This is a genomic window from Paenibacillus sp. S29 (assembly GCF_049319765.1).
GTDB classification, from domain to species: Bacteria; Bacillota; Bacilli; order Paenibacillales; family Paenibacillaceae; genus Paenibacillus; species Paenibacillus polymyxa_B.
This window is the reverse complement of record NZ_JBMOUI010000006.1, coordinates 287299-341274: the sequence shown is the minus strand read 5'-3', so window position 1 is coordinate 341274 and position 53976 is coordinate 287299. Positions and strand designations below refer to the sequence as shown.

Genomic DNA, 53976 nt, shown 5'->3' with positions numbered 1-53976 from the left:
GCGCGCGACTCAAAATCGTGAGGGAAACCGTGGAGGTTCGAGTCCTCTCACCGGCATCTATTTCGGGATGTAGCTCAATGGTAAAACTCAGCCTTCCAAGCTGGTAGCGTGGGTCCGATTCCCATTACCCGCTTTATATAAATGAAAAAGGAGAGATGGCTTATTTTTATGCCATCTCTCCTTTTTTACTTTTAAACAATTCCTATCGACATGACAACCAGTAGAAACCTCAAGGCAATCTCCTCCGTTCCTTTGCGTTATTAACATACACAGGCAACTTCCAGAATTTTTATTTTCTGATCTTCTTCATATACTTAAGTTTCAGCTCGTAGTTCAGTTCTTGAAGGCAATATCAGCATGCAGACAGAAATTGCCCCCGCAACCTAACTCTGGTATCGGCGAGAGAAGCAACCGCTCCAGATCCAGAGTTTCAATCTGCTTAACTATCGGTTAATGGGCTTTGAGCGAAGCACTGACCGGAGTCATCTTCGTCTGAGAAGCAACTGGACCTGGTGACCATGGATATCACGATGCCAGATATGACAGGTACACACGAGGCTTTCTATGGATAGGCGTAAAACTAACGAGGAACGATAGTTAAATAACACACAATGTTGAGCAGGCGCTTCAAGTCTGCTCTTTTTATTAAACTAACGGGCAGGATAGTTATAAATATGTTAAAATAAGGGAGAATAAAATCAGAGGTGAGCTAATGTTCAATCCGAAGATCTTCTTCTATTAGTTGTGTCTAAGGTCATGGCTTCAAATGCCAAAATCTAACCCGGCACAACGGGGATGAAGATGTTTACACGGGAAGAGATTCAATTCTGGGAAGATGAGAAACAGCAAAGTCTGGAGATCAATAATAAGCCCAAAGATCCAAGAAAAGAGAAGCTTAAGGATTTCCGTAAAGGAATCAAGAGTGTTCATTACAACAAAGAATGTAAAATAGCAAGAAAAGATGATTATCGTCTGTATAGAACAAAAATGAAACGACTGATGCGTAGTGAAGAATACGAGCTCCTACACAGTTACAAACGAACGAGTGGTTGGATTACTTGGTAAATGAGGTAGCCTTTGAATGAACTCATCCTATTGTTGAAGTGAGTAGCAGTAGGGCAGTTCATGAGGGGCTGCTTTTTTTTCATTGAGCTAACGGGCAGTTTAGTTGAACAAGATAAGTGGAGGTTTTATGTCGCATTTGACGCAAACTGTGAAGGAGGAAGCTGGGAAAATGATAGCTAAGTGTAAAGTGTTGAGTTAACTATCCAGCTTGTTTGTTGATGTCTTTAATGTTTGTGCAGCCTCATCGAGATAGATATCTAAATAAGTACCATCAGTAAATTTAATAACCACAGCATTAGTAGTGATGGCGACATCTTCAATCGTCCTACCTTTAAGTTTTTCAGGTATAACTTTGAAATTAGTCGATTCCACATTCATCAAATCCTTTCATTGATTACACATCTTAGTAATCGGTAATAAGTATATAAAACCTATATTAGTCTAACACTTCTCATTATAAAAGTAAAAGATGAATGATAGAAATACTGAACAGTACGAAGATATTGTGTAATAAAAGAAAGCGTGCTTATTCAACTAACGAGGAACGTTAGTTAAATAAAGAACAGCGGTAGTCTAGGACTTTCTCCTTTTTTAGTCCAAGGCTGCCGCTATTACTATATTCAATTCAGTCTAATACTATATTTTTATCAGACACCGGCTTTCAGAACGGCATCAGAGGTGGGGAACTCCAATAAGGTTTCCAACGACACCGCAGAATGAAGATCCCCGATAAACACCCTTGTATTCAGGAGACATCTGATCCAATGCGGTTTGGACTGCAGCTTAATTTGAATATATAGACCGGTAAACGCGTCATGCTGTCGCGTTAAGTTTCGGAGATTCAAGCAACTGAACGCCCCTTGTTTTATAATGCTCAAAGTCTTCTTTGTAGAACTAGGATCATCATCGGTTGATTACTCCTCGGGTAAAAGTTATGAACGGTTGACCTTGGCTTCAAAACGCTTTTCCAACTGGTCCCAGGGTGTAGGGACCCGGGACTGTTCCTTCCAAAGGTGAAACACGCAGCTCAAAGCTACGATTTCCCCTACGGATCCGTCAATCAGCCGGCTGATCGGCATCCTATAATAAATTTTCATAAAAAGGCGCATCAACGCCGGTCGTTTGCGGATTAGTAAAGCTTGCACGGCCGGCGTTAGCGGATAACGTAAGGCCTCAAACACGCGAAAGCCTTCGTCCATAGCCGCGATCATCTGCCGCAACAACTTGTCATCCCAGGCGATCTTTTCCATTTGGCGCTCGTGTATAACCGTTATAAAGTTTAGCGCAATTACAGGCACGATATAATTCTTCAACCGTGCATCTATATTTTCATGATAGATAGGTATCGTACTTATTTGGTTTACATATGCGGGTACGCCCCCTTCCATGCAGAGGGTCTTTCCCAAACAAACATGGACTAACGGCCACCATCATGAATGAAAATGTCTTGGCTTGTGAATCTGAACCTCCTTAATGGAGTACAGTGCACAGGCCGAGAGTTTTTTGTTAGGACATACTCTGAATCCTTAATTTCCCGGCTTCGAGGAACTATAGGCAGCATCGTATTATCTCGCTGGTCGAATATTAAAAGCGGTGTTTGTGAATACCAGTCTATGTGAACACTATTTAACAAACTAACAAATTCGCCATTCAAAATCTTCTCTTGAATCAATTTTGGTATACTATGTGGTAGATAAGAGAATTGAGAATTAATTTGAAGTCCGGCTATAAGTGTGTTTCTACAACAACTTGAAAAATGAAATCGATTTTGGTGAAATGCGGAAGCTGTTAGGGCGTAAAGAGAGAAGAGGAGGAATGAAAATGTCGTATCTCGTTGATTTTAAAGATGTATCTACGGTTGGTTTAGAGTCTTCACCTGTAGCAGAAGCGCTTGCTGGTTTACGTGCTAATGAGGCCCGTTATTTTATGAACAAATACAAGTATGAATTTACGGTTGTACCAGCTAGCGAAAGCCAGGAGAGCCTTGATTATGTGAACCGAATTTTGAGAGAAGAACGTGATATTGCGTTTGCGGCTAAACCTTTAGAAACGTCGCGTTTTCAAGTGGAAAATATCCAATTTACCTACGTTTTTTATGAGGATGGTCTTGCAATCAATGTCATGTATACGGTGGATGATCCTAAAAAGCGGGCTGTTGGTTTTAAGCTTTCTGAGGGGATGGAGGTACCAAAGGAGCTAGAAGGGAAGTTTAAGTTTGCTAGGCAGAAATCTAAACTAGCTGGAACAATTCGGGGTTCGTTTTTTGTAATTAAAGGACAATATTAAAGTAAGCAAAAGCGCAAATGGAGGAATCCAGCCCCTTATTCTCTTTGCAAAAAAATGTGAAATTAAAGCAAGGGCTATCCCGCAAAAGGATGGCCCTTTTTTGAAAGAATGATGAAAAGCTACCGCTTATCGTATGATTATCAAACAGGAAGATCGCGGATAGTCTCTGATAAGGAGACTATTTTTTTGAGAACTTGCCCCTTCAGACAACGCGGTGAACCATGCCATAAGTGAAGATGAAAAATTTCCTTGTGGGAAGTGACCTAACAATACGATTAGCCAGAATAGTTTGCTGCGAATGAAGGTAACAACATTTAGTGTGGTATGCGCTCGTGTTGATCTTGTTTTAATATCCAAACTTCTATTTCATACATGTTGTTGTTAGTCCATGTCTTGCTTCGCTTTTCTCAAGTGCTTTATTAAGCGGCCCATGATCGATTCTCGATCTCGTCTCCAATCAGTTGTTGAAGTAGTGAGACTGTTCGAGGTCGTGGATCAGTGCAGGTTGCACAGGCCGCCATCCCAGAAGTTCCTGAGTTGCAACGCTTGATCTCGGGATATCGAGCGCTGCAAGTGTGCTGAGGAAGCCGAAGTGGGTGTCTGCTTCTTCACGTGAAATGCTGACTACAGGCACGTTCAGGTGTTTACCGATAACACTTGCGATGTCGCGAAATGGCACGCCTTCATCTGCGACCCCATTTAGTCGTGAACCGGCGGGTGCCTTTTCTAACGCAAGGCGGTATAGATATGCGGCGTCAAGGCGGTGCACAGCCGGCCAGCGGTTGGTCCCCTCTTCTACATAGGCTGAGAAGCCCTTCGTTTTGGCAATGTTGATCAGTCTCGGCACAAATCCTGTGTCACCCTCACCGTGTACCGAAGGACAAAGCTCTACGATCGATGTCCGCACTCCGCGCTCAGCCAGCAATAACATTACGTTTTCTGCTGCCACTCCATTGGCGTGCGTGGTGATCACGAACGGCTTCCCGGACCCTTCCAGCGCCGCCCCCATCGCTTCGACGGCGTGCAGATCTGCTGTGAGTGCCCTGGCGAAGTTCGAGAAGTCGTGATTGAATGCCAGATGAATAATGCCATCCGCAGCAGCCGCGCCACTACGAAGGCTGTCGAGATCGTCAATGTCACCGCGGTGCACTTCGGCCCCGGCCTCTTTTAGTTTCGCAGCGCTATTGTCTGAGCGCACAAGACCGACGACCTGATGACCCGCATCAATGAGTTCACGGACGACAGCGGAACCGATGTAACCTGTTGCTCCTGTTACGAAAACACGCATCATGAAATCCCCCTTAGGCTACTAACCATTGTTGTATAAATTATAATTACCACGCGATGGGTCCATCCTCATCTGAGAACGTTCCTGTTGGACCGTCCGCACCAATCATCGCAAGCCGGACCGCTTCACGCGCCCCTTGTTCAACACTACGAGTGCCAGCAAAATTATTGAGCGCAGTCGATGTAAAACCTGGACAGGCCGCATTGACCTTGATGTTTGTCGATTCAAGCGCAAAGGCAAAGGCAAGTGTCACCGCATGAACAGCCGATTTTGATGCCGAATAGGCCCCAAACATCGCACGATGTGAGTTTTCCGGAATGGAATTCCAGCTAAGGGAGCCGCCGGTGCTGCCCATGTTGACGATGCGTGCTGCCGGAGCCTCACGTAAAAGTGGCAACATGGCCTGGGTGACTGCAATGACACCAAAAACATTAGTTTCATAAACCGAACGAATGTCTTCGAGCGAAGCTACGGTCAAAAGACCGCTCGTCGCGCCACTGCTCGGAAACGGATGGTCCGGTTTACCTGCGTGTGATATGGCCGCATTGTTCACAAGTACATCGAGACGACCAAATTCGTTCCGAATACGCTCTGCTGCAGCAACAATGGAGTCCTGATCGGTAACGTCGAGCTGGAGAGCGTGCGCATCCGAACCGATGCTTTCGGAGGCAGTTTCTCCATTCTCGAGGCTGCGTGATCCAACGAGCACGGTGAAGCCGTGTTCCGCTAGATCCTTCGCAATCTGTGAACCTATTCCTTTATTGGCACCGGTGATCAAGGCTACGGGTTTGTCCTGCATGGTCGCAATCTCCTTTTTGGTATGGGGCACCATCTATATATTTCCCGTTGGATGTGGGATAATGATATTAAATCACACAAAAACGAAACTGTAAAGTTCCGGAACTAATGAGTTTCTTAAAATATATATTTTAAAAGGAGCTAAGTTTATGAGTAAAATAAAAAAGGAAATGTCTGAGAGGGGCGAATTATCTGAGGTTGTGGCAGAAAAGCCTGCGCAAACATTGGGACGCAAGAGAGATCACACGAGGGATGATAAAATCCTCGAGGCGGCAATCGACATCCTCGCCGATACGAGTTTCGATGGTATGACAATGGACATGGTCGCGGCTCGAGCAAAGGCTGGGAAGGCGACGGTTTACCGCCGCTGGTCTTCCAAGGCGGAGTTAGTCCGAGACGCCTTGGCATGGATGAATCGAAATCATCTTGAGCTCGAAAGCTTGCCTGATACAGGAACCCTGCGCGAAGATCTCCTCGTGCTTTTGAAGCCACAATCGATCGCGGAAGAAGAACGCAAATTTCGAGTCCTAGCGGGCCTAGGCTCCTTTTTGCAGCATCCGGAATTTGCCGAAGCAGGAACAGCCGGGATTTTCGAGCCATGGGTTGTTGTAAACCGCGAGCTTATGAACCGAGCCGTCGTCCGCGGTGAAATTCCTGCTCACGCGGACATTGAGATGGCTTGCCAGGTCATTACTTCAATGGCTTCTTTTCGTGGACTCATCCAGCGCAAACCGTTCGACAAGTCTTTCTTCACAGCGCTAATCGATGGTATTCTACTGCCTGCACTCAAAAACCCGCGAACAGCTCCAAATATCATGGACCGATGATGACCAGGCGCTTACCAGAAGAATCTACAAGGTGGATCAATGATGTGAGCAGGATTGGTTTCAGGATAGTGAGCCTAGGAGAAAAATATTACGGAGTCGAACGCTTTGTTGTATTATCACAGAAATGATTCAATTACCGGGAACGATACTTGAATTTAGAACAGGGAGCACACTGCCACTGTAAGGTACAAAAAAAGAACCAAATGTGATTTTGGTTGACGCAGTGAAGGACGATTTAAATTATGTAATTATACTGAAAGAGTGGTGTGGTTTGTGGTATAACATCACCCTACTTAACACCCAATATTCTAAAAATGGATTTTAGCCTAGCGAATAACCGGCTATTCGTCCATGCCTAAAATAAACAACTCGCGTACACTGAACCATATTTATAGGGAGGTGTCGTTGTTGAGTTGTCCGGATAAAAAAAAACGTGCAAAAAGAAAACCACAAATGTTTGCCATCCAAAAGAAAAGAAAAAAGAAACTGTTGAGTTTTCTGGATAAAAAAAAATCGTGCAAAAAGAAAACCGCAATTGTTTGCCATCCAAAAGGAAAAAAAAAGAAACGACGTCTTCTAGTTATTAAAAAAATAGTGCGGGTACCGTGTCCCCCACCTAAAGGTCAGCAATTACTTCAAGGACTTGCGGGAGCAATTGCAGAAGCTGGACCTCAAGGACTTGTAGGAGCACTTGGCCCCCAAGGATTGGCAGGGCTTGCAGGAGCGATAGGCGCACTTGGTCCCGAAGGACTTGCAGGAGCACTTGGCCCCCAAGGATTGGCAGGGCTCGCAGGAGCGATAGGCGCACTTGGTCCCGAAGGACTTGCAGGAGCACTTGGCCCCCAAGGATTGGCAGGGCTTGCAGGAGCGATAGGCGCACTTGGCCCCGAGGGACTTGCAGGAGCACTTGGCCCCCAAGGATTGGCAGGGATTGCAGGAGCACTTGGGGCGCTTGGCCCCCAAGGACTTGCAGGAGCACTTGGTCCCCAAGGACTTGCAGGGATTGCAGGAGCGATAGGCGCACTTGGCCCCGAAGGACTTGCAGGAGCACTTGGCCCACAGGGACTTGCAGGGATTGCAGGAGCAATTGGTGCAGCTGGATTGGCAGGACCAACAGGAGCAGCAGGACCAGCAGGACCAGCAGGACCAGCAGGAGCAGTGGGACCAGCAGGACCAGCAGGAGCAGTAGGACCAGCAGGACCGGTAGGACCAGCGGGACCAGTAGGAGCAGCAGGAGCAACAGGTCCAGCGGGACCCGCAGGGCCGGCAGGTGGAGTATTAGGCTTTGCAGATTTCTTTGCCTTGATGCCTCCTGATAATGCAGCAACTGTTGCTCCCGATACAGACGTAAGTTTTCCGCAAGATGGTCCAATCAGTGGGACTGCAATTACCCGTATAAATGCGAGCTCTTTTAACTTGGCTACAATTGGCACTTATCAGGTTTTGTTTCAGGTAGGTGTAAACGAACCGGGTCAACTCATTTTAACACTCAACGGCGCTGATCTGGCTTATACGGTGGTCGGGCGTGCAACAGGTACTTCTCAAATAGTAGGAATGGCTCTTGTGCAAACAACGGTCATTAATTCAGTACTCACAGTGCGAAATCCTGCTGGCAATGCCGCGGCACTCACGATCACTCCATTAGCTGGAGGAACAAGACCAGTTTCCGCGCACCTTGTTATTACGCAGGTTGCATAGAGGGAAAGAAATGCAGTATTTTTCGATAATAATGCCAATATCAACGATAGTTCAATAAACACGAGGAGACGGCAGACGATAAAGTGGCTGTCGTTTTCTCAAATAACGGGCAGGTTAGCTTAATAAATACATTGATACCGCAAACGAAAAAGAGGAGTAGATATCCTTAGGGCATCTACTCCATACTTTTAATTGTTGGTTCTTTTGGCGTAATCAAAACCTACGGGTGATCTTTTAAAAGATGGTTAGATATCGAGTTTACGGGTACCGATCCATTTCACCATGTCAGGATCGCGATGTGAAAAGAACAGGCTCTGTTTCGTATCTAACGTAGTAATCGACTCCATATCCTCCTGGCTTAACTCAAAGTCAAAGATATTGAAGTTTTCGATAATTCTTTCTTTACGAACAGACTTTGGAATCACAACAACTTCTCTTTGTGTCAACCAGCGTAAAACCACCTGAGCAACGGATTTATTATACTTTTCAGCTATGGATACCAATATTTCATTCTGGAACAAGTTATTTTTCCCTTCAGCAAAAGGCGCCCAGGATTCGATCTGAACATTATTCTCTTTCATGAATTTTGCATTTTCAATTTGCTGGTTGAATGGGTGCGTTTCAACCTGATTCACGGCAGGAACTACTTCATTATGAATAATCAAATCGATCAGGCGATCCTCATGAAAGTTACTAACGCCGATTGCACGGACCTTTCCTTCACGGTACAAACAGACACCCACTTCACATCTTTATTATGCACCAGATGACAAAGCGATCGTTATCCCGTTCGTGCCAAATGTTTGCCTAATCCTCTCACTACCACCTATTTAACAGATAAATATGGACTATAATCGAACTTTAAAGAATGACGGCACGGGGAGGATCAAATGTCTGAAATAATCACTAAGCAGCAAATACCCCATACCCTATCCCCAAAATTCTTTACATACGCAGACTCCAAATTCTACCTTAGGAGCGAATCTATCTTAATAAATACCCTCGCTCTGGAAAACCCAACGTATCGATTAACCACTACAGCAACTCAAAATAAATTCTCGATTTTAAGTGTCCGTTTGTATAATCTGATCACACCCCGATATATCTAAAAATGCCTCCTTGCTCTCTATCTAAATTTCTTTCTCTCCATCCTCTGTAATCTTAATTCAGATAAATCTGTCGTAGCTTGGTTGATTGCCGATCTAACAGTATCCCTCTATTAGGTTGAAATCCTATATAAATCGGTTGAAAATGTTGATTTTACCAATGGACAAGGATTTGTACAATATAGTTGTAGCGCTTACATTTCCAAGGAGGTTGCGGCGAAATGAAGAGAATTCAGCTGATTGGCAAACAAATCAGGACCCCGAGATCCAAAAGGAGGCCGTGTTGATGAAATTTAAGGGAATATTGGCGGCATTTTTGTTTTTAACCACAGCGTCTGTGTTGTTTGGGACGCATACGGCAGAGGCCCATGAACTATCCAATGACAAGCTGACGATTCAGACAGGCGAGCATGGCGAAATTTCATCCATACGTATCAAGGGAGATGCTTTCCCGACAGAGTATGTCATGAACGCAACGGTAACACCTGAACAGAACACCGCAGATCATCAGTGGCTAGGGGAGCTGATGTTCACGTACCGATTGGATGGAGGCAGCTGGACGAAGGCATGGACGAACAAGTCGGCAGATGCACGTAAGATCACAACCAGTGGGAACCGTGTCACTGTCACGTACGAGAATTCTACTCATGCAGAAGGCATACGCAATTTTAAAGTCATCGAAACGTATTCGGCAGAGTCGAATGGTTCGGTGTTGTGGAATATACAGGTACAGAATACCAGTGGGAAAAAATTGGAGATTGGCGATTTCGGTTTGCCTCTGCCTTTTAATGAGCAGTGGACCAATGGTGATGCGATCTACGAAACTAGAGTGGTGACGCATTCCTTTGTCGGCAATAACAGCTCCTACATCACAGCTGGGCGTCCCAGCGGCATTGGTTCTTCCCTGCTGCTGATTCCTGATTCCACAACGGGTGCGGGCTTTGAGTATCAGGATCACTGGCGGGATGAGGAGCATCCGGGCAGTAAATGGGCGTGGAACCCGGCTAACGAAGGCAAATGGCTGGAAGGACTCAATGTATTTTATATTCATTCCAATGTCATCAAGTCCACCAACCGGGGGTATTTGCCCAATACAAGCCTAATCCTGAATCCCGGTCAAAGCAAAAACTATGGTTTCAAGTTTCTGGCGGTGAAGGACGAGCATGATGTAAAAGATACGTTGTACCAAGAAAACTTGGTGGATACAACAGTCGTACCGGGTATGATCGTGCCTACGAATCAAAAGGCGAAGGTGGACCTGCGCTCCAAGCAGGCGATCAGCAAAGTAACCTATCCAGACGGAACCGCTATTCCGCAGACGGATAGCAAGCCCGGAGGACATTACATTTATGAACTGAAATTTACTAAGCTGGGTCCAAACTTCATAACGGTAGAATACGGCAACGGTAATAAAACGGTGTTACAATTCTATGCCATCGAGCCGATTGATCTCGCGCTGCAACGGCATGCTACATTTATGGTCGACAAAACCCAATGGAATGTACCGGGTGATCTGCGCGACAAGGTATTTGACGATTGGATGATGCATACCAAATCCAAACGCAACATTTTTAACGGCTATTGGGGCTGGGGGGATGATTGGGGTCTGACCCACGGGCAGTTCCTAGCTGAGAAAAACACACTGTCTCCCGTCGCCAAAGAGGTGCGGGCAGTAGACGATTATTTGGAGACGGCGATCTGGACGAATCTGATGAACGGACATCATGAGGATTATTTAATTCATGATTTCTTGATGCCAGAGCCTAACGATACACCGACCTATCGAGGGTATGCTTATCCGCACGTATACAACACGTATTTCAGCATGTACAAGATTGCCAAGGAATACCCGGATCTTGTCACTTACAAGCATCCAAAGGAAACCTATTTGCTGCGGGCGTATAACATTTTCAAAGCATTGTATGAAGGGCCAGTCGCGTACAACTGGGAAACAGGTTTGATGGGCGAACTGACCACACCGGATATTATTCAGGCACTTCATGATGAAGGCTATGATGATGAAGCGAATGATCTCAAGGAAAAAATGGATCGCAAATATAACAATTTTAAAAATACAAAGTATCCTTACGGTTCTGAATATAGCTATGACAATACAGGGGAAGAGGCTGTATATACGTTAGCCAAACAGAATATAGATACAGAGGGCGAGCAAAGCAAAGCCCTGGAAATGATGAGTAAAATTAATGCCAAAACCCGTGCGGCACGCGGTCATATGCCCGTATGGTACTACTACACCGATCCGGTGACGATTACCGGGGAGAACTGGTTTAACTTCCAGTACACGACTTCGCTTGCTGGATATGCGATGGATGACTGGATTCGCCATCATGAGGACAATCACCGCGAGGAACAACAACGGCTGTCTTATGCAGCTAAAATTGCCAATGTTGGAGCGATTAACTCCGGGCAAATCAGCTCGGACCCTGAGAACATCGGGGCGGTCGCATGGACGTATCAAGCGGAAAAAGGCAATAACGGCACGAACGGCACTGGCGGCGGTAAAAATGTTCCGCTCTTTAACGGCTGGCGCGGCATGAGCGGTGAGGCTGATCTCGGATTGTTCGGTGCACTCAAAACGTTAAGTGCTGATATCGCGATTGATCCTATTTTCGGATTGACGGGCTACGGTGCAGAGGTGAGCAAAAACGGCAACGTGTATACGATCAAGCCGCTGGACGGCCTGTTCAAGCGCATCAATCTGATCACGGAAAAGCTGTATATCGAGCTGGAAAAGGACCAATATACAGAAGCCAAGCTGGGAACATCCAAGGATTACGTATGGCTCCAACTGAAAAATCAAACACCGGGTCAAGCCCATTCCACGTACGTTACATTTGACGGTTTGAAAAAAGGAACGTATTTGGTTAAAGTAGGCGGTCAATCACAAGGGAAGTTTAATGCGTATGCGCCTTCCAACAAGCTTAAATTGGAGATTGGTACAGCATCCTCCTACACGGTAGAGCTGACACCAACCACACCTGATCCGAACAAAGCACCTGTCGTGGATGCCGGCAAAGATTCGAAGGTAAAGCTGCCGGATCAGATCATTCTGAAAGGCACGGCTACGGATGATGGGCTTCCGCAAGGAAAGGTGACAAACGAGTGGAGTCTGGTTGAAGGACCACAGGACGCGAAGGTCACATTCAGTAACAAAACATCGCTGCGCACGAAGGTGGATGTTTCCGAGCCGGGAACGTATGTGTTCAAGCTGACAGCCAGCGATTCTCAATTGTCAGCGGAGGCTAAAGTAACGGTGGTAGCTGAACCGGCGGCTCCGTTACTTGAACAGCTTGCAGCTTACAAGTTTGATGAAACAAGCGGTTCTGTAGTTGCGGATTCATCAGACAGCGGTAATGATGCTGCCGTGAAGGGGACGGCTGCATGGGCTGCGGGTAAAACAGGCAATGCTGTCAGTCTGAACGGCAAGGACAGCTATGTGCAGCTTCCGGCGGGTATTGTCAGTCGGGCACAGCAATTGACCGTATCCGGCTGGGTTAAAGCGAACAGCCTGAGCGATTATGTGCGGATTTTTGACTTTGGCTCCGGGACGAATGAATATATGTTCCTGACGCCTAAAGCAGGAAATACCATGCTGTTTGCCATTACCAACCAAGGCAACGGGCAGGGACAGGAGCAGACGATTGAAGGCCCTGTACTGCCGACAGGCGTATGGAAGCATGTTGCGGTCACGCTTTCGGGTTCCACAGGTATTTTGTACGTGGATGGAAAAGAAGTGGGACGCAATACCAACTTGACCTTAAATCCTATCAGTCTGGGTCAGACCAAAAATAATTTTATCGGCAAATCTCAGTACCCTGATCCGTACTTCAATGGTCTGGTGGATGAATTCCGTATCTACAGCCGTGCTTTGAATGCAACCGAGGTGGCAGGTCTGGCCTCCGGTACAGCACAGAATCTGGCGGCAACTGAGAAAATTACCGCGTTAAAAGAAGTAAATGTAACGACACATGTCGGTGAAAAACCGGAACTGCCAAGCGTAGTGGAAGCTACGTATGGAGAAGGCTCCACTAAATGGGTGGCTGTGGAATGGGAGGATATAGCCCCTGCACAATATGCTGCTCCAGGTTCGTTTGAGTTGAAGGGCAAAGTAGAAGGGACAGAGTTAAAGGCAATTGCGAAGGTAACCGTGATTGAGGCAGGAGGGGCTGCGGTTCCATCGGTAACACCGGTTAGCCCGGAGACTTTAGTAACCCCGCCAACTACGACACCCTCGGTAACATCTGCCTTACCGCCTCGGCCTATCAGCTCCGCTAAATCAGCGGGGGTATCCTGAATGGGAGGCAACAACGCATAGTTATGAGTAACCTTTCCCATCGTCACTTTCCTCCTGTAAAGGGGAGAGTGGCGGTGGGTATCCTTGCATTTGGAGTGCAAAGCTGCGAACAAAAATGTGAATGGGGGAAAAAGTATGAGCAAGATTACATTTCTGGGTGCAGGTAGTACGGTATTTGCTAAAAATGTGCTTGGCGATTGTATGTTGACGCCTGCATTGCAGGGCTTTGAACTGGCGTTGTTTGATATTGATCCCATAAGGTTGAAAGATTCGGAAAATATTTTATCCAATTTGAAAAAAACAACAGGGAGCACCTGTGTGATTCGCTCCTACACTGACCGTAAGGAAGCGCTGCGCGGAGCGACCTATGTGGTAAACGCCATTCAGGTAGGCGGCTATGATCCATGTACGATTACGGATTTTGAAATTCCTAAAAAATACGGCCTGCGCCAAACGATTGCCGATACGGTAGGTATTGGCGGTATTTTCCGCAATTTACGTACAATTCCGGTGATGCTCGATTTTGCGGCAGATGTGCGCGAAGTGTGCCCGGATGCATGGTTTCTCAACTACACGAATCCGATGGCAGTGCTAACGAATGTGATGAACGTTCATGGAGGTGTCCGTACGGTAGGGCTGTGTCATAGTGTGCAGGCGTGTATACCGGAGCTGTTTAAAAGCCTCGGGCTGGAGCAGGAAGGTGTAAAGGCAAAAATCGCAGGCATCAATCATATGGCGTGGTTGCTCGAAGTGAGCAAGGACGGTGTGGATTTATATCCTGAGATTAAAAAACGAGCCGCCGCTAAGCAGCAGGAAAAGCATCATGATATGGTGCGCTTTGAAATGATGCTGAAATTCGGCTATTACATTACGGAATCGTCCGAGCATAATGCGGAGTATCATCCGTATTTTATCAAACGGGCATACCCTGAGCTGATTGAGCGCTTCAATATTCCTTTGGATGAATACCCGCGCCGCTGTGTGAACCAGATTGCACGATGGGAAACGATGCGTGAGGAGCTTTTGGGTAATCAGGATCTTCGTCATGAACGGTCAAATGAGTATGCCTCTTATATATTTGAGGCGATCGAAACGAATCAGCCTTTTGCCATTGGCGGCAATGTGATGAACACAGGCTTAATTACCAATCTGCCGAAAGAAGCCTGTGTGGAGGTACCTTGTCTGGTGAATCGTAACGGGGTTACGCCAACCTTTGTCGGGGATTTGCCACCCCAATGCGCTGCGCTGAACCGGACGAATATTAATACCCAGCTGTTAACGATTGAAGCTGCAATCACCGGGAAAAAGGAGCACATTTATCACGCTGCTATGTTGGACCCGCACACGTCCGCAGAGCTGTCCATGGATGATATTGTTTCTCTGTGTGATGACCTGATTGCAGCCCACGGGACATGGCTCCCAGCCTATGTGTAAGGGAGGCAGATGAATGGGAGGCCGGGGTCGTCAAAAGTTCGCCGGGATTCCTACAATCCGTGGGAAATTTATTGTACTGACGCTGGTACTCACCGTCATTCCGATGGTGGTACTGACCTTTACCTTTTACCGGATCGCGGCCCATTCCCTTGGTGAGAAGTCGGAGGCACTGGCTATGCAGTCCCGGCAAATGAGTGAAAATTACGTCAATGCGACGCTCTCCGATTTGAATGATCTGACCAATTCCATTCTCAGCAATCCTGATGTGCAGTCTACGCTGGAGACCAAGCCGGAAGATGATTATGAATATTTACGGAACGATGAAACACTCAGTATGGTGGTCCGTACGCAAACCCAGACCAAGCCGTATATCACGTCCTCTCTCATATATGCCGCCAATGGCGGGCTCAAGCATTCTCTCTATCAAGGGAATGTTTCGGTCCGTTTTGGCGGCCTTCCTACATTAGAGGAAGCACGTGTGTACTATCGCCGCCTGCTCGCTGAGCGGCCCATGATGTGGATGGCTCATTCGCCGTTTGAATCCGGACGCGGGATGGCGGAGGATCGCATCTATGTGGGGAAGCTGCTTCGAAAAACGACTGGAGATTATGCGCCCCTCGGATTTTTGATGCTGGAAATCGACAAGGCCAGTCTGTTTCGGGGGCTTGCTTTTCATGAAACAGACGGTAATACCCAGATGTGGGTGCTGGATCAGGAGGGCGAGCCTGTATACCGATTGCCGGAGCAGGGTGTTGCGGACCAGGCGCTATTGCGGCAGATTGCCAAATCGGCTGTGGATAGGCCTGTGCTTACGAAGGACTGGAGAACATGGAACGGCCGCCAGACGATGATCTCTTACGGCCCGTTAAATGAAGGACAATGGACGTTGCTGCAAAAAGTTGATCAGTCCGTGCTGTTCGAGGATGCGCGGAAAATCGGCGCCTGGACCATCTGGACTTTTTTGATTGCATTGATGCTGGGCTGGATGCTGTCTTATCGGCTAAGTGACACGATTCGTCGCCCCTTGCTTCAATTGAGCCGATTGATGGCGGTCGATGGGAGTGTGAGCGCTACAGGCTCAGCCCAAGCTTTCGAAGCTCCTACTTCCGTTGTTTTTAATCCTAAGGATGAGGTAGGGCAGATCGGGGAGCGTTTTCTTCATATGATGCAAAAAAATCATGAACTGTACGGTCAGGTCTACGAAGCATTGCTGTCGCGTAAGCAGGCTGAGTTTCGCGCGCTTCAGGCGCAGATTAATCCGCATTTTTTGTACAACACGCTAGAATCACTGAAGGGAATGGCATTGGCGAATGGGCAACGGGATATGGCAGAGGTAATCGGTGCCTTTGGTAAATGTTTTCGCATTTCGCTAAGTTATGGCCGAGAGCAAATCAGCTTGGGACAGGAAGTTGAGCATGTAAGCGCCTATGTGAAGGTGCAGCAGTTCAGATTTAGGAATTCGTTCGAGTGGATTTGCGAGGTCGAGGAGGATATTTGCGGATTTTATGTACCCAAACTGATCCTCCAGCCACTCGTCGAAAATGCTATTTACCACGGCTTAAAAGGGCGTACCGACCGTGGATATATCATGTTATCCGGTAAAAGGGAAGGGGATATGTTGCGTTTGACGGTCAGTGATGATGGGGGCGGTATTGGAGCCGAGCGTCTGAACGATATCCGGAAGTCGCTGGATGCGGAACGAGGGAGTGCTATTGGCTTTGGGCTGCGGAATGTGCATGAACGTCTTCGGCATTATGGTCCGCAATATGGACTGTCCGTGACAAGCGAGCCGGATCAGTACACCTCGGTTACCTTACTGGCACCCATTCGAACCGAATAAGAAAGGGGAGGATGGCATGTACCGGCTGCTGATTGTGGACGACGAATATCATATTCGGGAAGGACTGAAGCTGATGGTGGCGGAAAGTGGCCTGTCAGTGGAAGTCAGTGATGTGGCGGAGGACGGCGCAACGGCATTACGTTTGTATACGGAGCAGCGACCGGACATGATTTTACTGGATATTAATTTACCGGATATGAGTGGACTGGACGTAGCAAAAACCATTCGGGAAAAGGATCAGCGGACCCCGTTATTATTTCTAACAGGGTACGAATCTATGACGTATATTCGTCAGGCAGTTTCGCTTCAAGCGGTCGATTATTTGCTCAAGCCGGTGACCAGCGGGGATTTTGAAGCGGCATTGAGCCGGGTTGAGGATCGCATTGCACAATGGCGAAGAAGCGAGGAGGATGCCATTCACCGCCATCGTTCATTGGAGCCATTGTACAGGGAGCATCTACTGCTGGATTTGCTCCAGCAGCGGCGTCCTGCAGCCGAGGTCATCCGGGAGATGGACGGGCTGAGATTTTTCGGCGAGACGAGTGGGCCGCCTTATACTGTGCTGTGCTGTGAGCTGGAGGAGGCGTCGCAGCAGGAGGCAACCGCCACTAGCAAGCCACACGGTTCCATGCATAAAAGCAGCCATGTATTCGCCGGACTGGCGGGGGAGGCTGCGGCAGCAGCCGGGGCGAAGGCGCATGGTGCGGCGGTTTCCCGCGATCGGCGTGTTGTGCTGCTGGCGACGGCATCTTGCAGAGCGGCGGAGCGGACGGCACAGCAGATTCGGCAGGCCGTGCAGGAACGATTGAGCCAGGGCGTGTCCATCGGGATTAGCCGTCCCGTACAACGGATGGAGCAACTTCCCGAAGCGTATGAGGAAGCTGTGCAAGCGGCGGAGCATCGGGGGTGGGTGGGCTATAGCCAGATCATTCCCTATGAGAGCATTCAGGCGGCCGAGCCGAACAGCAGTCAATTACTGGAGAAGGAACTGCTGATGATTACGGAAATTCGAGCGGGCAATGATGCTGCCGTACATGCGATTTTACAGGAATGGTCAGGACAATTGGCGGGCTTGCCTGTCAAGCAGGTGAAAATGATTGTCACTCAGCTCGTCCTGTTCGTCATGCGCATCGTCCAGAGTGATGCATCTGTAGGACAAACGTCCATGCAGGAACAGGACCCGTTGCTGGAGCTGTCCCGATTGCGGCATGGGCCCGAGATGATTGATTATGTATCGCGCTATTTTGTCCGAGTGGGCCGCCATGTCCGAGAATCACGCGAGAAGGGCATTCCACGCAAATTCCAACGGGCCAAGGAATGGATTCGGGAGCATCTTCAGGAGGATGGCGGGCTGAACCGTCTGGCAGAGTACATGAATATGAGCCCCAAGTATTTGAGTGCCCGTTTCAAGCAGGTTACAGGTGAAAGCTTCGCCGACTACCAGACGCGTGTTCGCTTTGAGCGAGCCCGAGAACTGCTGCTGGACCCGAATCGCAAGGTGGCGGAGGTAGCGGAGGTAGTGGGATTCACAGATACGAACTATTTTAGTATTGCCTTTAAAAAGCATACCGGACTGACCCCGACGGAGTTTCGTAAAACATTTTTGTAAACGCGCTGTTAAAAAAATCATACCAAAACAAAGAGAGTCTGGAGTCGTTGGGTGGTCGGCTCTGGGCTCTCGGCGCATAATAGGCTTGTAAGGAGAAACCAGTTCAGGAAGGGGCCGGTTGATTTGCTGAAACGAAGGTTACGGACATGGATGGCTCTCGTGATGACGGCGATGTTGACAGGGCTGACGGCTTGCAGTGGTAACGCTGGCGAACCGGCTAATCCCAATGCGGTCGAACTCAAGTTCATGTACTGGGGAAGCAATGACGAGAAGCAGGCGATGGAAAAAATGATTCAAAGCTTTAATGCATCCCATCCGAACATCCGGGTGAAGGGCGAGCATGTCCCTGGTGACTACACGACGAAAATTAACACGTTAATGGCTGCCAATCAGCTTCCTGATATCGCCTACCTGGGCGATTCCCTCACGATGAAATGGGCAAGTGAAGGCAGACTCCTGGATTTATCCTCTTATTATGACGAATATCCCGAATTAAAAAACAAGCTCAAATCCTCCTATCTCTACAGCGAACCCGGCAAGTCTATTGGAAATTACACCGCATTGGAAGTGATGCAGTTATTTTACAACAAGGAGTTGTTTACAGAAGCAGGGGTACCCGTCCCTCCGGCTGATCCTCAAAAAGCGTGGACATGGGATGAATTTCTGGAAATTGCCAAAAAGCTGACCAAGGATCAGAACGGCAAGCATCCGGGAGACAGTGGATTTGATCCGAAAAATATTGTGCAATACGGCTTTGCCTTCGGCAATGACCGCAGCTCCTGGGGGCCGCTTTTAGCGAGCAACGGTGGAGGTTTGACTGACAAAACAGGCAAGAAGTACACCCTGAACAGTCCTGAGTCGGTGGAGGTTTTTCAGAAGTTGCAGGATCTGGTTTTCAAGGAGCATGTTTCTCCTGATTTGATCCAGCAGCAGGACATGCCGTCCAATACGATTCGGCTTCAGACAAGAAAGGTCGCCATGGTGGTGGACGGGACATGGTCCCTGCTCGATTTTTCGAACAACAAGCAACTGCAATGGAGTATCGGCGTTCTGCCGAAGCTAAAAGAGCCCAAAACGATGATCGTTGCGGGAGCCACGGTCATTTTCCAGAGCACCAAGCACCCGAAGGAAGCGCTCGAATTTTATTTGTACCATAACAATCCCGAAAAGGTGGATTTGTTCAAGTCCGGTCTGTGGATGCCTATCGAGGAAAAATATTATACCGATGAGCAGGCCATCCAGTCATGGACCAATAATGCCGCACATCCACCGGAATTTCAAAAGGCTGGCATTGAGTATGCCAGAGATTATGCGATCAAGCCGTCCACTTCGACCCTTCGCAACTGGCCTGATATCGGTTCCAAGCTGACCCCAGGGCTGGATCTGATTTGGACGAACAAGAAGACGCCGCAGCAGGCGCTGGATGAACTGGAGCCTATCATTCAGCCATTGCTTCAAGGAGTATACCCGGATGAATAATGCGGCGGACAGCTGCGAAAGGAGAACAGCCCATGAAGCGACCAAAATCAGGAATGATGCGCATGGAGCGAAACTGGGGTCTGCTATTCGCGCTTCCTGCCATCCTCGGATTAATGATATTTACAATTGGACCGATCGCGGCCTCGTTCGTATTCAGCTTAACCGATTGGACGATTGGCGGACAGATGACCTTTATCGGATTGGACAATTATCGAACCATTTTGACCGAGGATGCTACCTTTTCCCAATCCATGTTCGTGACCACATATTATGCACTGGGCAGCGTACCTCTAGGCTTGGCGGCAGCTTTTATCATTGCGCTGTTATTAAATCAAAAGGTGAAGGGTTTGTCGGTGTTCCGTACGATTTATTATTTACCTACCATTGTGCCGAGTATTGCCAACACGATGCTGTGGCTATGGATGTTCAACCCGGATTTTGGTCTGTTAAATTCGCTGCTGGAGGGCGTTGGACTGCCAGGGAGCAAATGGATTTATGACGAGAGCACTGCAATACCCTCGCTGATTATGATGAGCACCTGGGGGATCGGGAACACGGTCATTATCTTTTTGGCGGGACTTCAGTCGGTTCCCACCCATCTGTATGAAGCAGCTGAGGTAGACGGCGGCAATAGGTGGCATAAATTTTTTCACATTACCATTCCTTCGATGACACCGACCATCTTTTTCAATCTGGTCATGTCTTTAATCAGCACCTTTCAGGTATTCAATCAGGCGTATGTTATGACTAACGGGGGACCTAACAATTCAACCCTGTTCTATGTGTTCTACTTGTGGCGTACGGCCTTTACGGAGACTAAAATCGGCTACGCCTCAGCGCTGGCCTGGATCTTATTTTTCGTCATCATGGTGCTAACAGTTCTGATTTTCTCCACATCCAAAAAGTGGGTCCACTATGAAGGAGGGGAACGTTCATGAATCAGGTCACTTCTTCTGTCAATCCTTCAGAAACACCACAACATCCGTTGCCACAGCCTGAACGCTCCCGAAGTCCTGCTACCGCCATCCGTTCCAAACCATTCCCAATCAGCCGTGTTGTACTGTATGTCGTTTTAATTATAGGTAGTGTTTTAATGCTGTTGCCATTTGCATGGCTCATTCGTAGCTCCCTGATGGGGACATCCCAAATTTTCGTGTTCCCGCCGGAGTGGATACCCTCTCCTTTTCAATGGAGCAATTACCCCGAAGCGCTGACTTCAGTACCGTTCGGCAGGTATTTTATGAATACGTTCATGATTGAGGTATGTGTGCTGGCAGGAGTGATGTTGACCTCGATTGTATCGGCGTTTACCTTTGCCCGCCTGCGCTGGCCTGGACGTAATCTGATTTTTTCCCTGCTGATCGGGTCGATGATGCTGCCTTACGCGGTGACGCTAATTCCCACTTTCGTGATGTGGCGTGAGCTGGGCGGTCTGAATACATTTCTGCCACTGATTGTTCCTGCATGGTTCGGTGGAGGGGCGTTTAACATCTTTTTGATGCGACAATTCATGCTGACGATTCCACGCGATTTGGACGAAGCGGCTTATATGGACGGAGGTACGCCTCTGACTGTACTATGGCGCGTCATTATTCCTTTATCTTCGCCTGCATTGATCGTGATCGGAATATTTACATTTATTGATGTGTGGAATGATTTTTTGGGTCCGATTATTTACTTAAGTGACGAAAAGCATTTTACGCTAGCGCTGGGGCTAGCGACTTTTCGGGGATTGAACAATACCAACTGGCCTTACCTGATGGCGGCTTCCAGCACGATTTTGGCTCCCATCGTCCTGATATTTTTTATCGGACAACGCTATTTTATCGAAGGCATCACATTGACAGGGATTAAAGGCTAAAAGGAAGCTCAGACGCGCTGGTGTGCTGGAAAAAGAGACGAAGGAGTGGGCGCAGGACTTACGGGAAAGCGGCAGCGAGAAGAGCATAAATTGTGTTCAAAAGCAAGTGGAGAGTGTGTTCTAAGGTATATGCCCTGAAAAGAGATGTGGAATAAGGAGGCGTACGAGTGAAAGAGGAAGAGAGTCAAAAGACAAAACCGTTACAGGGTGTTCCTGGCAGACTGGCCCGGTTACGCTCGGAATTCCCGGCTCTAGGGATAGATGCACTGCTTATTACACATGGGCCTAATCGAAGATATATGACCGGGTTTACAGGCTCCGCTGGAATTGCGCTTGTTACGCAGGAAGAGGCTTTTTTAGTGACGGATTTCCGCTATATGATGCAGGCAACAGATCAGGCAGTGGAATATCCAGTTATTCGGCATGAGGCGCAAATCTTCCACACCGTGGCTGATCTCACAAGTAAATTGGGTGTCCACAGACTGGGTTTGGAGAGCCGACATGTCACACTTCAACAGTCGGGACAGCTTCAAGCCGCGCTGGGCTCGTTGGAGTACGTACAAACGGAGGATGTCATTGAACGGCTGCGCGATGTGAAGGACGAAGAAGAGATTCGCACCATTAGCGAAGCTGCGCGTATTACCGATGCTGCCTTCACGGAGGTGCTGAATTATATTCAGCCTGGGGTTACAGAGCGACGGATTGCAGCGGAACTGGAATATCAGCTTCGGCTCGCAGGCGCGGAATCAGGCGGTTTTGCGTTCATTGTCGCTTCAGGTGAGCGTTCGGCGCTGCCGCACGGACTGGCCAGTGACAAGGAAATTGGTCAGAACGAGTTCGTCACAATGGATTTTGGCGCAAATGTGCGTGGTTATCTATCCGATATCACGCGTACCGTATTCGTAGGCCAGCCCTCGGAACAACATGAGAAATTGTATGCCATTGTGCTGGAGGCAAATATGAAGACGATTGCAGGGCTTCGTCCCGGCTTAAGCGGTCGGGAGGGAGACAGTCTGGGGCGGGATGTGATTGCCTCTTACGGCTATGGGGAGCAGTTTGGTCACGGTCTGGGCCACGGCTTTGGTCTGGAAATTCACGAGCAGGTACGTCTGTCCCGCGAAAGTAAGTCGGTGCTCGTACCAGGTCATGTCCTTACTGTGGAACCGGGCATTTATATTCCAGGCTTCGGCGGGGTTCGGATTGAGGACGATGTGCTGATCACAGATGACGGTGTCAAGGTTCTGACCTCCTCACCCAAGGAGCTGCTTTTGTTATAAAACGCAGTGGCGCTATAGGTAACTATCCATAGTTTGTAAGTCATCCAAAAACGAGATGGAGGGATTGAATGAACACGTATAAAAGATGCACCAAAATATGGCTGACCGCGCTGGCGGCTTCTCTCATAGTGGCTTTGACACCAGCTATTCCTGGGCAACAGACGGCTTATGCCGAAGCGGAGTCGGATGTAAAAGTCATCGACATCTTTAGTCGGACGGTGAACGATTATGGTATAGATCTGGTTGATTGGCAAGGGTATCTAGCCAACCCGTATGTGAAGCTTAAAGTGAAGCCGCCAGCGGATGCTACTTTTCCGTTAACGGTTACGTTAAATGCGCAGGGCACGTCCCGGCTGATGATGGATCTGCCAAGTACGTTGTCGGCGCAAGGTGCAAGCAAAACGCTGACTTTTGCCAATGCACAGGAGGAAAAAGATTTCCGGCTAGCCATCCATCCTGACCGGATTGGAGGAAACGGTGAAATAGAGAACTATACGCTGTCTATGTCCGTTGCTGGAAATGATGGTCACACGACTACTCAGTCCATTCCGATTCGCGTGCTGGATCAGGACGATAATAAAGAGCCCACCGTTCCCCTCCATTTTGACTATAGATTCGATACGATCAGGCCTTATTTCAATGATGCAGCTACCAAAAAAGCCGCAGAGCTGGCGGTAAAGGACTGGTTCTATTTCTTTGATCTGGCTCCTTTCGATGAGGTTCCTGCCAACGCGGAGGTAAACCATCTGCCAGGAGACGACTGGCAAAATGAAATACAGGTGACAAATGATAAGCCCTACAAAGGCATGTGGGTGTTTATGAGAGGGCTGAACGGGCCTTATTCTACGGGCTTTCCAGCCACGAACGGCAATTATCATACACGTAACGGTGTGACCGTTCCGGGGAATCTGAACCGTTCCTATAGTCTGATTCTGGATTTCTATGATGATGCGATTCCATTCACATCCGTGGACGATGAAGAATGGTATCAATCCGATCTGTCCAAAGTGACGGATGTGCATGGGCTGATCATGCATGAATTCGGTCATGCGATTGTATTCAGCGACACATTCCCGGGTGTCAAAGCGCTGAAGGAAGCGGCGGGCAATGACCCGGATATTATGGCTTATCAGCACAGACCAGCCGCGCTGGACGACAGCTATCATCTCTCTGGAGAGCTTGCAGAAGTCGACAGATTGAGCGGTCAAAATGGAGGCTGGCGCCATCTGTTCCCGACCCGGCGTTGGATGAACACGAAGCTTTCACTGCTGGTAGCAGAAAAAGCGGGCTGGCCGCTGCGTAAGGATCTGACTCCTTTCCTCGCGCCGGAAATATTGACCAAGGAACTGCCAGCACCCGTCAAAGGCAAAGCGTACACGGCCAAGCTGGAGGCCAAAGGAGGCGTACCGTTTTACGATTGGACGGTGACAGGCGGTCAACTGCCCGCAGGCTTCACACTGGACCGCTTTACAGGAACGATTAGCGGAACAGCAGGCAGCGGAGCAGGCAACAAGACGTATACGTTCACCGTACAGCTGCGGGATTATGATGAGCTAAGCAAGCCTGTGACACAAAGCTTTACGATTAAGCTGTAAAAAATACCTCTCAAACAGATTAAAACGGTCGAAGGGAGGGAAGCGAATGAAACATGATGCCGCGGATCTGGTGATTGTAGGCGGTGGAATCATCGGTACAGCCATCGCTTATTATGCGGCTAAAACCGGGTTGAAGGTCGTGCTGGCTGAGCGAGGGGAGATTGCTGGAGGCACTTCGTCCCGTTGTGATGGAAATATATTGGCAATTGATAAAGAGCCCGGGTTTGACAGTCGAATGTCGTTGGTATCGCAGGAGCTGGTGGCAGAGCTGGCTAGGGAACTGGAGGATGAGTTCGAGTATCGTGCGCCTGGCAGTATTCTGGTCTGTGAAAACGATCAGGAGATGCAGGCGGCTGAGCAATGGGTGGCCCGTCAGCAGCAGGAAGGACTTCCGTTTCGCATGCTGGATCAGCAGGATTTGCGAGAGGAATGGCCGCATTTAGCCAAAGATTTGCCGGGCGGACTGGAGTGTGCGACAGATTCCACCGTAAATCCGGTGTTGATGACGTATGCGCTGGCCGGGGCCGCGCGTCTTATGGGAGCGAGGCTAATGCCCCGCACACCGATACAATCTGTCCTTAAGGACGAAGGGGGAAACGTCCGCGGGGTAGAGACGCCCAATGGCGTTATCCATGCAGGTGCAGTGGTATTGGCGGCAGGTGTGTGGACACGCAGCATCGGTCATTCACTCGGTTTGGACCTTCCGATCATGCCGCGCAAAGGACATATACTGGTGTCTGCCCGAATGCCTTCCATTGGGAACCGCAAGGTAATGGAGTTCGGCTATCTGATGAGCAAGTTTGGCGGTCAGCGGAGTGTGGATGAGCTTTATGAAAAATACGGTGTAGCGCTAGTGTTCGAGCCAACCGCATCCCAAAATATTCTGATCGGCAGCAGCCGTCAGTTTGTCGGTATGGACACAAGTGTCGATCAGCAAGTGATTCGCTTAATCGCCCGCAGAGCCATTCGTTTTTTTCCTGCTTTAGCCAATATACCGCTGATGCGGGCGTATACCGGCTTGCGTCCATGGACACCTGATCATTTGCCGATTGTATCAGCGGTGGACGAAGTACCAGGGCTGTATATCGCTTCTGGTCATGAGGGGGATGGCATTAGTCTTGCGGCGGTGACGGGTAAGCTGGTGACTGAAATGGTACGGGGTGAATCCACTTGTATTCCAGTGGAGCCGCTGCGATATGACCGATTTGGTGAGACTTTTTCCAGCTACGAGGTTCACGGGGAGGTAACCGGATGAGTGTACCGGGCAGAATTACTACCATTGATACCCATACCGGAGGCAATCCGACGCGGACGGTCATTCACGGCGCGCCTAAGCTGGTAGGTCATACGATGCTGGAAAAAATGACTTATATGGCAGCACATCATGATGATTTTCGCCGTCTGCTGATGTTCGAGCCGCGAGGGCATGAGGTGATGTCGGGCTGCATTTTAACAGAACCTTGTAATCCAGGTGCAGATATGGGTGTGGTCTTTATAGAGACTGGCGGCTATTTACCGATGTGCGGTCACGATACGATTGGAGTATGTACAGCGCTGATGGAAGGCGGGCTGATTGCTGCGGATAAAAAATCGATATTGCTGGACACTCCGGCAGGCCCGGTTCAAGTGCGGCTGGAGGTGGATGCGGGCAAGGTGCGACAAGTAACGTTCACAAACATCCCTTCTTTTGTGTACCGCCGTGAGGTGAAGGTCCAGGTAGAGGGTATCGGGCAAGTCACGCTGGATATTGCGTATGGAGGCAACTTTTACGGCATTGTAGAGGCGGCTTCCATCGGTCTTGCACTGGAGCAGAGCAATGGGGCAAAAATTGTACAAATAGCAGTGCAGATTCGGGAGGCAGTAAATGCTGTTGTTGAGGTAGTACATCCTGAAAATCCGGTTATTCAAGGATTGACGCATATTGAATTTTACGGGGAGCCTGTGGCTCCACAGGCCGATTGCCGCAATGTCGTCGTCATCCCACCGGGAGGGATTGATCGTTCCCCTTGTGGTACAGGAACCTCGGCCAAGGTAGCGGTGCTGCACGCCAAGGGAAAACTGGGCTTACATGAGCCGTTTGTACATGAAAGCATCACAGGCTCCATGTTCCGGGCTGAAATCGTGGGCGAGACGCAGATAGGTCCTTATCCGGCAGTCATTCCACAAATTACAGGCTCGGCTTGGGTGACGGGACATCATCAATTTGTGCTGGACCCCGAGGACCCGCTTAAAGAAGGTTTTTTGCTGATGTGAGCATTTTACATTATTCCCGAATGCTGAATTTGAAAATAAAGATGGGAAAGGGTGGGTGAGCATATGGCACGTTTTGAAGGTGTATATGTGGCCTTGGTTACACCGTTCACGGCAGAGCTGGAGGTAGACCATAAGCGTCTGACCGAGCTGTGCGAGCATCTGATTGCAAGCGGCATTAGCGGACTGGTTCCTACGGGGTCGCTGGGAGAATATGCGGCTTTGTCCCCGGAGGAACGGTCGCAGGTTGTGCATACCGTAATTGACGCTGCGGCAGGGCGTGTCCCGGTTGTTGTCGGCTCGGCGGCTCCGTCTACCAAACAGGCGGTGCATTGGATTCAGCATGCGAAGGATGCTGGGGCTGCGGGTGTCATGGCACTGCCGCCCATTAATTATAATCCACTGCCTCACGAGGTAACGGCCCACTATGAAGCATTATCGGAGGTGGGCTTGCCGATCATTGCGTATAACAACCCCCATGATTACAAGGTTGACTTGACTCCAGATATTCTTGCGGACTTGTCGCGAATTGAAAATATCGTAGCAGTCAAGGAATTTTCCGGTGATGTACGGCGTATTCACGCTATTTTGGCCCAGACAGAGCTGGAGGTTATGGTCGGAGTAGATAATCTGGCGATGGAGGGGGCGTTATTCGGCGCGACAGGTTGGATTTCGGGGGTGCCGAATGCGCTGCCGAAGGAAGGGGTAGAGCTGTTCCGGCTTGCGCAGGCGGGAAATATGGCGGAAGCGTCCGCGTTGTATCGCAGGCTGCTGCCGCTGTTCCACTATGATGCCAGCCCGCAATTGGTACAGTCCATCAAATATATGATGGAGCTGGCTGGATTTCCGGTCGGCCCGACACGTCCGCCCAGACTTGCGCTGCCGCAGGCGGATTATGACCGCATTCGCGAAGCATTTGAGGTGGCGGTTCGTCCAAGCGAAGTATCATCCTGAATGGAGGTGAAGACGATGGAGAGCCGAAATTGGATCGGCGGTGAGTGGCTGAGCCCTTCCGGCGAGGAAATGGTGGTTCACAATCCTTCGGTCTTGAAGGAGGAGGTGGGAGTCGTCCATTTTTCAGAGACGGGCGATATTACACAGGCCGGGGATGCGGCACGGCTGGCTCAGACGGGCTGGGCCGCGCTAAGTCCCGCAGCGAGGGGAGCTTATCTGTTCAAAGCAGCCGGGTTACTAGAGGCAGCATTACCTGAATTGGCTGAACTGGCTAGCCGTGAGATGGGCAAGCCGATTACCGAGATGCGCGGAGAGGTCATGCGAGGTGTCCATCTGCTCCGGTACTATGCGGCAGAGGGCGTACGTTCCATCGGTACAGTCATTCCTTCGAATGAGCCGGGAGTGCTCCAATACACGAAGCGCATTCCGCTGGGGGTAACGGCAGTCATTACGCCGTGGAATTTTCCGGTAGCTATTCCGCTATGGAAAATCGCCCCTGCACTTTTGTGCGGAAACACGGTCATCTGGAAGCCTGCCGAACATGCTTCATTAACTGCAGTACGGGTCGCCGAGCTATTCGAGGCGGTGCAGCTTCCGCCCGGCGTATTGAATCTCGTCGTTGGGCAAGGTAGCCACATCGGCGATGCCTTACTGGAGCATCCGGTACTGGATGCGGTAAGCTTCACGGGTTCTACTGCTACAGGTTTGGGCATTGCGGGACGGTGCGCACGCCGTAATATCAAGTACCAGACCGAGATGGGCGGTAAAAATGCCGCTGTGGTGCTGAAGGACGCGGATGTGGCGCAAGCAGTAGCGATGATTGTTAGCGGAGCTTTCCGTTCAGCCGGGCAAAAATGCACGGCCACCAGTCGGGTGATTGTGGAACAGTCTGTCTATGAGACGTTCACGGAAGCCTTACGCCAAGCGGTGGAAAAAATTCAGATCGCTCCGGCGCTTGACCCCAGTGCGTATCTTGGACCTGTGGCATCCGCAGGTCAGTATGAGAAGGTCATGTCCTATATATCACTCGCCCGCCGGGAAGCCGACATTTTGGCTGAAGGCGGAGCCACCGGCGGGACGGAGAACGGGTATTATGTGCGCCCACTGGTGGTGACTGGACTTGATTCGTCCCATCCATTGATTCAGGAGGAGATTTTTGGACCCATGCTGGGTGTGGTGCAGGCAGTCGACTTCGAGGATGCGATTCGATTGTGCAATGATTCTATTTATGGATTAAGCGCCTCTCTATTCACCCGCGATTTACGGCTGGCTCACCGGTTTCTGGATGAGGCGAACGCCGGTATGGTCCGGGTTAATCAGGAGACGGCTGGTGTTGAATATCAGGCTCCGTTCGGCGGTCTGAAGCAATCCAGCTCACATACTCGGGAGCAGGGCCAGGCGGCGCTGGACTTTTATTCAGCGATTAAAACCTGCGCGATTAGCTATGAGTAAACGGGTGACGGGACGAAGTGAGACGATTGGGAGTGCATCAGGTCATTTGCTCGTATGTCGCTGCGAAGAAGTGAGTATCGCACAGATGGAGCAGGCCTGCCGCATGGGCGCGGACACCGTGCGCCAGCTTAAAATGACTACGCGAGTGACGATGGGGGCATGTCAGGGTAGGGTATGCCGACAATTGGTGGAGTCATGGTTTTACAATCAGTATCCTGCCGCCCGCCGGGAGGCGGAGCTGTTATCCCAAAGGCCTCCCGTGCGTCCCATAACGTTCGGGCAGCTAGCAGAGGGAGGTTCTTTATGAGCCGCATGCGTATTGTAAATCATCCTATTTTGGGAGCAAAGCCGGAACGGCGGCAGGTATCTTTTATTTTTGACGGTCGTCCCATGCAGGGATTGGCTGGAGAGCCATTGGCAGCAGCGCTGCTGGCCAGCGGTGTCCGTTTGCTGAGAAGGCATGAGGAATCCGGTACGGCCAGAGGTGTATACTGCGCCATTGGGCATTGTAACGAATGCCGCCTGACGGTTCATCCGTTCGGTACTGTCCGTTCCTGCCTAACCAAGCTGGAGGAAGGTATGGTGGTTGAAACCGGACGGCAGCTTTCGAATGAAATCACAGGGAGAATTGTGACATGAATGAAATGGCGCATCTCATCGTCATTGGGGCGGGTCCCGCCGGATTGTCCGCAGCGGTATCGGCTGCTGAGCAAGGATTGCCAGTCACGGTACTGGATGAGTTTACAGAGCCGGGTGGACGTATGCCCGGGCAATATCATGAGGAAGGCAGTCAAGGCTGGTGGGTTGGAAAACACATTTCGGATGAGCTGATTACCCGTTGCAGGGAACTTAGGGTAGACATTCGCTGCGGCGTTTCCGTACATGGTATGGAATATACGACAACGTGGGAAATTTCCACTTCCTGTGGATTGTTCACTGCGGATTACGTATTGCTGGCGACTGGAGCTGCCGAAATTCCCGTTCCGCTGGATGGTTGGACATTGCCCGGCGTAATGTCCATCGGGGCTGCGCAGGTGATGACCAATGTTCATTACGTCAAGCCGGGAGAACGCGGCATCATAGTGGGCATGAACGTATTGTCGATGGCGATTGCCCGCGAGCTGTCCGTCGCCGGGGTGAAGGTGGCAGCGATTACACTGCCGTGCGCCAATCCGCTGGCTGGTGCGGCGGCAGATCCGACAGCCTCCGCGAAGCTGCTGCTTCAGTTGTCGGGGCTGGCCCCTGCCGCCTGGATGCGCGTCGGCGGCAAGCTGGCAGCTGCGATACGGATGGAGAAACTCATCGCGTGCTGCTATCCCCACAGAGGCTTCCGTCTGTGGGATATCCCGATCCGGTTGCGGACGGCGGTGCTGTCCGTCAACGGGCAGGACCGGGTCGAATCCGTGACCCTGGTCCACGTTAAACCGGACGGCTCGCCTATTCCCGGCAGCGAACGCGTCGAACCCGCCGACTTCGTGGCGCTGAGCGGCGGCTTGTATCCGCTCGCTGAGCTGGCGGCGGTAGCCGGGTGCAAATTCGTGTACAGCCCTGAGCTAGGCGGGCATGTTCCACTGCATGGTGAGCGAATGGAAACCTCGCTCAAAGGGTTGTACGTTGCCGGCAATATTACCGGCATCGAAAGCGGGCTGGTCGCGATGGCCCAAGGTCGGTTAGCCGCCGCTTCTATGCTCCATGCCGCTGGACTCGGCGGAACAGGCGGAGAACAGCGGGTGCAGGAGGCGATCCGTGAGGTCCATTTTGCACGGAAGCATGCGCTGATTCAGTTTCATCCCGGCATTACAGAGGCGAGAACGCAGCTGTACCAGCAGTGGGGGCAAACCTCTGGCAGTGGCGCGTAACGGCTCGTTGTGTCTGGTATGCGTTTTTTATCCCAAATTCGCCTTAAAGGAGGAACGGAAAGTGACTCTTAAAGCAAAAGCCCATATGAAAGCAAGGCCGTTCGCACTGAACGAGGTGGTATTGGCTGAAGGTCCCTTCAAACAAGCGATGGAGCTGAACCGATCTTATCTGTTGGAGCTTCAACCAGACCGCCTGCTGGCGCGTTTTCGGGAATATGCCGGACTTACGCCCAAAGCGCCTCAATATGAAGGCTGGGAAGCGATGACTATTTCCGGTCATACACTGGGACATTATTTGTCCGCTTGCTCCATGATGTATGCTTCAACAGGCGATGAGCGTTTTAAAGAAATCGCACATTACATTACGGATGAACTAGACGTTTGTCAGGCGGCGCATGGTGACGGATATGTATCCGGTATTCCAGGGGGAAAGGAACTTTTTGAAGAGGTGTCTGCTGGAAATATTCGCTCGAAGGGCTTTGACCTGAACGGTGCCTGGGCCCCCTTGTATACACTACACAAGTTATTCGCTGGCCTGCGGGATGCGTACCATTTGACAGGCTGTAATAAGGCATTAGATGTGGAGCGTAAGCTGGCGGACTGGCTCGAAGGAATTATGAAGCCGATGAGCGATGAGCAGATGCAGCAGATGATGTTTTGCGAATATGGAGGCATGAATGAGGTATTGGCCGATTTGTATGCGGATACCGGGGAAGAGCGCTACTTGTGGCTGGCTGAGTGCTTCTGGCACAAGCTGGTGCTGGACCCGCTTAGCTCGCAGGAAGACTGTTTGCAGGGCATTCACGCCAATACACAAATTCCGAAGCTGATCGGGCTTGCCAAGGAATATGAGCTCACGAATGACACGAAGCGCCGAGAGACGGTGGAGTTTTTTTGGGAGCGGGTGGTGGATCATCATTCGTATGTTATTGGCGGGAATAGCTTTGGAGAATATTTTGGAGCGCCAGATGGCTTGAATGATCGCATCGGGCCTCATACGACGGAGACGTGCAACACCTATAACATGCTTAAGCTGACCAATCATCTATTTCAATGGAATGTTTCCGCCAAGGAAGCGGACTTTTATGAGCGAGGTCTATTCAATCATATTTTGGCTTCGCAGGACCCGGTTCACGGGGGAGTAACGTATTTTCTGTCGCTGGCGATGGGCGGGCATAAGCATTTTGAAAGCCAATTTGATGATTTTACGTGCTGTGTCGGCACAGGGATGGAAAACCATGCGAGCTACGGCAGCGGCATTTATTTTCACGATTACGATAAGCTGTATGTCAATCAGTTCATTGCCTCCACGCTGGAATGGAAGGACAGAGGCGTTACGCTAAAACAAAATACTTCCTATCCAGAAACGGATCATACGACGCTGGAGATTCAATGCGATCAACCAGCTCCATTTACGCTATTCATCCGCTATCCATATTGGGCTGAACAAGGAATTACCATTCGTGTAAATGGCAAGGAACAATCGGTTGCATCGGAACCGGGCAGCTTTGTCTCTATCGCCAGAACATGGATTGATGGTGATGTTGTAGAGGTGACGATTCCGATGTCGCTGAGGCTGGAGCAGATGCCGGATAATCCGGGTCGGGCGGCTGTCATGTATGGACCGCTGGTGCTGGCAGGCGACTTGGGACCCTTGGAAGATCCTAAAGCCAAGGATTTCCTGTACACACCCGTATTCATTCCCAAAACGGAAAAGCTGGATGCCTGGATACAGCCCGTGGAGGGCAAGACGAATACGTTTCGTACCTTGAATGCAGGGCATCCCCGGGATGTGGAATTGTCTCCTCTGTATAAAATGCATGACCGTACGTATTCCGTATACTGGGACATTTTTACGAAGGAAGCTTGGCAGGAGGCGGAACAGGAATACACAGCGGCACGCGAAAAGCTGGCGATTCTGGAGCAGTGCACGATTGATTTTGCCCAACCCGGAGAAATGCAGCCGGAGCGGGATCATAACTTCCAGGGAGATGCTTCGACTCGCACCGGATATGTGAATAACCGACCTTACCGGAATGCGGGAATTGATGGCTGGTTTTCTTTTGATTTAAATACAGATCCATCTGCTCCGATGCTGTTGGTCATTACCTACACAGCTACGCTGGAAATGCCTAACTGCGGTTTTGATATTTTGATTAACGGTCATCCGCTTGAGCATTTTAGTGAAGGTTTTGATGAGGCCGATAAGTTTTACAACGTTAATGCCGCTATTCCGGCTGCATATCTGGAGGGGAAGGATCAAGCGACGGTGACCTTCAAGGCCAAGCCGGGACAGCGTATTCGCAGATTGTTTGGGCTGAGGATGGTCAACAAGGACGTGTATGAGCAACTCTATCAAGCTGGAAGTTCAGGTATACATGAATGATCTTTGAAATGTTTCGTGAGAGAAAAGTAACGTTTGATTTTTAGTCCGGTATGATTTATGATGTAAGAAATATTGGATGATGCTGGAATAATCCATATGGTGGTATGAACTGATATATTCATAGTTTTTTTGCGCGTGAAGCACACGGGCTGTTTCTTCCTTGATAGGGGAGAGGCAGCCTTTTTTTGTTGAGATTGCGGAAATATAAAACTTTTTAAAGAGTCAGTTCTATGATTTAGGGGGGAGGGGGTGCTCAATAGAGTCTATTTGTTTGGAATGCTTTGTATTAGAAGCTTTTCTTATAGATTTTGTAATAGGGAAACCCTATAATATATAAGTTGTATCCAGTATTTTCCGAAAGTGGGGATGCGATAAGTTTATGAGATTAGAGATGATATACATAGTTTAAAGTTTAAGCTGACAAAGGGGATAGAGAGATGAGTATGAAAAAATGGATGTTGAGTTTGACCGCAGTCACGTTGCTATGGGGGGCGACAAGTACGATTCCAACGACGGAGGCAGCAGGCAACACCAAACCCATTGAAGTTTTGTTAAACGCGAAAAAAATACAATTTCCAGATGCTAAACCTTTTCAGGATAGTAACGATTATGTGATGGTTCCCATTCGTTTTGTATCCGAAGCGCTAGGGGCTAAGGTAGGCTGGGAGAAAACAGGCGGTCAATTGGCTGTGTCGATTAAAAATGATGCACATGCCGTTAACATGACAGTGGGTCAAAATACCGCTACCGTGGATGGACAGACCAAAACGTATGAAACGAAGATTATTTTGAAGCAAAACCGTACTTTTGTACCGCTGCGGTTGGTAAGTGAGGGTCTGGGGCAAACGGTAGAGTGGGATAAGGTCAGCCGCTGGGTCTGGATTGGGAAGAAGGAAATTGCTGCGCTGGAGGATACGGGGCATAAGGCGGTGAGTATTGAACCGTATAAGAAGGCGATTAACACTATACCGAACCTCATTGATGATGTTGCAGGTAAGCCATACGACAAAGTAGTGATCTTCAAGCAATCTGACTTGCCTATTGAGCTACTGAACAATATTTATACTGTTGAACCTTACACGGCTTCTAGCGGCGTACCATATCTCCAAATAAGGGTAAAAACGAAGTCTACAGCAGGCAGCATTTTTTTCATTACCAAATACAATGATACCCGTTTTCGCGCTCCTTTTAGAGCAATGACAAAAGACAATGGGGATGGTACAAAGATGATCTATTACCCAATTTATTCGTCTGGAGACGAACTCTTTCAAGGCATAAAAAATTACAAATCTTTTAAACTCCAAGACATTGAATATATTGCATTCGGATTAGCGTCAAGGGAGTATATTCCAATGATGGTCAACCCATGGAAGGGTAATTAAGCGCATGAAGAAGGCACAACGCATTCTGGCCGTATTGCTGGTGGGGGTACTGCTACTATTGCAGCTCCTACCTTTTTCTTTTCTCACAAATAAGGCAGTAGCCGATACGGAAATTACACCGTTGTCTTACTTCGCAGACAAGAATGACCGTTACTTTGTCGGTATGATGTACTTCGACATGTGGAAGAATACCGCGGGTAAATGGGTTACAGACGGCGGTAAGGAACCTTATAAGAATATGCAGGGTGAAGCCACATTCACTTACAAATTTAGTTTTCCGGGTCGTAAAATCAAGGCAGTTACAGCAAGCCTGTATACGAAAAATGACAATGAGAATCACCCGGAATACTTTAGAGAATCCCGTTCTGATAACTACGAACAATATGCCTACTCGATGAGTAAAGGCACAGATTATGATAAGGATGTTCGTCCTTTCCAGAAACAGGGGCTTGGTACGGATACCACAATTATTCCGATTACAGTAAACATAAGGTTGAATCCAGAAGTACGAGCTGAAAACATCAAAGAAGAGAGCTGCCCGAACTGTGCCAAAGAGGTAGAAGCCTGGCGTATCTACCAACCGATCCTGTTCAAGATTGAGCTGGAGAGTGGTCTAATCGTCAAGCATTTTACCACTGATGGGAAATCACTTAACAACGTATTTTCGCCAATAGAAGATGAACTGAAAGCTGATCAACCGTATGATTTTACCCCGCCAACCAACCCGAAATATGAGTATGTGGGTTATAAGAAAAGCACGACAGGTAAACCGCCAAGCGGAGATATATTGCCAGGAATTGTACCTGGGTTTACCTATGACGGTTCTTTTGAGCAGTTTACCGCTTATTTGTATTACAAAGAAACTCAGGGCTGTCCGAAGCCTGGAGAAAGCCAAGAGGGAGCACCCTCAGATTGCCAAGATAATGAACAGCCAACAAAAGGTGTTGTCTGCTCCCGCCCCGTTCCAGGTCTGCGCTTGGAAACTACCGAACTGGACCCGACAGTATCTGCCGTTATCAAAGCAGATCAGCGTGGTAGCGAACGATTTGACGTATCCAAAGGTATTCCTACATCTGAAAGCCTATACGGTCATGTGCAAGCGAAGAGATACCTTTTTCAACATAAGTTTGTGAACATGACAGGCCAGTGTACATATACGGTGAACGTAAAACGAGAATATCGATTGACCTGGCGGCCTAAGAAAAAATCTCGGCGGAATGAGACGGTGAAGCGAACCTACACTTACCAAATCGTTCGTCCGTATTCATATTGGGCGATAGACAATTTGGAGGTGTATGGCATCAAGGAGGCTACGCTCCGAAATTATGCGTTACCTAATGAAACAATCACCCTGCGTCCGCAATCCTATACAGCCCCTTCCTATGTTGCAGCGACTCAGGGCAATTTTTATCCGCCCCCTGCACCCGGGACAGTGGATGGCGGCAGTCGTAGCAAAAACGGTGGCAGCAGCAAGCCAAGTGTGCCTGATGACCGCAGTGCACTGAAATCCAAGGCAGAGGGGGCGGTAAAGGAAATCGAAGTGGAGAACGATACTCTGACCTTTGAAAATAAAATCATTATGAATCCGGAGCGCGTCAAGGTGAATGGACCTAAGCCAGGCGTTATACCCTCTTCCAGAGCGATTGGGCCGGATGTGCTGTACAGTCCGAATCATGTGATTGATAAGCATAAGATAAATAAGTCCAATACGCCCAGCAGCGGTGACATCACTTACGCTATTCTCAAGGGAAATATCAATGGAGGTGCGGATAAAACGTTCCCGATACAGGGAATTAATACGGTGACTGTCCACACTCCCGTAGTGAATCTGTCTAGTGTGTCGGACGATGCTGCTCATAATCAGAAAACCCAACCTACGAAGGGACGATCCGCGCTTATTTTGGAGCGCCCTTTCCGGGTGACGATCTCGACAGCAGGTCCGCATTTGAACATTCCTGGCTATGGTGATCGGGAGTATGCCAAATATGTACGAACCAAGCAGGTGCGATTTCCGTTCGATGTCTACAACAAAGGAAAGACACAGTTTTATCCACGAGGTACCTGGATCGACATTCCGGTGCTGCAGCTCGACACAGACTTTTATTTGCCCGTATGGGTGGATGAAGGCAACTATACAGTAGAGTTCCGTACCATTGCCGAAAATGCACCGGACGGATTCACCGAACAGCGCCATGCCAACATGGATATAGCCCATCATGTTGCCAATGATGTGGTGAATATTGAGGTCATCGGACGGATGTACGATTTTCATATCACGGATATTGCCGATTACCATTGGGAGCGGGTATTTCGGCAGCGAAAAGGAAGTCCAACGCATAGCGGTCTGTCCTATTGGACGGGGCTTGGCAATATTGACGGGTTGCCTAGAGGGAACCCGGAGCCATTCACCTTGCCCGTTCGCCCCGGTAGTCACCCATATGAAGGTTATGCAAATGTGGCGGTCAAGACAGGCTATCATTTCAAGTTTGACCTCAAAACCAAAGGGAATATGTTTAGCGCCAAGGACGGTATTCGCATCACGCCATCGTTCTATTGGGTGAGCAAAGATGGGCGACAGCGGGAAGAGGTGGATCTGTATACACATTCCGGCAGTCGAAAATTTATCCGTTTGGGATCGGCGGAGGACCGGGAAAAGCGATATGTTATTTTGAATGAACGGCTACGCAATGTGCCGATGGAGGAAATGCAGGACACGGCAGCCTACCAATACAAGCATGAGCTGAGTGAAGCACAGCAAAGCCAGTTGACACTGGAACGCTATGTTTCTCTGTATGCCCACCGTATTGCACGCAGCAAGACCTGGATTGGACGTTACGACTGGCTGGTACTGCCTGCGGCTGTGCGTACCTTGATTGGTCCGAAGACAGAGCTGCCGAATGGGGTCAACGTGGATCGCGCTAATGCGTCGATTCAGCGCTGGTATGGTGAATATAGCCTGCCTGCTGATGTTTACGCAGTCACCAAAGGCACGGATTTGCGCGAGGTCAGTCGCCGTCAGGAGCTAAACGAGCATACAGATATATTCAAGAAAACGGGCTTTATCGTCGTTCGCTTTAATGTGGAGTCACTGCGTCAGGGGGACGCTGAGCATCCGCATTTACAGTATATAAATGGGCCGCTACTGAACCAGTGGCAACTGGAGGGTTACCGCCGAGAGATAAAAGACCCGTACGGGCATACCTTTCATTTACAGGACGGGGATGTAGTATTCTATCATGCGGATCAGTCGAGCAGGGACGATTTCAGTTCATTTGTCCCTCACTAGCTTGTAGTAACCAGGACGAATCCTAATCCATAGCAAGCGCGAAAATACGAAAACGGACAATGGTAACAATCCACTGTCCGTTTTTTTATATTTCCTTTTGTGTTTTTGCAGTCCTCTGCCTTCATGGGGAGTTTGGCGGTGTTCAGCCCTTAACATGCCGTTTTCATACAGGCTTGGTGAGGGCTGTTTTATTTGGAATGAGTAAACAACACGGATTTGTGTAGAGAAATCCTCGGATATTTAAACGCGTTTGGGGGAACGGCAAAACTATAATAGTAAGGAAATTTAATTTATGTAAGCGCAATCATTTCAGGTATTAGCTTGTCATCACAATACAATTGAGGAGGACGACCTGAATGGCTCGAGGGAAAGGCGCATGGCGAAAGGGAAGCTTGACCGCCGCGTTGGCAGCGATGCTGGCGATGACGGGGACGACTGGAGGAGTGGCTGCGGAAGACTTATCCGAACCCACACTGCAGGCGGAATCAGCAATTGCAGTAGAACAGAACCGTAGCGGCAGCATTCAGCTGGAAAAGCTGGATCGCGGATTGGTAGCTGCGGTGACGCAGGAGGGGATATTTTTAAGCTGGCGGTTATTGGCTCAAGAAGTGAACGGTTACGGTCCAACAGGGCTGACAGGAGCAGACTTTAACGTATACCGTGACGGTAAGAAGATCGCGACGGTGAGCGACAGCACCAACTATGTGGATAAGGAAGGAACCGGAAATGCGGTGTACAGAGTAGCTTCAGTCGTAAAAGGCAAAGAAAAGGATCGTAGCGCCAAAGTGAAGCCATGGCAACAGGGTTACTATGAACTTCCTCTCCAAAAGCCTGCCGATGGCGTAACACCCGCAGGTGAATCCTATACTTATTCGGCCAACGATATGAGTGTGGGGGATGTGGATGGAGACGGGCAATATGAATTTTTTGTAAAATGGGACCCGTCGAACTCCAAGGATGTATCTCAGAAGGGGTATACCGGAAATACGTATGTCGATGCGTATACGGCCGAAGGCAAGCTGTTGTATCGGATCGACTTGGGCGTGAATATTCGATCAGGTGCACATTATACCCAGATGATGGTGTACGATTTTGACGGCGATGGTAAAGCCGAGCTGATGTTCAAAACGGCTCCAGGGACCAAAACGATTTCTTTTGATAAGAAGGGCAAGCCGAAAAAAGAAAAGTATATTACTCTGCCACGTGAGGATCGCAAAGCAGGGATTACACATGAGGACGATTACCGTTTGAGTCGCTCGGATTATTATGAGCATGTGGTGAACATGTTCATGAACTGGACGAAGCATGAAGAAGTGGTCAAGGGACAATGGCCTGCTACGCTGGAGGAATGCTTTGGCATCGCTCCGAAGTACAGTTATCCGTTATCCCGAAAGGATGCGGAAAGCCTGACAGACTACTTTATGGATGTATATGCACCATCACGGAGCGACAAAAACAAGCTGAGAGAGTTCGAGGGCTTTATTGTCGATGGACCGGAGTACTTGACGATTTTCAAGGGGAAAACGGGAGCTGAGCTGGATACCATCCGCTATGAGCCGGAGCGTCATGACGATGGACTCATGTGGGGCGACTACGCTATGGCCCGAATTGAACCCGCCAACCGCGTGGACCGCTTCCTAGCAGGGGTGGCTTACCTGGACGGGCGCAAGCCGTACGCTGTATTTGCACGGGGCTATTATACGCGTTCCACCTTGGCTACCTACACATGGGATGGTCGCCATCTCCAAAAACATTGGATGGTAGACAGTGGCTGGGCACCAATGACCAATCCATTTAACGATAGTCCGCATGGGCGTGATGGAACGGACCCGAAATTTGGCACCTTGACCACACAGGGAGCGCATTCTTTGAGCATGGTGGATGTGGATGGTGACGGCAAGGACGAAATCGTATACGGTTCTGCCACGATTGACCATGATGGCAACCTGTTGTACAGCTCATTTGATGTCATGCCTCCTGAAAGCGCAACTCCGGGCCAAACCGCCAGATTGGGACACGGTGACGCGCTGCATGTAACCGATATTGACCCGGATCGCCCCGGCAAAGAAATCTTTATGGTACATGAAGGTGGCACTTACGCTCCATATGGCTATTCTTTGCGGGATGCCAAAACAGGTGAAATCATTTACGGCGCATATTCCGGCAAGGATACAGGTCGGGGAATGGTCGGTGACATAGACCCGGATCAGCGAGGTCTGGAGACCTGGGCCATAGGCCTGTGGACCGCAGCGGGTAAACAGCTGGATACAAAGATGCCGGGTACCAATATAAGTATCAAATGGGCAGCTGATATGACCACACAAATCGTAAACGGCGCAATTGATGTAACCCCAACCATTGAGGATTGGAAACGAGGTACATTGTTGACCGCCACTGGAACCAAAACGAACAACTATACGAAAGGAACGCCATCGCTGGTAGCCGACATTTTCGGAGATTGGCGCGAGGAAATGCTCGTCCGTACAGCGGATAGCTCAGCAATCCGTATCTATCTGAGCACAGAACCTACGACGCATAAATTGTACACGTTGATGCATGATCCGCAGTATCGCACGGATGTGGCGCGTCAAAATACCGGGTATAACCAGCCGGCCTACACGAGCTTTTATTTTGCATCCGATATGGATTGGGCGAATGTGCCGATTCCCAAGCTCTACACGCCAAAAGCCTTGATGGAGGAAGAGAGCAGTGACGCAGCGGATGAAGTAGAGGCAGCAGAGGTGGATGAGGCAAAGGCAGCAGAGGTAGATGAAAAAGAAGTCGATGGAACGAAAGTCGATGGGACGGAAATAGATGTGAAGGAATGATAAGCGGAGACCATTTCCCAAAATATATAATGAAATTTCTTGTCTCAAAAGGAGAGCCGTATTTACGGACTCTCTTTTTTTACGTCTTGATGTTATTGAGAATATGAAATGTAACCGCGCACATGTAAAGGGTATGATATATTACTTGACGCAAAATTTGACACATATGTGAAATGAGGATAAATATCAGGGATTTCATGGAGAAGCGAATTGACTGTATTTGTCTCTGTCTCTAAGATGTAATTATATTCCAGACAAAAACAGAGAATTGTGTAAGGGAATATAACGTAGAGAGGAGGGAATGAATGGACTCTTTAGCTGATCTCTCGGAAACCCCCTTAGCCTTGGAAACCCTTAGACGACATCCCTGTTATAACGAAGAGGCACATCGCTATTTTGCGCGCATTCATCTTCCAGTAGCCCCGGCGTGCAATATTCAGTGCCATTATTGCAACCGCAAATTCGATTGCGTCAATGAAAGCCGTCCCGGCGTTGTTAGTGAACTGCTCACGCCGGAGCAGGCGGCGAACAAGACCTATGGCGTAGCGGCACAGCTGATGCAGCTGTCCGTTGTCGGCATTGCGGGACCTGGAGATCCGCTGGCCAATGCGGAGGCAACCTTCGATACCTTCCGCCGGGTCCGTGAGACAGTTAAGGATGTCATATTCTGTCTCAGCACGAATGGCCTTACCTTGATCAGGCATATCGACAGGATTGTAGAGTTGGGTATTTCGCATGTCACGATCACGATCAATGCTGTAGATCCAGTGGTGGGGAGCCGCATTTATGGATGGGTCTACGATGAAGGAAAACGCTATGCAGGAGAGGAGGCCGCGCGGCTGTTGATTGATCGCCAGCTGGCAGGCTTGAAGATGCTGGCTTCGAGAGGCGTATTGTGCAAGGTAAACTCGGTTCTGATTCCAGAAGTCAATGATGCCCATCTGCCAGAGGTAGCCAGGGTGGTCAAGGAGCACGGCGCGGTACTGCACAACATTATGCCGCTCATCATCGCACCCGGCAGTCAGTATGAGCAGGAAGGAATGCGGGCCCCCCGTCCCCGTCTGGTCCGGCAGCTGCAGGAGCAATGTGCTGAGGCGGGAGCTGTCATTATGCGCCATTGCCGTCAGTGCAGGGCGGATGCGATTGGACTGCTGGGCGAGGATCGCAATCAGGATTTTACATGGGAGAACATTGCGGCTGCTCCTCCCATGGATGAAGAGGCAAGGGCACAATTTCAGAAAGAACTGGATGAGAAGGTGAGAGTGAGAATGGAACGCAAGGAGGGACAATCGCACCACAAACAACCGTCAACCGGGGGTGGATGTAGCTGCCCGTTATCGGAGGATAAGCCTGAAGCAAGCTTTACCTCAAAGCCAGTCCTAATCGCTGTGGCCAGTCGTGGCGGAGGGAAGGTGAATCAGCATTTCGGTCGTGCCAAGGAATTCATGATCTATGAAAGCGACGGGACTATCGTAAATTTCATAGGCATTCGTAAGGTGCAATCTTACTGCCATGGGAAAGCCGATTGCAATGGAGACAAGGTCGAGACGATGAAGGAGATCCTTTCCATGGTGCATGACTGTGCATTGCTGCTGTCGTCCGGCATAGGCGAAGCCCCCAAAGACGCATTGCAGGAAGCTGGCGTGCTGCCTATTGTATGCGGCGGGGATATTGAGGAATCCGTTCTGGAATATGTAAAATTTCTGCGTTATATGTATCCTGTGCAAAGCAATAAGGGAAGTAAGCGCAATAAGGGAGTTAAGGGCAATCATTCGGATTTACCCATTGAACATTTTGGAGGCTGAGAAAATATGAGACAAATTGCGTTTTACGGTAAAGGCGGTATCGGCAAATCGACAACCTCGCAGAATACACTGGCTCAACTCGCGACCAAATTCAAACAAAAAATTATGATCGTAGGCTGTGATCCCAAGGCAGACTCCACCCGTCTTATTTTGAATACGAAGGCCCAACAGACCGTGCTACATCTGGCTGCTGAAAGGGGCACGGTAGAGGATTTGGAGCTGGAGGATGTTGTACAGAAGGGCTTCGGTGACATTCTGAACGTGGAATGTGGCGGGCCAGAGCCTGGTGTCGGCTGTGCAGGACGCGGCATCATCACAGCCATTAATTTTCTGGAGGAAGAGGGAGCCTACGAAGGGCTGGATTTTGTTTCCTACGATGTACTGGGGGACGTCGTGTGCGGGGGCTTCGCCATGCCGATCCGGGAGAAGAAGGCGCAGGAAATCTACATTGTATGCTCAGGCGAAATGATGGCTATGTACGCTGCCAACAATATTGCGCGCGGGATATTGAAGTATGCTAACAGCGGCGGGGTGCGTTTGGGCGGATTAATCTGCAACAGCCGGAATACGGACCTGGAAGCGGAATTGATTACAGAGCTTGCAAGAAGACTGAATACGCAGATGATCCACTTTTTGCCGCGTGACAATGTTGTGCAGCATGCTGAGCTGCGCCGTATGACTGTTACCCAATATAACCCGGAACATAAGCAGGCTGCGGAGTATGAAGAGCTGGCAGGTAAGATTTTGAATAACGATATGCTGACGGTTCCTACTCCTATTTCCATGGAAGATCTGGAGGATCTATTGATGGAATTCGGCATTATTGAGGATGAAGAAACCGCAATTAACAAAGCTGAGGCGTCTGGGCAGTAGGCTGTAGCCAGAAGGCTTAATGACGGAATCATCGTGTGATGGTGGGGGAGCTGAACGCACAGCTCGCAGGAGGGAGGAATAGGCCAAATGAGCAGTATTGTGGATAAGGGAAAGCAGATCGTAGAGGAGATACTGGAGATATATCCCGAGAAGGCCAAGAAGGACCGGACCAAGCATTTTGAGATCGCGGATGAGGAGCTTGTGAACTGCGGAACCTGTTCCATCAAGTCCAACATGAAATCACGGCCCGGCGTTATGACAGCAAGGGGGTGTGCTTTTGCAGGCTCCAAGGGTGTGGTATGGGGCCCGATTAAAGACATGGTGCACATTAGCCATGGTCCCATCGGCTGCGGGCAATACAGTTGGGGTACCCGACGTAATTATGCGAATGGGGTATTGGGCATCGATAATTTTACCGCTATGCAGATTACAAGTAATTTTCAGGAAAAGGATATCGTGTTCGGGGGAGATAAGAAGCTGGAGGTGATCTGCAGGGAAATTAAGGAGATGTTCCCGCTGGCTAAAGGCATCTCCGTACAATCTGAATGTCCGGTCGGACTGATTGGTGATGATATCGGGGCTGTGGCCAAAAAGATGACAGAGGAGCTGGGCATTCCGGTCATTCCTGTACGCTGTGAGGGTTTTCGCGGAGTGAGTCAGTCTCTGGGGCATCACATTGCTAATGATGCTATCCGCGATTTTCTGATGGGGCGCCGGGAGCTAAAGGAGTGCGGGCCTTATGATGTCTCCATTATTGGGGACTACAATATCGGCGGTGATGCCTGGGCCTCGCGCATTTTGCTGGAGGAAATGGGACTGCGGGTCATAGCGCAGTGGTCGGGTGACGGTACGATCAATGAGCTGGGAATTGCCCATAAATCCAAGCTCAATCTGATCCATTGTCATCGTTCCATGAATTATATGTGCACAACGATGGAGCAGGAATACGGAATTCCCTGGATGGAATATAACTTCTTCGGCCCGACCAAGACGATAGAGAGCCTCAGAGCGATTGCTGCCCGCTTTGACGAGACGATTCAGGAAAAATGTGAGCAGGTCATCGCCCAATATATGCCGCAGATGGAGGCGGTTATCCGTAAATACCGCCCACGTCTGGAAGGCAAAAAGGTGATGCTTCTGATTGGCGGGCTGCGGGCAAGGCATACCATCGGTGCCTATGAGGATCTGGGTATGGAAATTGTGGCTACAGGCTATGAATTTGCCCATAAGGATGATTACGAAAAGACGTTTCCCGATGTAAAGGAAGGCACTGTTTTGTACGATGATCCAACGGCATATGAACTGGAAGAATTGGCCCAGCGGCTGAATATTGACTTAATGGGCGCCGGAGTCAAGGAGAAATACGTGTATCACAAAATGGGCATTCCCTTCCGTCAAATGCACTCTTGGGATTACAGCGGGCCTTATCATGGTTTTGACGGCTTTAAGATTTTTGCGCGTGATATGGATATGACCATAAACAGTCCAGTATGGAGCCTGCTGCCATCTCGGCAGACTGCGGAGGTGTCGGTATGAGCGAGCGTCTCAACATTGTCGATCACAATCAGTTGTTTCGGCAGGATAAATATGTGCGCCAGCGTGAGGAGAAACGGGCTTTTGAGGCCCCTTGCTCGCCAGAGGAGGTTACCGCCACCCTGGAGTATACCAAGACCAAGGAATACAAGGATAAGAATTTCGCTCGTACAGCCGTAGTTGTGAACCCGGCCAAGGCTTGTCAGCCGCTGGGAGCGGTCATGGCTGCGCTGGGCTTCGAAAAAACGCTCCCGTTCATTCATGGCTCACAGGGCTGTACGGCTTATTTCCGCAGCCATCTTGCCCGCCACTTCAAAGAGCCTGTTCCTGCCGTCTCCACCTCGATGACCGAGGATGCCGCCGTATTCGGCGGCATGCGCAACCTCATTGACGGTATAGAGAACTGCATTGCCTTGTATCAGCCGGAGATGATTGCGGTATGCACGACATGTATGGCAGAGGTGATCGGGGATGATCTGTCTGCCTTCCTGGCCAATGCCCGTCAGGAGGGAGCCCTTCCCGAGGATATGCCGGTTCCTTTTGCCAATACCCCCAGCTTCTCCGGTTCACATATTACAGGCTATGACGCCATGCTGCGCTCTGTGCTGGAGACGCTGTATAACAAGTCAGGCCGGACGCCGCAGCCTGGTCATGAATTGAAGCTGAATGTACTGCTCGGGTTTGACGGGTATACAGGCAATTTTGCGGAAATGCGGCGCATGCTGGGGATGTTCGGCGCTACGTATACCATTCTGGGTGACCACAGCAGTAATTTTGATTCAGGGGCTACTGGAGAGTACAGCTACTATTACGGGGGAACGCCGCTTGAGGATGTGCCCAAGGCCGCAGATGCTGCCGGCACGTTGGCGATCCAGCAGTACTCTCTTCGTAAAACATTAGGTTATATGAAGCAAACCTGGGGGCAGCAGGTGTCCTCCATTTCCACACCGCTGGGCATCCGGGCTACAGATCGGTTGCTTGAGGAGATTAGCCGCTTGTCTGGAAGAGAAATTCCCGAGGCGTTGAAGCAGGAGCGCGCCCGAATTGTGGATGCCATGATGGATTCGCATGCTTATCTGCACGGCAAACGAGTAGCTATGGCGGGAGACCCGGATATGCTCATCGGCCTGATTGGCTTTTGTCTGGAGCTGGGCATGGAGCCGGTGCATATTGTTTGCTCCAATGGGGACCGGAAATTTGAGAAGGAAGCAGAGCTTCTGCTGAAGTCCAGCCCTTACGGTGCAGAAGCCACGGTTCATTCCGGTCAGGATTTGTGGCATATGCGTTCGTTGCTGTTCCAGGACCCAGTAGACCTGGCTATTGGTAGCTCCCACCTGAAGTTCGCGGCGAAAGAAGCGAAAATTCCATTGCTCCGTGTGGGCTTTCCGATCTTCGACAGGCATCATCTGCATCGTTATCCGATTATCGGCTACCAGGGTGCGCTGAATCTGCTTACCCAATTCGTGAATACCGTACTGGATGTCATGGAGGAGCAGGCTCCGGATCATAGCTTTGATCTAGTGCGCTAATTGCTGTATCGCGTAGATGGAAGTTGACAGCTTGGCTTGTGATTTCAATGGATTCTATCTAAAATAAGGGGGTTTGCGGATGGAGCCGGCTGTGTCTAACGGAAGGCTGGAGGTATCCTGCGGCAAAAAAATTCCCAAAAGCACGCCCTGTCCCCGGCCTGTGCCGGGGGAGGCTTCGGGTGGCTGCTCCTTTGACGGGGCCCAGATTACACTGATCCCCATTGCAGATGCGGCTCATCTGGTGCACGGGCCGATTGCGTGTCTCGGCAATAGCTGGGAGAGCAGAGGCAGCCTGTCCAGCGGCCCGGAGCTGTCGGCGTATGGCTTCACTACTGATCTTGGAGAACAGGACATCATTTTTGGTAGTGAACAAAAGCTGCATGAATCGATCCGCTACATTGTCAGCCGCTTTGCTCCTCCCGCTGTATTCGTCTATACCACATGCGTCACAGCCCTCACGGGTGAAGATATCGAGGGAGTTTGCAAGGCTGAATCAGAGCAGCTGGGAACGCCGATCATTCCGGTGAACAGCCCGGGATTTGTGGGCAGCAAGAATCTCGGGACCCGGCTGGCCGGAGACGTGCTGTTCCAGCATATTATCGGCAGCACCGAGCCGGAACAGACAACCTCCCATGATATCAATCTCATTGGGGAATACAATATCGCCGGCGAGATGTGGCATATCGAGCGGCTGATGCAGCAGGCGGGAATGAGTATCCTGTCCCGAATTACCGGAGACGGTCGGTTCCGTGAGGTGGGATGGGCGCATCGTGCCAAGGCCAATATGGTCGTATGCAGCCGGGCTTTGCTGGGTCTGGCAGTCCAAATGGAGCGTAAATACGGCATTCCTTATTTTGAAGGTTCATTTTATGGAGCAAAGGAGACGAGTTATTCCTTGCGACAGATGGCTTACCTGACCGGAGATCGTGATGTGGAGCGACGGGTGGATAAGCTGGCCGCACGGGAGGAAATGAGGCTATCGCTGGAGCTGGAACCCTACCGCAAGCAGCTGAAAGGAAAGCGGGCAGTGCTCTATACCGGGGGTGTAAAGAGCTGGTCTGTCATTACGGCTTTGCAGGAGCTGGGCATTAAGGTGGTTGGTGTAGGCACGAACAAAAGCACTGCCGAGGATGTATCCCGGATTGCTGACCGTATCGGAGATGATGCGGAATACATCCCGGAAGGCGGTGCCCGGCAGATTCTCAAGACTGTACGGAGCCGCAAGGCAGACATGGTCATTGCCGGGGGCCGGAACATGTATATGGCGCTTAAGGAACAAATTCCTTTTGTGGACATCAATCAAGAACGTCACAAAGCCTATGCGGGCTATGACGGGCTGTTATCTCTGGCGAAACAGCTTGTGCATACGCTACAGCATCCGGTATGGGAACTGACCGCCAAATTGGCTCCATGGGAGGAGGAGACGGAATTTGCCGATTAAATCCGCCACGAAGCCTGTCAGTGTCAACCCCCTCAAGGTAGGACAGCCTTTGGGCGGCGTGCTGGCTCTGCAGGGGATGTATCGCTCAATGCCTTTGCTGCACGGCGCTCAGGGCTGCTCGGCCTTCTCCAAGGCGCTGCTGACTCGCCATTTTCGAGAGCCGATTGCCGTTCAGACCTCCGCGCTGCAAGAGATGGACGTTATATTTGATGCAGACCGGAATCTGGAGGAGGCGCTGGATCATATCTGGTCCAAACACCATCCAGATGTCATCGGCGTTATCAGCACGGCCCTCACTGAGGTGGCAGGCGTTGATTTTCAGTCTAGGGTAAAGGCGTTCAAGCGAGAACGGGCATTGAAGGACAGTCTGCTGTTTTCTGTATCGCTGCCTGATTTTCACGGTTCTCTGGAGACGGGCTACAGCAGTACAGTAGAGTCGCTAATGGATGCCGTACTCGGGTTGGCCGGAGGCAAGTCCCCCAAAAAACAGCGCCGGACGCAGGTCAATCTGCTGCCGGCTTCTTATCTGACTGCCGGAGATGTCATGGAAATCAAGGATATTATTGCTTCCTTCGGCCTAGAGGTTATTACACTCCCCGATATCTCCACTTCCTTGTCCGGTCACCTGCTGACAGGTTTTTCCCCTTTGACGAGAGGGGGGACTCCGCTGGATTCAGCCTGCCAGATGCTGGAGTCTTCCTGCACCATTGCCATTGGCGCGAGCATGGAGCGTCCGGCGCGCAGGCTGACTCATGCCGCAGGTATTCCCTACCACTTGTTCACGGGTCTGTCTGGCTTGGCCGCGAGCGATGCGTTCATACATTTTCTGCAGAAAATCAGCCGCGAGCCAGCCCCTGTTCGCTTCCGCTGGCAGCGTGAAAATCTGTTGGACAGCATGCTGGATGCCCATTTCTATTATTCCGGCGCTTCCGCTGTAGTGGCGCTAGAACCGGATCATATGCTGTCGACCGCAGCCTGGCTGGAGGAGATGGGAGTGGAACTGAAACGGCTAATTACACCCTGCAGCACGCCCGCACTGCAAAAGACAGAACGGGAAGTCTGGATCGGTGATCTGGATGATGCAGAGGAGAGCGCGCAGGGCGTTGATTTGTGGATCAGCAATTCGCATGGAAGAAAGGGAGCGGCACGGGCTGGCGCCTCATTCGTGCCGGCAGGCTTGCCGGTGTATGACGAGCTGGGCGCCCACACATCCGTAAGCGTCGGATACCGTGGAACCATGGAGTGGGTGAACAAAGTAGGCAATGTATTGCTTGCCGAGGGGGGGAAGGGAGGATGAAGGTTGCATTTGCGACGGAAGACGGTGTGCTTGTGAATGCTCATTTTGGGCAGAGTCCTATGTTCACTGTATTCGAAATCCGGCACTCAGGCGTCCAGTTCCTGGAGCATCGGCGGATAGCCCTGGGGAGCGATGAGAACGAGGCGGGCAAGATCGCCAGCCGAATTGGCTTGATCGAGGATTGTACATTGATCTTTCTGGTACAGATTGGCGCTTCGGCCGCCGCACAGGTTACCAAGCGGACCATTATGCCTGTGAAGGTGGCCTTCGGCAGCACCATTGAGGAGCAGGTCCAGCGTCTCCAGAATATGCTGGCTCGCAATCCGCCCATGTGGCTTGCCAAAATCCTGCATGCTGAGGAGGGCAGCGGCAAAGCCGGATCATGAGTCTTCAGTAAGGAAGAATAACCGAAGAACAACCAGACATGGTGTCAAGATCCTGCGGACCGAATATCTTAAAGGCGGGAGCCGCACATGGAGGGGGAGACGAATGGTACAGCTGCTGGAAGACAGTAGATACGGACGCCAGTTGAAGCTGTTGGGAACGGAAGGTCAGAACAGGCTAAAGCAGGCTACTGTTATGGTTGCAGGCATCGGAGGATTAGGAGGGACAGCGGCCATGTACCTGGCCGCTGCCGGAGTGGGAAAGCTGATATTGGCCCATGAGGGCGTAATCCATCTACCCGATATGAACCGGCAGGTGCTGATGGACAGCGGACGAATCGGGGAGGAACGGATGGAGACGGCATTGCAGCATTTACAGCGTATCAATCCGGAGACCGAGCTTGAGGGCCACGCCTACAGAATCACGGAAGAATCCTCTGGACCATGGGTAGAAGCGTCGGATATCGTGATTGATGCACGGTATGACTTTCCGGAAAGATATGCGCTGAACAGACTATGTGTTCGACATGACAGACCGATGATAGAAGCGGCCATGTACGCCTATGAAGTATCATTGATGACCATTGATCCCGGTAGGACGGCATGCCTGGAATGTCTCTACCCGGAAGGCGGACAGCCTTGGGAGCCTCTGGGATTCCCGGTTCTGGGAGCTACATCGGGTTTGATTGGCTGTATGGCTGCACTGGAAGCGGTCAAATGGATTACAGATGCGGGCAATTTGTTCACTGACCGTATGTACCGTATGAATGTGCTGGATATGAGCAGCTGCACCATAGCGGTCAAACGCAACCCGCGTTGTCCTTGCTGCGGAACGGGAGGGGATATAGATGAGTCAGTTGCATATTTGTGATACGACACTTCGTGACGGAGAACAGGCTCCGGGCGTTGCCTTTTCGGCCGAGGAGAAAACTGAAATTGCCATCATGCTGGACTCGGCGGGGGTGGAGCAGGCTGAGATCGGAATTCCGGCAATGGGAAAGGCGGAGTGCAGGTCTATTGCGAGGATTGCTGCTCTCGGACTTCAGATGAAGCTAATGACCTGGAATCGGGCGGTGTTCACGGATATTGATGCAGCTGAATCGACAGGCGTCGGCTGGGCCCATATTTCGGTTCCCGTGTCGATGGTGCAGATGAAGTCCAAGCTGGGTATGAATCCTGAGCAGGTGACAGAGCTGATCCGCAAGTCTGTTGATTACGGTCAGTGTAAAGGATTGACTGTTTCCGTAGGCTTTGAGGATGCTTCAAGGGCAGATGACCTGTTCCTTGAGCAGTTGGCGAATCAGCTCTACAGGGATGGCATCCGGCGCTTCAGATATGCCGATACGCTGTCTGTTCACCATCCCGCTGCGATAGCTGCCCGTATAGACAGGCTTGTATCGCGCGTGCCGCAGGATGTGGAGCTTGAGATTCACTGTCATAATGATTATGGTCTAGCGCTTGCCAATACTTTGGCAGCTTTGCAAGCGGGAGCTGTCTGGGCCAGTACCACAGTGTCGGGCCTTGGGGAAAGGGCAGGTAATACGGCGCTGGAGGAAGTGGTAATGTCGTGGAGGGATCTATATCAAGGAACCTGCGGCGTCCGTCCCGAACTGCTGAACCCGCTGGCTGCACTGGTGTCCAAAGCCTCCAACCGAATCATTCCTGAAGGCAAGCCAATTGTGGGAGACATGGTATTCGCCCATGAATCCGGCATACATATCAACGGTCTGCTAAAGGAGCGTGCCGCCTATCAGACCCTTGATCCAACCGAGCTGGGCACTGACCATTCGTTCGTACTCGGCAAGCATTCGGGCAGAAGTGCAGTTCAATATATGCTGGAGCAGGAAGGAATCGAGGCGGGCTCCGGTGAAATCAAGTTTGTGCTGGAGCGACTTCGCCTAGTCGGTGAAGATCCCAAGCGTGTCATACATAGCGCGGATTTAAGGCGCTGGCTGCAGTATTATCCGGCAGAGCTACCGAAATAACCGAAAAGGCGTTCCCGTCCGGTAAGTGTGACCGTGACTGGAACGCTTTCTTGTATATCTTTTAATTTCACAACCGGAGTCTCCAATTTGCTGGTTAAACGAAGCCGTTCAGAAGGGTATAATAAAATATAGTGCTGTATAAAGTGCGTATATATGGTTTTACAGCAGACAGGTTCGAATCTTATAACCATGACACGCTGATCTGGAAGGACGGCTATGGGCAATTGGAGGAATGCTTGTGGGAATGATGTTTTCTTTTCTAAAAAAATATCGGGTTCCAGCCATCGCAGCGCTCGTGATGATGTTGCTGGAATTGACGGTAGAGCTATCGCAGCCATATTTGATCTCCAAAATCATTGATGAGGGCATCCGACAGCAGGATTTGTCCGTCGTCTGGTTATGGGGCAGTGTACTGGTAGGGAGTGCCGTTATCGCTTTTATGGCGGGGATATCCAGTTCTTTTTTTGCTTCACATGCAAGTCAGGGCTTCGGCTATGATTTGCGGGAAAAGCTGTACCGTAAAGTGCAATCCTTTTCGTATCCTGTGTTTAAACGTTTTGCCACTTCGTCGCTGATTACGCGCCTGACCGGGGATGTCACGCAAGTACAAGATACGGTGTTTATGAGCCTGCGGTTTATGACACGGGTTCCGCTTGTAGTCATCGGCAGTATTGTGATGGCACTGGTTGTACATTTCAGGCTTGGGCTGCTATTGGCGGTTATGGCCCCGGTGCTGTTCGTGTTTGTGCTGGTGATGATGCGGCGAACGGTCACTTTATTTAAGGGTGTCCAGCGTCGCCTGGATGACGTTAACGGAGTGATTCAGGAGAATCTGACAGGCATTCGGCTCATCCGGGTTTTTGTGCGGATGCGGCATGAAATCGAACGTTTTGCCCATTATGGAGGCGAATTGATGAAAGGGACGGTGTCCGCTCTACGCTGGACAGAAACGACGATGCCGTTCATTTTGTTTACGATGAATGCAGGGATTATTGCAGTACTTTGGTTCGGACGCGGCCAAATTTCCACTGGGGATGCCAGTGTAGGACAGGTGGTTGCAGTCGTCAATTATTCACTGCGGACGATTGGGGCCTTGTCTGCCTTGTCGGGTATCGTTGTTGTATTTTCCCGAGCTACTGCATCTACCGGGCGGGTTCGAGAGATATTGGACACATCTAATGAAGATGGGTCAGAGATGGAGTCTGTTTCAACACATCATACACGGATTAAGGGACAAGTGGAAATGGACCGGGTGAGCTTTCATTATCCGGGCAGTGATTTGGCTGTACTAAAGGATATCTCTTTTAGGGCGCGACCGGGCGAGCGGATAGCTATTATGGGGGCCACTGGCTCGGGAAAATCCTCACTTGTGCAGTTGATTACACGTCTGTATGAAGAAGATGAAGGTCATGTGCGCTTTGACGGAAAGGACGCTCGTGAACTGGATGCGTCCATATTACGAGAGGCGATTGGCTATGTCCCTCAGGAGGTACTGCTATTCACCGGCTCGATTCGGGATAATATTGCTTGGGGGCTGGAGAATGCGAGCCTGGAGCAAATTCAGGAAGCCGCACGCATGGCGCAAATCCATCATATGATTGAACGCTTGCCGCAAGGCTATGACACGATGCTCGGGCAGCGTGGCGTCAATCTGTCTGGCGGACAGAAACAGCGGCTTTCGATTGCCCGCGCACTGGTGCGCCAGCCGGCAGTGCTGATTTTGGACGACAGCACAAGTGCGCTGGATGTAGGGACAGAAGCAGCACTACTGAATGCACTCGATGGTCTGTCCTGCACGACATTTCTCATTACGCAGAAGATCAGCTCGACCGCATCGGCAAATCAGATTTTACTGCTGGATGAGGGTCGCCTGATGGCAAGTGGAAGCCATGAGCATCTCATGGATAGTTCGGATCTGTATCGGCGTATCTATGAATCACAATATGGAAAGGAGGAGTCGCATGTTCAAGGAACTCATTGAACCGTTCCGTCAGCCTACACCGCCGTCTGGTGTGCTGCGAAATCCAGCGGGAGCTGAAGGACGCCACAAGGCCAAAGCGAAGAACTGGTTTGGCACCTTAGGACGGATATGGGCTTATCTGGCTCGCCGTAAGGCCAAACTGATGCTGGTACTGTTCATGGTCCTGCTCAGCTCCGGGCTAGCTCTGCTGGGTCCATATCTGGTCGGCGTAGCGGTGGATGATTTTCTCGAAGGTCCGGGTGGACGCATGTGGATTTATTTTTTCATCGGATTA

39 protein-coding genes and 2 pseudogenes (1 of these 41 only partly in view) are annotated in these 53976 nt (G+C 50.2%); 35 read left to right on the top strand and 6 right to left on the bottom strand.

The genetic code is table 11. From position 1 onward, the window contains the following. Positions 1-801: 801 nt before the first annotated feature. Positions 802-1065: a hypothetical protein gene (locus tag ACL9RM_RS13435; protein WP_231109524.1), complete on the top strand. Its 264-nt coding sequence runs from the start codon at positions 802-804 to the stop codon at positions 1063-1065. Positions 1066-1260: 195 nt separating this feature from the next. Here ACL9RM_RS13435 and ACL9RM_RS13430 read toward each other — a convergent pair whose 3' ends face one another. The 3 genes and pseudogenes from ACL9RM_RS13430 to ACL9RM_RS13420 all read right to left on the bottom strand — a co-directional run bounded on the left by ACL9RM_RS13430 (position 1261) and on the right by ACL9RM_RS13420 (position 2453). After that, the gene (locus ACL9RM_RS13430; protein ID WP_196765492.1) at positions 1261-1437 is read right to left on the bottom strand and encodes a hypothetical protein; all 177 of its coding nucleotides are present in this window, start codon (positions 1435-1437) and stop codon (positions 1261-1263) included. Positions 1438-1727: 290 nt separating this feature from the next. Beyond that, positions 1728-1959, bottom strand: a pseudogene (locus ACL9RM_RS13425) (IS110 family transposase); the annotation flags it as partial. Between the two features lie 38 nt (positions 1960-1997). Beyond that, a complete protein-coding gene (locus ACL9RM_RS13420; protein ID WP_250267554.1) occupies positions 1998-2453 on the bottom strand; it encodes a hypothetical protein in 456 nt (151 codons plus the stop codon). A 433-nt stretch (positions 2454-2886) separates the two neighbouring features. Between ACL9RM_RS13420 and ACL9RM_RS13415 the strand changes: the two genes are divergently transcribed. After that, on the top strand, positions 2887-3351 hold the full coding sequence (locus tag ACL9RM_RS13415) for a phage tail protein (protein WP_250267555.1): 465 nt from the start codon (positions 2887-2889) through the stop codon (positions 3349-3351). A gap of 457 nt (positions 3352-3808) precedes the next feature. Here the strand turns inward: ACL9RM_RS13415 and ACL9RM_RS13410 are convergent, their stop codons facing one another. Together ACL9RM_RS13410 and ACL9RM_RS13405 are read right to left on the bottom strand one after the other, a co-directional pair. After that, on the bottom strand, positions 3809-4639 hold the full coding sequence (locus ACL9RM_RS13410) for an SDR family oxidoreductase (RefSeq protein WP_414126383.1): 831 nt from the start codon (positions 4637-4639) through the stop codon (positions 3809-3811). A gap of 46 nt (positions 4640-4685) precedes the next feature. Further along, positions 4686-5438, bottom strand: a complete 753-nt coding sequence (locus ACL9RM_RS13405; RefSeq protein ID WP_414126377.1) for an SDR family oxidoreductase — start codon at positions 5436-5438, stop codon at positions 4686-4688. Positions 5439-5586: 148 nt separating this feature from the next. On the opposite strand from ACL9RM_RS13405, the gene ACL9RM_RS13400 reads away from it, so the two are divergent. Together ACL9RM_RS13400 and ACL9RM_RS13395 are read left to right on the top strand one after the other, a co-directional pair. Further along, positions 5587-6264: a TetR/AcrR family transcriptional regulator gene (locus tag ACL9RM_RS13400; protein ID WP_414126376.1), complete on the top strand. Its 678-nt coding sequence runs from the start codon at positions 5587-5589 to the stop codon at positions 6262-6264. 594 nt (positions 6265-6858) lie between these two features. Further along, positions 6859-7962 (top strand): collagen-like protein, encoded by a 1104-nt coding sequence (locus ACL9RM_RS13395; RefSeq protein WP_422759372.1) that lies wholly within the window; start codon positions 6859-6861, stop codon positions 7960-7962. A 245-nt stretch (positions 7963-8207) separates the two neighbouring features. On the opposite strand, the pseudogene ACL9RM_RS13390 reads toward ACL9RM_RS13395, so the two are convergent. Beyond that, a pseudogene (locus ACL9RM_RS13390) lies at positions 8208-8693 on the bottom strand (aldo/keto reductase); the annotation flags it as partial. A gap of 661 nt (positions 8694-9354) precedes the next feature. Between ACL9RM_RS13390 and ACL9RM_RS13385 the strand changes: the two are divergent. The 31 genes from ACL9RM_RS13385 to ACL9RM_RS13235 form a co-directional block, all read left to right on the top strand. Then, positions 9355-13383: a DUF5695 domain-containing protein gene (locus ACL9RM_RS13385; RefSeq protein ID WP_414126374.1), complete on the top strand. Its 4029-nt coding sequence runs from the start codon at positions 9355-9357 to the stop codon at positions 13381-13383. A 135-nt stretch (positions 13384-13518) separates the two neighbouring features. Beyond that, entirely contained in the window at positions 13519-14817 is a 1299-nt protein-coding gene (locus ACL9RM_RS13380; RefSeq protein WP_414126373.1) for an alpha-glucosidase/alpha-galactosidase, read from the top strand. Between the two features lie 13 nt (positions 14818-14830). Further along, a complete protein-coding gene (locus ACL9RM_RS13375; protein ID WP_414126372.1) occupies positions 14831-16657 on the top strand; it encodes a cache domain-containing sensor histidine kinase in 1827 nt (608 codons plus the stop codon). Between the two features lie 16 nt (positions 16658-16673). Further along, positions 16674-18266: a response regulator gene (locus ACL9RM_RS13370; protein ID WP_414126371.1), complete on the top strand. Its 1593-nt coding sequence runs from the start codon at positions 16674-16676 to the stop codon at positions 18264-18266. A 123-nt stretch (positions 18267-18389) separates the two neighbouring features. Further along, positions 18390-19745, top strand: coding sequence for an ABC transporter substrate-binding protein (locus tag ACL9RM_RS13365; protein WP_250267563.1), 1356 nt, complete (start codon positions 18390-18392; stop codon positions 19743-19745). Positions 19746-19777: 32 nt separating this feature from the next. Beyond that, positions 19778-20683, top strand: a complete 906-nt coding sequence (locus tag ACL9RM_RS13360) for a carbohydrate ABC transporter permease (RefSeq protein WP_250267564.1) — start codon at positions 19778-19780, stop codon at positions 20681-20683. Then, positions 20680-21606 carry a carbohydrate ABC transporter permease gene (locus ACL9RM_RS13355; protein ID WP_414126370.1) on the top strand — a complete coding sequence of 309 codons (927 nt, stop codon included), beginning with the start codon at positions 20680-20682 and terminating at the stop codon, positions 21604-21606. Before ACL9RM_RS13360 ends, ACL9RM_RS13355 begins: the two co-directional genes overlap by 4 nt. A gap of 167 nt (positions 21607-21773) precedes the next feature. Further along, positions 21774-22883 (top strand): M24 family metallopeptidase, encoded by a 1110-nt coding sequence (locus ACL9RM_RS13350; protein ID WP_414126369.1) that lies wholly within the window; start codon positions 21774-21776, stop codon positions 22881-22883. 68 nt (positions 22884-22951) lie between these two features. Continuing rightward, positions 22952-24478 (top strand): Ig domain-containing protein, encoded by a 1527-nt coding sequence (locus tag ACL9RM_RS13345; RefSeq protein ID WP_414126368.1) that lies wholly within the window; start codon positions 22952-22954, stop codon positions 24476-24478. Positions 24479-24524: 46 nt separating this feature from the next. Then, a complete protein-coding gene (locus ACL9RM_RS13340) occupies positions 24525-25733 on the top strand; it encodes an NAD(P)/FAD-dependent oxidoreductase (protein ID WP_414126367.1) in 1209 nt (402 codons plus the stop codon). Beyond that, the gene (locus ACL9RM_RS13335) at positions 25730-26731 is read left to right on the top strand and encodes a proline racemase family protein (protein ID WP_414126366.1); all 1002 of its coding nucleotides are present in this window, start codon (positions 25730-25732) and stop codon (positions 26729-26731) included. Before ACL9RM_RS13340 ends, ACL9RM_RS13335 begins: the two co-directional genes overlap by 4 nt. Before the next feature lie 63 nt (positions 26732-26794). Beyond that, positions 26795-27682, top strand: coding sequence for a dihydrodipicolinate synthase family protein (locus tag ACL9RM_RS13330; protein WP_235307458.1), 888 nt, complete (start codon positions 26795-26797; stop codon positions 27680-27682). A gap of 15 nt (positions 27683-27697) precedes the next feature. Next, entirely contained in the window at positions 27698-29134 is a 1437-nt protein-coding gene (locus tag ACL9RM_RS13325) for an aldehyde dehydrogenase family protein (protein WP_414126365.1), read from the top strand. After that, positions 29127-29441, top strand: a complete 315-nt coding sequence (locus ACL9RM_RS13320; RefSeq protein ID WP_422759371.1) for a (2Fe-2S)-binding protein — start codon at positions 29127-29129, stop codon at positions 29439-29441. Before ACL9RM_RS13325 ends, ACL9RM_RS13320 begins: the two co-directional genes overlap by 8 nt. Beyond that, the gene (locus tag ACL9RM_RS13315) at positions 29438-29773 is read left to right on the top strand and encodes a (2Fe-2S)-binding protein (protein ID WP_414126363.1); all 336 of its coding nucleotides are present in this window, start codon (positions 29438-29440) and stop codon (positions 29771-29773) included. The genes ACL9RM_RS13320 and ACL9RM_RS13315 overlap by 4 nt, the downstream gene beginning before the upstream one ends. Next, positions 29770-30993: an NAD(P)/FAD-dependent oxidoreductase gene (locus tag ACL9RM_RS13310; protein WP_414126362.1), complete on the top strand. Its 1224-nt coding sequence runs from the start codon at positions 29770-29772 to the stop codon at positions 30991-30993. The genes ACL9RM_RS13315 and ACL9RM_RS13310 overlap by 4 nt, the downstream gene beginning before the upstream one ends. An 85-nt stretch (positions 30994-31078) precedes the next feature. Next, positions 31079-33379, top strand: coding sequence for a glycoside hydrolase family 127 protein (locus tag ACL9RM_RS13305; protein ID WP_414126382.1), 2301 nt, complete (start codon positions 31079-31081; stop codon positions 33377-33379). Positions 33380-33816: 437 nt separating this feature from the next. Next, positions 33817-34761 (top strand): stalk domain-containing protein, encoded by a 945-nt coding sequence (locus tag ACL9RM_RS13300; RefSeq protein WP_414126361.1) that lies wholly within the window; start codon positions 33817-33819, stop codon positions 34759-34761. A 4-nt stretch (positions 34762-34765) separates the two neighbouring features. Next, a complete protein-coding gene (locus tag ACL9RM_RS13295) occupies positions 34766-38047 on the top strand; it encodes a DUF5704 domain-containing protein (RefSeq protein ID WP_414126360.1) in 3282 nt (1093 codons plus the stop codon). Between the two features lie 356 nt (positions 38048-38403). After that, positions 38404-40875 carry a rhamnogalacturonan lyase gene (locus ACL9RM_RS13290; protein WP_414126359.1) on the top strand — a complete coding sequence of 824 codons (2472 nt, stop codon included), beginning with the start codon at positions 38404-38406 and terminating at the stop codon, positions 40873-40875. 305 nt (positions 40876-41180) lie between these two features. Next, positions 41181-42680 (top strand): nitrogenase cofactor biosynthesis protein NifB, encoded by a 1500-nt coding sequence (nifB, locus tag ACL9RM_RS13285; RefSeq protein ID WP_414126358.1) that lies wholly within the window; start codon positions 41181-41183, stop codon positions 42678-42680. A 6-nt stretch (positions 42681-42686) separates the two neighbouring features. After that, positions 42687-43553 carry a nitrogenase iron protein gene (nifH, locus tag ACL9RM_RS13280; RefSeq protein WP_023987270.1) on the top strand — a complete coding sequence of 289 codons (867 nt, stop codon included), beginning with the start codon at positions 42687-42689 and terminating at the stop codon, positions 43551-43553. Between the two features lie 87 nt (positions 43554-43640). Continuing rightward, positions 43641-45089: a nitrogenase molybdenum-iron protein alpha chain gene (gene nifD / locus ACL9RM_RS13275; RefSeq protein ID WP_322173454.1), complete on the top strand. Its 1449-nt coding sequence runs from the start codon at positions 43641-43643 to the stop codon at positions 45087-45089. Beyond that, positions 45086-46615 carry a nitrogenase molybdenum-iron protein subunit beta gene (gene nifK / locus ACL9RM_RS13270; RefSeq protein WP_250267580.1) on the top strand — a complete coding sequence of 510 codons (1530 nt, stop codon included), beginning with the start codon at positions 45086-45088 and terminating at the stop codon, positions 46613-46615. Before nifD ends, nifK begins: the two co-directional genes overlap by 4 nt. Positions 46616-46694: 79 nt before the next feature. Beyond that, positions 46695-48056, top strand: coding sequence for a nitrogenase iron-molybdenum cofactor biosynthesis protein NifE (gene nifE / locus ACL9RM_RS13265; RefSeq protein ID WP_069291235.1), 1362 nt, complete (start codon positions 46695-46697; stop codon positions 48054-48056). Next, positions 48046-49353: a nitrogenase iron-molybdenum cofactor biosynthesis protein NifN gene (gene nifN, locus ACL9RM_RS13260; protein WP_414126357.1), complete on the top strand. Its 1308-nt coding sequence runs from the start codon at positions 48046-48048 to the stop codon at positions 49351-49353. Before nifE ends, nifN begins: the two co-directional genes overlap by 11 nt. After that, positions 49350-49739 carry a NifB/NifX family molybdenum-iron cluster-binding protein gene (locus tag ACL9RM_RS13255; protein WP_061831022.1) on the top strand — a complete coding sequence of 130 codons (390 nt, stop codon included), beginning with the start codon at positions 49350-49352 and terminating at the stop codon, positions 49737-49739. Before nifN ends, ACL9RM_RS13255 begins: the two co-directional genes overlap by 4 nt. A 103-nt stretch (positions 49740-49842) precedes the next feature. Continuing rightward, positions 49843-50607: a HesA/MoeB/ThiF family protein gene (locus ACL9RM_RS13250; protein ID WP_414126356.1), complete on the top strand. Its 765-nt coding sequence runs from the start codon at positions 49843-49845 to the stop codon at positions 50605-50607. After that, a complete protein-coding gene (locus ACL9RM_RS13245) occupies positions 50585-51721 on the top strand; it encodes a homocitrate synthase/isopropylmalate synthase family protein (protein WP_250267584.1) in 1137 nt (378 codons plus the stop codon). Before ACL9RM_RS13250 ends, ACL9RM_RS13245 begins: the two co-directional genes overlap by 23 nt. A gap of 244 nt (positions 51722-51965) precedes the next feature. Further along, entirely contained in the window at positions 51966-53702 is a 1737-nt protein-coding gene (locus tag ACL9RM_RS13240) for an ABC transporter ATP-binding protein (RefSeq protein ID WP_250267585.1), read from the top strand. Next, positions 53683-53976, top strand: partial view of an ABC transporter ATP-binding protein gene (locus ACL9RM_RS13235; RefSeq protein WP_250267586.1) — the 5' portion only. The gene runs 1545 nt beyond the window's last position; only the first 294 of its 1839 coding nucleotides appear in the window; it begins with the start codon at positions 53683-53685; the stop codon falls past the right edge of the window. Before ACL9RM_RS13240 ends, ACL9RM_RS13235 begins: the two co-directional genes overlap by 20 nt.

Bases quoted from the DNA above. Each gene is read 5' to 3' on its own strand.
- ACL9RM_RS13245 (WP_250267584.1), top strand. From the start codon at position 50,585: ATGAGTCAGTTGCATATTTGTGATACGACACTTCGTGACGGAGAACAG.
- ACL9RM_RS13325 (WP_414126365.1), top strand. From the start codon at position 27,698: ATGGAGAGCCGAAATTGGATCGGCGGTGAGTGGCTGAGCCCTTCCGGC.
- ACL9RM_RS13370 (WP_414126371.1), top strand. From the start codon at position 16,674: ATGTACCGGCTGCTGATTGTGGACGACGAATATCATATTCGGGAAGGA.
- nifE (WP_069291235.1), top strand. From the start codon at position 46,695: ATGGAGCCGGCTGTGTCTAACGGAAGGCTGGAGGTATCCTGCGGCAAA.
- nifH (WP_023987270.1), top strand. From the start codon at position 42,687: ATGAGACAAATTGCGTTTTACGGTAAAGGCGGTATCGGCAAATCGACA.
- ACL9RM_RS13305 (WP_414126382.1), top strand. From the start codon at position 31,079: ATGAAAGCAAGGCCGTTCGCACTGAACGAGGTGGTATTGGCTGAAGGT.
- ACL9RM_RS13380 (WP_414126373.1), top strand. From the start codon at position 13,519: ATGAGCAAGATTACATTTCTGGGTGCAGGTAGTACGGTATTTGCTAAA.
- ACL9RM_RS13400 (WP_414126376.1), top strand. From the start codon at position 5,587: ATGAGTAAAATAAAAAAGGAAATGTCTGAGAGGGGCGAATTATCTGAG.
- ACL9RM_RS13410 (WP_414126383.1), bottom strand. From the start codon at position 4,639: ATGCGTGTTTTCGTAACAGGAGCAACAGGTTACATCGGTTCCGCTGTC.
- nifK (WP_250267580.1), top strand. From the start codon at position 45,086: ATGAGCGAGCGTCTCAACATTGTCGATCACAATCAGTTGTTTCGGCAG.
- ACL9RM_RS13385 (WP_414126374.1), top strand. From the start codon at position 9,355: ATGAAATTTAAGGGAATATTGGCGGCATTTTTGTTTTTAACCACAGCG.
- ACL9RM_RS13315 (WP_414126363.1), top strand. From the start codon at position 29,438: ATGAGCCGCATGCGTATTGTAAATCATCCTATTTTGGGAGCAAAGCCG.
- ACL9RM_RS13255 (WP_061831022.1), top strand. From the start codon at position 49,350: ATGAAGGTTGCATTTGCGACGGAAGACGGTGTGCTTGTGAATGCTCAT.
- ACL9RM_RS13435 (WP_231109524.1), top strand. From the start codon at position 802: ATGTTTACACGGGAAGAGATTCAATTCTGGGAAGATGAGAAACAGCAA.
- ACL9RM_RS13290 (WP_414126359.1), top strand. From the start codon at position 38,404: ATGGCTCGAGGGAAAGGCGCATGGCGAAAGGGAAGCTTGACCGCCGCG.
- ACL9RM_RS13375 (WP_414126372.1), top strand. From the start codon at position 14,831: ATGGGAGGCCGGGGTCGTCAAAAGTTCGCCGGGATTCCTACAATCCGT.
- ACL9RM_RS13240 (WP_250267585.1), top strand. From the start codon at position 51,966: ATGATGTTTTCTTTTCTAAAAAAATATCGGGTTCCAGCCATCGCAGCG.
- nifD (WP_322173454.1), top strand. From the start codon at position 43,641: ATGAGCAGTATTGTGGATAAGGGAAAGCAGATCGTAGAGGAGATACTG.
- nifB (WP_414126358.1), top strand. From the start codon at position 41,181: ATGGACTCTTTAGCTGATCTCTCGGAAACCCCCTTAGCCTTGGAAACC.
- ACL9RM_RS13420 (WP_250267554.1), bottom strand. From the start codon at position 2,453: ATGGAAGGGGGCGTACCCGCATATGTAAACCAAATAAGTACGATACCT.
- ACL9RM_RS13310 (WP_414126362.1), top strand. From the start codon at position 29,770: ATGAATGAAATGGCGCATCTCATCGTCATTGGGGCGGGTCCCGCCGGA.
- ACL9RM_RS13415 (WP_250267555.1), top strand. From the start codon at position 2,887: ATGTCGTATCTCGTTGATTTTAAAGATGTATCTACGGTTGGTTTAGAG.
- ACL9RM_RS13405 (WP_414126377.1), bottom strand. From the start codon at position 5,438: ATGCAGGACAAACCCGTAGCCTTGATCACCGGTGCCAATAAAGGAATA.
- ACL9RM_RS13335 (WP_414126366.1), top strand. From the start codon at position 25,730: ATGAGTGTACCGGGCAGAATTACTACCATTGATACCCATACCGGAGGC.
- ACL9RM_RS13345 (WP_414126368.1), top strand. From the start codon at position 22,952: ATGAACACGTATAAAAGATGCACCAAAATATGGCTGACCGCGCTGGCG.
- ACL9RM_RS13360 (WP_250267564.1), top strand. From the start codon at position 19,778: ATGAAGCGACCAAAATCAGGAATGATGCGCATGGAGCGAAACTGGGGT.
- ACL9RM_RS13300 (WP_414126361.1), top strand. From the start codon at position 33,817: ATGAGTATGAAAAAATGGATGTTGAGTTTGACCGCAGTCACGTTGCTA.
- ACL9RM_RS13330 (WP_235307458.1), top strand. From the start codon at position 26,795: ATGGCACGTTTTGAAGGTGTATATGTGGCCTTGGTTACACCGTTCACG.
- ACL9RM_RS13250 (WP_414126356.1), top strand. From the start codon at position 49,843: ATGGTACAGCTGCTGGAAGACAGTAGATACGGACGCCAGTTGAAGCTG.
- ACL9RM_RS13295 (WP_414126360.1), top strand. From the start codon at position 34,766: ATGAAGAAGGCACAACGCATTCTGGCCGTATTGCTGGTGGGGGTACTG.
- ACL9RM_RS13320 (WP_422759371.1), top strand. From the start codon at position 29,127: ATGAGTAAACGGGTGACGGGACGAAGTGAGACGATTGGGAGTGCATCA.
- ACL9RM_RS13355 (WP_414126370.1), top strand. From the start codon at position 20,680: ATGAATCAGGTCACTTCTTCTGTCAATCCTTCAGAAACACCACAACAT.
- ACL9RM_RS13340 (WP_414126367.1), top strand. From the start codon at position 24,525: ATGAAACATGATGCCGCGGATCTGGTGATTGTAGGCGGTGGAATCATC.